The sequence below is a fragment of the Gemmata algarum genome (assembly GCF_034097035.1).
In the GTDB taxonomy this organism is placed as follows: domain Bacteria; phylum Planctomycetota; class Planctomycetia; order Gemmatales; family Gemmataceae; genus Gemmata; species Gemmata algarum.
This window is the reverse complement of the sequence record NZ_JAXBLV010000180.1, coordinates 1-57,671: the sequence shown is the minus strand read 5'-3', so window position 1 is coordinate 57,671 and position 57,671 is coordinate 1. Positions and strand designations below refer to the sequence as shown.

Genomic DNA, 57,671 nt, shown 5'->3' with positions numbered 1-57,671 from the left:
ACGCGACGCCCCCATTCTGAAAAAATCTGCGGAAACCCGTCCGCCGGTCGTTTGTAGTTGTGGGTACCGGAGCGAGGGGCACCATGAACCGACTCGACCGCCTGCTTCTGGAGTGGGAGGACCGCCGCGCACGTGGAGAGCGGGTCGGAGCGGCGGATCTGTGCGCAACACCTGAGTTGCGTCCGGAACTGGCCGAGCGCATCCGCCTGCTCGAGAAGTTCGACGAGCTGATGGCGCCCGTCACCACCGCCCCGACCCCGGAGCCCCCGATCCCGGAGCGAATCGGAAAGTACCCGGTGCTGAAACGGCTGGGCGGGGGCGGCATGGGTACCGTGTATAAGGCCGTCAATCTGGACCTCAAGAAGAACGTCGCGATCAAAGTGCTGAAGGCGGGCAGCCGCTCCGACCGATCGTCGGTCGAGCGGTTCATGCAGGAGTGCCAGGTGCTGGCCCGGTTCGCCCACAAGAGCGTCGTGATGGCCTACGACGCCGGACAGGACGCCTGCGGCCCGTACCTGGTGATGAGCTACCTGCCGAACGGGAGCCTCCGGGAGCACCAACAGCGGCTGACGGCGGAAGGCCCACGAGCCGTCGCCTCGCTGATGGAGAAGGTCGCACGGGCGGTACAGGACGCACACAGCATCAACGTGATTCACGGCGACCTCAAGCCGGCGAACGTGCTGTTGGACGAGCACGGGGTCCCGTTGATTGCGGATTTCGGGCTGGCGGCGGTGCTCGCCGCCGGGGCCGACGAGGGCGCCGGCCGGCTCACGCCACGGCGCGGCGCGGGAACCCCGCCCTACATGGCCCCGGAGCAGTTCGACGCGGCGTTCGGCCCGATCGCCAAGCCGGCCGACGTGTGGGCCCTGGGCGTCACGCTGTTCGAACTGCTGACCGGCGAGCGGCCGTTCCGACCGGCGGCCGGTGAAACGTTCCGGCAACTGGTACTGAGCGCCCCGGTGCCGCCCCTTCCGGGGGTGCCGAAGGCGATCGCCGCGGTCGTTCGGAAGTGCCTGGAGCGGCAACAGGAGAAGCGCTTCCAGTCGGCCGGCCAGCTCGCCGACGCGCTGCACCGCGCGGGCGGTGCGTCGCGGCGCGACCTGCTCCGCCGGGCGGTGGCGGTGGGCGGTACGGCGCTGGGGTGCGCCGCACCGGTCGCGTTCCTGGCGTCCGACCCGTACCGGCGGTTCCGCTGGCGCACGGACGGGCACCTCACCGCCCTGAAGCACGGGCGCTCGGTCGATCTGATCGCCCCCGGCGGGACGGTACCGCCGTACCACTTGCGGGCCGGGGCCGGGACGACCCAGGTGGGCATGAGCGAAGAGGGGCTCGTGGTCCGCAGCACCACGTTGGCGTTGGTCGAACTGCTGCCGACGCTGCCCGCCGCCGGGTGCGAAGTGGTGCTCGAAGTGCGGCACGATTTCTCCGACATGGGGCCGGTCCAGCACTCCTGCCTGGGACTGTTTTTCGCGGCCGCGCGGGTGGAGCACGAGAAGCTGATCCACCACTTCCTGGAGTACACGACCTTTGACGACAACGAGCCCATGCCGGTGGTCGCGCTCGGGAGCGTTCGGTATTCGGAACTGGCACCCGGTGCCGACGGGGTGCCGCCGCCGTTCCTGTTGCACAGCGCGGACGAGCGCGAGTACCCGTCGGTCCAAGGCGCCCCACGACCGTTGCCGTTCCGAACCTTGCGGTTCCACCTCACGCCGGACGTGGTCCGGTTGGTGTGGGAGGGGCCGCCCCGGCGCGAACTCACGATGCCGATCGCGGAGCACCGCGCTAACGCGTCCCAGTCGGTCGATCGCACACACCCGGGCCTCGGATCGATGTTGCGTGAGAACCTCGCGCCCCGGCTCGGCGTGTTCGTCGTCGGCGGGCGAATCACCGTCCGCAAGTTGCGCGTCGTCCCGTTTCCCCAGCAGTCTTAACGAATTAACGGAGACAGTGATGCTTTCAAAAGAGCCCGATCGCACCACGGGCGCCGCCCCGACCGCGGCCAAACCGGCACCCCGGTCCGGCCACATCAAGCGGACGAAGTTCCGGGTCGAGATCCGGCCCCGCGACAACGCGACCGCGCACCCGCAGGAGTTCAGCTTCGAGACGAACGCCGACGGATACTTCCGGGCCAGTTCGTCGTCTACGGAACTCTCAATGATGGTGTTCCCGGACGGAACTACGGCGGACTTACTGACAAAGGCGACCCCACTCATCTCTGCCTCGGGAAATAAGATCACCATCACGGGCTACGCCTCGGCCGGTGAAACGTTGACCCTCGTCATCCAAAACAACGCGACCCAGGCGATCGAGGTGAACCAAACGAACACCCTCCCCGCGGGAACCAACACGTACACGTCTCCCGATCTCCCGAACGGGACGTACACGGTCACCATCACGGACGCCGCCACCGGAGTTCAGTTCGTTAAGACGGTGACGGTTCCGTAATCGGTCACAATCGGCGCTACACGACGGGGGGCGGTTCGCTCGCGCGTACAAACCGTCGCGACTGCGGACACTGATCGCGTGTCTGTGGTTGGCAGCCTCATGGGTTGTCAACCACGGAGCGCAGGAAGCGGCCAGTCACTCGGCCACAGTCTGTTCATCAATCACGTCACCTCAATGCCTGAACACAGAGCCGCACCGCTGGCGCCCCGCGGCGGCTCCGCACTGACGCGCCGCGGCCCGGGATTTGCGGTGCCACATCCCATCTTGTCCGCCATGACGGCGGACACCCCACACGGGCACTCGTTATGGCCACCACACCCGACAACAAGCTCCGGGAACTGCTCGAAGAGTTCGGCCTCGCAATGCTGGTCACTCGTGCCGCCGACGGCCAGTTGCACGGCCGCCCGATGGCCCTCGCCGCGGTCGAAGCGGACGGAACGCTCTGGTTCGCCACCGACCGGCACTCCGGGAAGATGGACGAACTCGCGCGGGACGGGCACGTCGTCGTGACGATGCAGTCGCGCACCAAGTTCGTTTCGCTGAGCGGAACCGCGGCCCCGGTCGAGGACCGCGAGAAGGTGTCGCGGCTCTGGAAGGCCGAGTGGAAGGTCTGGTTTCCGGGCGGCAAGGACGACCCTAACATCGTGCTGCTCCGTGTGGACGGCAAGGCCGGCGAGTACTGGGACAACAGCGGCACCAGCGGGGTGAAATACCTGATCGAAGCCGGCCGCGCGCTGATCACCGGCTCGCGCCCCGAGGTCGGAAACGATCCGAAGGTCCACGGTAAGGTCTCGCTGTAGTCGGTAGCGCCCCTTGTGCTCACGGCGCCGCCGAACGGGTAATCGGTACGCTGGGTATTTCCGCACCCTTATTCCCCATAACGGCAGTGCCGAACGTTTCCGCTACCAAGGCCGCAGCGGTCGGAGCATCTGGACCCACGCCCGGACCCGAGATGCGCAGCCGCTCCTAAAGACACGCCTTCGACACAAGGGGCCATTTCGCAACACGTTACGGCTCACCATTCGATACGGCGGCCTGATAAAAGTCGCCCGCAATCCCTGTCTCAACGCGCGTGAACCGTGGTAGCTGGCACCCAGCGAACCGCCCGTCAGGCGGTAGCGGGACGCCAGCAAATGTCCCGTCTGCACCCCAGTTGAGGTGCCCGCCGGTGCGGCGCGAGGTCTCGTTGCGGTGCGTAGCAAGCGAGAAGCGACGGAGCCGTCCGTAAGAAGGCGGCGGCGATTGGCAGAAACAGTTCGCATATCTAACTGATGGCACCGCACGCCCAAACGTGGCGCCGGCCCGTTTAACCCGGAAATGCGCAACCGGAGAAGGTTGCGCTCTCAGATAGCCCCGGGTTTGATGCTGCGGAGGGGCGCTCACTGGTGTGTGCCTGAACGGGCGACGCGGGCGGGGCGCACCAACACGCAATGGCTAAGCCAAGCAGTTTTTGACAGGATCGACAGGATTCACCGGATAAAGGCTGATTGAATTGAAATCCTGTTCATCCTGTCGATCCTGTCAAAAACTGCTTTCTGAATACAAATTGCGTGTAGGCCGAAACGAATCTGCGACCTTTCACCATTCCGCCGTCGTTTCTGAGCCAAACGGCACAGGAGTGGCCCGGAGTTGGTGCCGAGTCGGCTCCCACCTGGAACGTGAAACGACGGCTCTCCTGGCGCGTTTTGACGCGCCGCGTACCACAGCCGCCCGCATCGCTCTCCACCCGATCCGCGATCTCGGCATCCCTCGCAGCGAAAGCGACTTGGCCATGCGAGTCTTCGACCCGCCGCGCTGTGAAAAGAGCGCGGGCTGGGGTTGTAGTCGTCCCCGGCCCGCCGCCCGACCTCGCAGCTCGGGCATCACGTCGAGGGGACATAAATACTATTATCTTAGCCCCCGACATGTCAGAGGGTGCAGAAAACCGCGGTCGGGAATTCGCGAAGTGGACAGAAGTTTGCACGCGACGCGAACCGGGATCACTCCCAGTCCGTGTCGCGTTCCCGTGGCGCCGATTTCCCGCTTCGATGCGTGAAAGGCTCATAGCGCTACCGGGCACGGATCCCGGGCCAGTCGGAGTTGGTGTCAGTCCGTGCCGTCGCGAACCGCGGGCGGAATGCAAACCGATCCGCAGTTTCGCCCGAACGCGCTCAGCACCCCTGCCACCAGCTCCGGGCGACATGACACGACGACTAACCACCGCCCGGCCGTCGTCTCGCTCGCGTAGTACGTCCCGGCTTCGGCCGTCGTGCCGCCCGCGACCAGATCGGCGACGCCATCCGGCGCCCCAGGCTCGACGACCCGAACGTGCTCCTCGCCGTACCCGTCCGACACCAGTTGCGCGGCCGCCCGCTCGGCCCGCTCGCACAGATCGAACACCCCGACGACCGAGCGTCGCTCCCCAGTTGACATCGTTTCCCCCCTTTGAGTCCGACGCCGGTCTGGCGGTGCGGATGGGGCGTAAAACCCTGCACGTTCGAGGCCGGCAACCGGACTGCGGCGGTACGTTCCGAAATCGCTGAACGGCCCGAAAGGTGCCTTCGTTCAGAAGGCTCAGAACTTCCGGTCAAAAGTCCGCCCGTCGGAAGTCGCAAAGTCACAAATGCTGTAGGGGCAGCGCCTTGTGACTCTATGACCTACTGACCCGATGACTTCTGCCCGGCAGTCTTTCGCGACAAGCGCGACGGAGGGGTGTTATGCGTCGATGGGTACGGGTATTCCTGTTAATGGCGCTCGTGGCCGCACCGGTAGCATTCGGCGCGGCCGGTTCCGAGCTAACGACCTATGGCCTCGTGGTGTTCTTCGGAAGCTTGCTGCTCGGCATCTTCGCGCTGATGAGCGCGAGACGTCCGATCTAACCCGCACCCACTACGACCGCGGTGGAGGCATACCGACTTTCCGAACGAGTGGCGGTGGCGCTCCGGGTAATGGCTCACAGGTGGGGGCCAACATGCGATACACCAGGGCAAGCTTGACGGGATAAGTAACCTGGGGCACTCAGGTAAGAGAGTGGCGACTGCGGTAGAAATTGTTACACAGCACGTCGGGGGGCGGGAATTGTTCAGCGCCCCGCCGGTCGAGCCAAGCGTGTGCCGCAGCCGGGTGGGTCACTTCTTGCGGGTGCGCGGGCAATCTGCGGGCCGCGGCGGGGCGAAGCGCACCACGACGCCGACAGCGAGACGCAAGCCACCCAGACACGAACTCGGGCTGAGCACGGCCCGCGTGCGATAGCCCGTCGGCGGGGCGATAGTGAAACCGAGTGCGGCAAAATGAGGTTCGGGAGACTTGGCGCCGTGGCGATGCGCTGGTCTAATCGCATTCAAGCTGTCACAATGCTCTGGCGACGTGCGTATCGCACGGACCTGTTACCTTGTTGTTGCGCATATTGCAAATGTATACTTTGCGCAACAACGGTACTGTATCGTGCCGAATTTAGCCTCAAGTGCGTGTTGTGTGGTGCGACAAGGTCCCGTGTTATTGGGTGAAGTCTCGCACACTAAACACAAGTTCGGCCGCAGAAGGCCACTCCTACGCAGGCCGCGAATGCCATGCGCAAACCTCGCCCTGGTGACGTGGTGGTCATGGGCTTCTATTGGGCGAGCGGTCGCGTTGGCAAGACGGTCTGCTCGTTCGCCATAGAACTGCTCCGGTCGGGTCGCCAGCGCGACGTAAAGACGTTCGTGTGCCGTGTCGCCGAGTTTCGAACCTGTTGGTACAAGGATGAGGACGAGAGCGGGGCAAAGTACCAAAGCCCCCTGATGACGACCCTTGGCGAGTTGCCGGAAGCAGTTGCCGAGGAGGTGCGCGCGTTCCTCGGGGCCGAGATCCTCGTCGGCGCGGTCAGCGCCCGGTATGGCTTAGGGTTGTTCATCCCCAACCCGTGCTCACCGGATTTCATCGCGTGGACCGAGGGCATTAGGGGCGGGAAGCCCGAGACCGAACCCGGCGCTGCACCTGACACCGCCATCTGACTTGTGACGCACCGCTCCCTTGGAGGTAGCGGTGCAGGTGAGCTTATTGTTCGGCCACCGAAGGGTTGACCATGAGGTGCGTGTTGTTTGGGGCGGTGTTCTGCGGCGTCAGCTTGCTCCTCAACCCCACCTTGGCCGATCCCCCGACACCCCCCGCGAGCTCACCCCCACGCGACCAGCCGGCGTGGGTCGCCGAAATCGAGGCGGCGGTCAAAGCCCAGAAGGGCCGTCAGCGGAAGATGTACGAGGAGTACGCCGCGAGGGACGGGAAGGCAAAGGCCCCGGCCGAGCAAGACGCGGTCGACAAGTGGGCGGCCGACGCGGGCGAGGAGTTGAGGACGGCCGACCGCGCCGCGGCCCGCGCCCTCATGCCGCTGCTGCGTGAGCACGCCGCAGACCCGCAGGTGTACATGGGGCTGGCCTTTGCAACGATGCACGGCGGCAGCGACGACCGGGAGGAGGCCGGCGCCCTGATGGGCCGGCACCACCTGTCCAACCCGATCGTGCTGAGCTGGGCCCAATTTGGGTGGGGTGGGGGGTGCGACGATTTCCGCGAGCCGATCATCCGCGGCCTCCTCGCCGAGCCGGCTAGGGCCCCGAAGGAGCGGGCCTTGCTGCAGTTCGCACTGGCCGTGCACCTGAAGGATAAGGCCGAGGTCGCCCGGATGTCCGACCCGTCGATCGCCCGGCGGTACAGCCGGGACTTCATCTCCAAGGTCCGCAAGCGGGACGCGGCCAAGCTCGAGGTCGAGGCGCTGGACATCCTCGACCAGCTGGTCGCGAAGCAGGTGCCCGGCGAGCTGCACCGCGGCGTGTCGATCGTGGAGCGGGCCAGGGAGGAGGCGTACGAGGTCCGCCACCTGGCGGTCGGGAAGAAGGCGCCGGAGGTCGTCGGCAAGGACCTCGACGGCCGGGCGATGAAGCTGAGCGACTACCGCGGCAAGGTGGCGGTACTGACGTTCTGGCACAGTCGGTGTGGGCCGTGCCACGTGTTCGCGCGGCAGGAGCTGAAGCTGGTTGCGCGGTTCACCGGGCGGCCGTTCGCGGCGGTCGGGGCCAACGTCGACGAGGACCGGGACGCGGCGAAGGCCGTGGTCGAGGGGCTTAAGCTGCCGTGGCGGTCGTTCTGGTGCGGGCCGAAGGGGAACGCCGGCGAGGTTCCACGGGCGTGGAACGTGAGCAGCTGGCCGACGGTGTACGTAATCGACCATGCCGGGGTGATCCGGGCGAAGGCGGTCCGCGGCCCGGAGCTGGATGGACTGCTCGACGAACTGGTGAAGAAGGCGGAGGCCGACGCCCCGAAGTGACCGGCGGCGGGGGCGTGTCAACCGCGCATCGCCAATCCTCACCGGCCGCGCGGACGCCCCCCCGCGCTGCACACGACCGCGTGAAGTGCGTTGTGTGTCATTCGTGTTGCTCACCACGCGGCGGGTGAGCAACACGTTCGGCCACGGAGGTACGGGCACCGGAGGGGCACATGACTGTCGCGGAACTGGCCCACGAACTCGCCCGCCGTGGGGTCCCGGCGTCCGCGTACTGTCTGACGGGTGGTCTGCCCAACGAGGCGTACACGATCGGGCGGGTCGGTGACGTGTGGCAGGTGTACTACAGCGAGCGGGGGTGCCGGACCGGGCTGCAGGAGTTCGCGATCGAGGCCGCCGCCTGCCGGGCGTTTCTGCGGGACATCACCGGGGCGTCGGACGCCGAACCCGGCGCGGCACCGGACACCGCCGTCGGACTTGTGACGCACCGCTGACGGTATGATGGCGGTGCCGGTGAGGTGTCTGTTCGGCGGCGTCGAGCCGGGGTGAAGCTCAAGTACGGATCGAGCTGCCGTCGCTCCCACTCGCCCGGGGCCGCCCCTCCGCCCCGAGCACTCACTCGAAAGATGGACGCCGCATGAATCGCGCATGGACGCTCGTCGTACTGGCCATCTCTCTGTCCGCGACGGCGGACGGGCGACCGAAACCGGTAGATCATCCGAAGGCTGATCCCTTCCGGCAGTTGCTGGAAAAGAAGGGTTACGTCGCCGTCCCGCTGGCCGAGGAGGAAGGGCAGTTCACGGTCGAGTGTCGGATCGAAACCGAAACGTGTCGCCTGCTCCTCGACACGGGCGCGGAGTCGTCGTCACTGGACGCGGCCGTCGTGAAAAAGCTGGGCCTGAGGCACGGAGACGAGGTCAAGTTCGTCGGCATCGGAGGCGTCCAAACGGGCCATGAAGTTTCCCTCCGGGGCCTGCGGTTCGGCGACTTCGATACGAGGACTATGGCCCACGCGCTCCCCCTCCGATCCGTTGATCTTTCGACCCTCAACGCCGCTCGGGACCGGCGCAAACACGGGCGGATCGACGGGCTCCTCGGCGACGGAGCCTTGAGGCTGGGTTCGGCGGTGATCGACTACCCCAACCGCACCCTCTACCTCCGCACGCCGCTCAACACGCTGTGGCCCGAGGTCGAGGGGCGGTGGGTAGGGACCAGCGGGCAGGAGGACGGACGCGGGCGGAAGATCGACCCGAAGGCCCCGCCCCGGCTGGAGTTCAAAGACCGCGCCCTCCACCTGACCGACGGAGAGAAGCGGTACCGCTTCGGCGTCCACGTCCGACCGGAGTCGGATCGTTACACGCTGGTCTTCTTCGATCCCGAAAAGGAACTCGCCAAAGAGTTGAAGTACGAGGCCGGCGGGTTGTTGAAGGTGTCGGGCGGCAAGCTAACGGTCTGCCTCTGTCTCGACCCGTCGAAGGCCAAGAAAGGCGAGGAGTTCCCGGACGACTTCAAGACCGCGGCCGGGAGCGGCCACCTCCTCCTGGAGTTCCAGCGCGATAAGCCATTGCCGGTCGGTCCGCCGGTCGCGGCCCTCGATCCGTTGCGCGCCGGGCTAGAAAAGAAGAGCTACGTCGCCGTTCCGCTCACCGAAGAGCAAGGGGGATGGGGCTTTATCGTCGGGTGCACGTGCGGAACCGAAAGCGTCCGCCTCCTCCTCGATACGGGTGCCGAGGTTTCCGCACTGGACGCGAGCGCGGTCAAGAAGTTAGGCCTGAAACCCAAAAGGGAGGTCATCGCGGTAGGCACCGGGGGCGAGCAGGATGGCGTTGAAGTTCCCCTCCGCGGTCTGTCGATCGGCGACTTCGATACGAGAACCACGGCCGACACGATCACGTTTGCCGCGTTCGACCTCACCGCCATGAACAACGCACTGGTCCAACGCCGCAAGTCGCGGCCGATCGACGGGCTCCTGGGTCACGCGCACCTGCGCGTCTACGCCGCAGTGATCGACTACTCCGCGAGAACGCTGTACCTCCGCACGCCGCGTGCCGGTCTGTGGCCCGAAGTCGAGGGGCGGTGGGTGGCGACCAGCGGGCAGGAGGACGGACGCGGGCGGAAGATCGACCCGAAGGCCCCGCCCCGGCTGGAGTTCAAAGACCGCGCCCTCCACCTGACCGACGGAGAGAAGCGGTACCGCTTCGGCGTCCACGTTCTGCCCGCCAAGAACGGTCACGCGATGTGGTTCTTCAACCCCGAAGAGGAGCTGGGCAAGGAGTTGAACTATCAGGCGATCGGCCTGCTGAAGGTCGCCGACGGCCGGCTCACGGTGTGTCTGTGCTTGGACCCGGCAACAGCCGTCAAAGGGATGCCAGACGACTTCAAAGCCCCGGCCGACAGCGGACGCCTTCTGTTGGAGTTCCGCCGCGAGAAGTGACTTTAACCAAAAATGGTTCGGGCCGGTCGACTAATGCTTTGCTCCTATTGCGATCCGGTGATGCCGGTGCAGGTGGTTGTATGTTCGGCAACACGAGGCTCGGATCGGCGTAGACGCGATGCGGATGACAGAAGCCATTTGGCACGACGACCGAGATGCGGTGGTCGCGCTGATCCGTTCGGGAGTGGACCCGAATGCGATGGATGAACCGCACCGGCCCCCGTTGTTCCAGGCTCTGGAGCACCAGCGGGCCGAGATCGCCCGCCGGCTCATCGCGGCCGGAGCGGATGTCAACCGTGATGTCGGCCAGGGGTGGACGCCACTGGTCCACGCCATCGACATCGAGAGCGACGCAGCGAGTCAGACCGGTGTGCCACCCGAGGCCGCGTCAACCGAACTGGTCGAGTTACTACTGGCGTTTGGGGCAGAGCCGACTGCGCGAGCATTTGAGCTGGCGGCGACGTACCACAACCATGAGGCGTGGTCGCTGCTGGAGGCAGCCCAAGCGGGCCGAAACCGGCGCCGCACCTGAAACCACCGGCTGATTCGGGACGCACCGTTCATCCAGTGAGGACGGTGCAGGTGAGCTGCAAGTTCGGCGGCGTCGAGCCGGGTTGGTGGAGATTCGCCAGTGAGTCCGATCCGCTTGATCCGCGACACGGCCGAGTTGTCCGGCACCTGCTACTTCGAGTTCCTGCCCGGCCCGTACCGCGGCCGGTGCTGGAACGCCGGGTCGGTGTTCCTGGCCGAGGACGTGTTCGGGCTGATCGAGCCGGTCATCGCCCGGCACGTGCCGGAGTTCGACCACTACTCGTTCGTAGCCGTCGGGCGGACGACGTGGGAGCGGGTCATCCCCGACCTGGGCAGCGAGGCCGCCGCGTCAGCCGACCGGGCGTTCGGGGCGCTGGCCGGCGAGCTGGCGGCCTGGCTGCGGGGGCAACTCGACGACCACGAGTGCGTCTCGGTGCTGGGCATGTAGTCCAGAGACCGAAGCAGACGGGGCGGCACAATAGGTTCTTGGGTGACCACAGCTCGTCGGGTGCCGCCCCGCCGTTGCCCTGAGTCGTTCGGCGGCGGAGGGTACCGGCACGTGGAAGCTATTCGCGCGAAGCTCGACGCACTCCGGTACAAACCGGCCGACTGGCAGTTGCCGGTCACCGAAGAGTGGGTCACCGAGTTCGAGCGCGAGTACGGGCTACGGCTCCCCGCCGAATATCGGCAATTCTTGCTGGCGTTTGGCGGGTGGAGTGGCAGCGCCACGTGCGACTTCTTGGAGCCGCTGACCCCGCTCGGCACCGGCGCTTGGATCGACCTGTTCTACGGCCGGATGGTCCCGGAGTACGAGGTATACGATGTCCGCTGGGCCACCGGTTCGGTCGGCGGCGCTCCCGACTTCGTGGCGGTCGCGGCTGGCGGCGCGAACGGGTGCATGGTCGTGGTCCGGTGCGGCGGGCGGGACGACGGGCATGTGTACTTCTTCGACCGTGACCAGCGCGCACTCTGGGCGGACGACGAGTTCACCCGGATGTTCCCCGGCCTGCACCCGCAGATCGAGGCGTACTTGGCCCGGCGTCGCGCCGGCCAACTCCCGGCCAAGCCGGACGGGTACGAGAGCCTCTACTTGCTGGCGCGGGGCTTCAACGAGTTTGTCGAGCGGCTGGTCCCAACCGACGACGAGTAAAGGCACGCTGAACCGGTCGCCGCACAGCTTCGCGGTTGGTGTGATACCAATTAAGGGTATCCGACGACGAGTAAAGGCACGCCGAACCGGTCGCTACACCGGCCCCGGGCGCGCAGTTTCTGTCCCATCGCTTACCGGCTGGTTTCGATCGCGCAGCAGGTGAGCGGTCAGTTCGGCTGCGGGGGTTCCGATGGTCCCGAAGCGCGTCTTCACCCGCTGGTGCGTCGCCCTGTCGTTGTTCTGGATCTTCGCCAACTGGCCCTCGACCTCGGGTCTGGGCGGGTTCTGGTGGCACGCCGGGTTTCCGTTTACATTTGCGTGGGGCGCCTTCGGCCGCTTTGAGCATTTCGATGTGCGCTTCTTGCTCGCAGACATGCTGCTCGGGCTCCTGACGGTCGTTGGAATTGCTTGGCTGTGCGCCCGGTCGCGTGGGCATCAATCGCCGCCAGCCGAACCCGGCGCCGCACCGGACACCGCCGGCTGATGCGGGCACCGCTCGTCCAGTGATAGCGGTGCGGGTGGGCTTGTTATTCGGCCCTGGAGACGCGACCGATGGGCGAGTGGTCTGGCTGGGAGTCGGGCGACAGTGTCGGTATGCCCAACTGGCCGCACGGCCCGACACTCGACCAGCACGAGATACTCCGCCGAGTCGCCGCAGCGTACCGGCGGGTGGTCATTGACTGGACCGAGGGCGACCGGTGGGTGGACGCACGGATCGCGGCGTGGGAAAAGCATGAGGGGCCGCCCGTCATCCTGGCGGCCGAACGTGCCTTACGGGGCCGGACAGTGCTGGTGTCGGTGGCCGACGCGGCTGGGCCGGGTGCGGCCGGTGTCCGGTTCTACATGACCCCAGATACCGCCTCGCTGGACCTGCACTACGAGCCGCCGGGGGCGGAGCCGGCGTGCCGGGAGTTGGGCCGCAAATTGGCCGAGGTGCTGGGGTACGAGTTCGCCACCGACGACGGCCCCGAGCCGGCCGAACCATCCGCCGCAGCAGACCGCGGGGGCAGTAGCTGATTCTGGGTTCATAGCTCACTCACCCCCGCGGCTGCTGAGCGGGGCGTTCGGTCCGGAGAAGTTCCTTATGATCCGTAGCCTTGTCGTCGGTGCGGCGCTTTTCGCCGGCTGGGTCGTCTCGGCCGACGAGCCACGCCGTGCCCCCAGCGGTAATGCGTCCGTCAGGGGCATGGCCGGTTCGTCCGAGATCGTCATCACCACCACCAACCGCCTCGCCGGAGCGATTCACTCGCTGACGTGGGGCGGCAAGGAGTTCATCGACAGCCACGACCACGGGCGACAGCTCCAGTCGGCCGCCAGTTTCGACCGCGCGGCCGCGGGTGAGTTCTGGGCCGAGCGCTACAACCCAACGGAAGCGGGCTCGCGGGCGGACGGCACCGGGGAGAAGACCTCCAGCCGGTTGCTGCGGCTCCGGGCCGAGGGGGCCGAACTGAAAACGACAACGCAGATGGCGTTCTGGCTCGCCCCCGGCGAGAAGTCCTTCGGCCGCCCGGCTCTCAACGACAAGGTGCTGTCGGATCACCTCGTCGCGAAGCGCGTCCGCATCGGGCACAAGGCGCTCGCCCACGCCATCGAGTACGAGGTCACGTTCTCGGTTCCAAAGGGCGAGCGGCACACCTACGCGCAGTTCGAGGCGCTGACGGGGTACATGCCCCCCGAGTTCGCCTCGTTCTGGACGTTCCGACCGGACTCCGGCAAACTGGAGGAGCTGAGCGACGGCCCCGGCGAGCAGGAGTTCCCGGTCGTCTTCGCGACCGAGAGCAAGACCCATGCGATGGGCGTGTTCTCCCCGGACCAGCCGTCGATCGGCCACAAGTCGGCGGGCTACGGCCGCTTCCGGTTCAAGGAGGAGAAGGTGGTCAAGTGGAACTGCGTCTTCCGGGTTCGGAACGACAAGGGGATTGCCGCCGACGAGTACCGCTTCCGCATGTTCATCGCCGTCGGCACCTTGGAGGACGTGAAGCGGACGCTGGTGGCGTTGACTCAGGAGTTCGCGGGGCGCTAAGGGGCGGGGCGCCCGGCCGAACTTGGGCGCGGCACCTGACGCGCGCCGCCGCGCCGCGTGCTGGGACTTCATGACCCACTAACGCGGACCGGGCCGGTGGGCGTCCTCGTTCGGCCACAGAGGTGCGACCGATGGCGGGGCGGTTCCGGTGCCCGTGCTGCGATTGCTTGACACTGGACGAGCGTTGCGACTCGGACGTTTGCGAGGTTTGCTATTGGGAGGACGACGGACAGGGCGACCACAACGCCGATGAGGTGTACGGGGGGCCGAACGGCGCGCTGAGCCTGACGCGGGCGCGGGCGAACTACCGGGCGTTCGGTGCGTGCGAGGAGGCCATGCAACCGCACGCGCGTCCACCCCGCTCGGACGAATTGCCTGATTCACGGTCCGGCTGATAGTGTCTGTTTCTTGTGGCACAGACATTCCTGTCGGTGCGGCCTTCTCGCGCCGCACCGACAGGAATGTCTGTGCCACAAAGATAAAAACCAAAACGGACAGCAACAGCCGGCTTGTGTGTGAGCGAACCGTTCGCCGAATGAGATAGCGTGAAGCCCGCGAGTGTCCCCAGCTCATCGTCCGGGGTCGCCGGGCCAAGGCGGATCGAGCCCGGCGCTGCACCGGACACCGCCGCGGAGTTTGTGACGCACCGCTCGTCCGATGATGGCGGTGCAGGTGAGCGGTTTGTTCGGCGGAGGGGCACCAATGGGTTTCATTCCGAGGGGCGCGCGGTGGTATCTCGCCGATGTGGTGCTGGAACACCGGATCGATGGCGACGCTGAGAACCTTGTGCACGTCAACACACACCTGATCGAAGCCGGCTCCCCTGATGTGGCCTACGACAAGGCCGTCGCCCTGGGACTCCAGCAGGAGCGGGAGTACGAGAACTCTGATGGCGGGCGGGTACGCGTTCTGTTCCGTGGGCTGCGGGAGTTGAACGTCATTCACGAACCGCTGGAGGACGGAGCGGAGATCACGTACACCGAAGATGTCGGCGTGCCGGAGGAGCGGCTGCGGGAATGGAGCCGACCGCGGGAGCAGTTGGGCGTGTTCCGCCCGATCGAGCCGCGTGCCGGCGGCCCGAATTGCCTGCCCGGTGTGTTCGGTCCACTCGTTGAAGGGGCCGAGCCGCCGGACGTGCCGGGTGCGGCCGTAACGCAGGCGGAACCCAGAGCGGCACCGGGCACCGCCGACTGATACGGGACGCGCCGCTCATCCGATGATGGTGGCGCAGATGAGCGGTATGTTCGGCTGCCCAAACACCCTGACGCAGATCGGGTACGAGAACATGGCGATAATGTTCGATGACGAGTGCCCGATCTGCAACGCACTCGTGTCGTACTCGACAGGGGCCGAAGTGGTCTGTCCGCACTGCGGAAACAATCTGCTGATCAGCAGCTCCGATCCGACGGGACATGACCTTGCGGAAATCGATCCCGCCTTGGGAGAGGGACGTTGCGGGACGTTCTGCCTGACCATTCATCCGGTGGGGACGACGGTGTGCGTTTGCTGCCAGCAGATTTATCCCCGCACGTTTGAAACGTGCCCAGGCTTGGTTGATCTCGCACTCGCGTCGTTGAACGCGAACACCGCACGCCACGGCCCCAAGACACGTGAGCGGATCACCGAATTTCTCACCCACAATCCCAAAGTCGTCGCCAGCACGATCCGGCTCCGGGCGGCTCAATTCCGGTGGGGTAAATTGGATAGTAGTTCCTACACGGCAATACGGACCGCCCTCGAATCGCTTGGTATGATCGGCCTGCTCACCAATCCTGAAGACAGCAAGTGACGCGAGGCCGAACCGGTCGCAGCGCCGGACCGCCGGCGCGTCTGTACTTTTCGGCTCCCCCTGTTGTCTCAATCGGTGATTGGCTTCCCGGCAGCAGGTGAGTTCATTATTCGGCCACCGGAGTTGGAGAAATTGCGTGACCACTGACCTGCCGCGGGTGTTCGCTGACGGGCGTGGGGTGTGGCGGCAGGAGGAGCCGGGGCAGGAGCCGTGGGGCATCGCGTGGGACGAGATCGTCTGCGTCACGGGCGCCAAACTCGACGTGGTCGACGCCGTGTACACGTACTTGGAGCTGGCCTTCGAGTTCGGCAAGTGGGTCGAGGTGTACGCCGATTGGGTTGGGTTCCCAGAGGTCGTCCGCGCGATCACGGAGCGACTCCCCGGTATCCGGTCATCGTGGTACGAAGAAATCGAGCGGTTGGAGCCGCGGCAGGCCCCTCTCACCGTCTGGTGGCGAGCCGAACCCGGTGCGGCACCAGACTGCTATAAAGTAAGCGGTTCGTAGATTATGCTGCGATGCGCGACAGGGAGTCTGATGTACGACAGCGAAGGGCTTGTAGTGGGGCTGTGGCGGGATAGCAGCAGGCGGCTGACCTTCGACCTGCCAAGCGTCTCGGCCGAGGAATACCCAGCGGTGTGCCGACGGGTCGCCGATGCGTTCGGTCTCGCCCCCGCCGGCGACATCGTCATTAGGCCGGAGCAAATGTTCTGGGACGTCCGGCGGGGGGAGCAGGCGGTCGGCTTGGACTGGGACATCTGGATGGAGTTCATGGCTGTCGCCAAATCGGCGACATCAGAGCCGCTGGTGACGGACATCGCGGCGTGGCTGGATGCACGTCCAGAAGCCGGACCGGTCACTGCGACTGCCCCACCCGCTTCGCCATCTGATACCCGCTGACACCCGCGCTGGCTCAAAGCGGCCCGGCGGGTGTCCCATTGCGAGCGGTCGTAACGGCTCCCGCGGGCGCCGATAGCGACCGATTCCGGCGGGTCCCAGGGCAACGGCCTGACGCGCGCGAACGCCTGACAATCCCGGGAACTGGCTCGCGTTGCGGGGTCTGGCGGACGGCGGTCGATTCGGTATCAAGGACGGCAAGGCCGCTGTCGTCGGTGCCGGGCTCCGACCCGGCGGGCGGCCGGTGCGGCCGGGTGAGGACGCACTGAATGCCCCACGTTGTTGTCGTCGGTGGGGGGCTGTCCGGCCTTACGGTCGCCCTCCGGCTGAAGCAGTTCTCCCCCGGCACGGCGGTGACCGTGCTGGAACCGCGGGACCGGCCGGGCGGGAACATTTACACCGAGTCGGACCGCGGGTTCCGCGTCGAGCACGGCCCGAACGGCTACCTCGACCGCACCCCCGCGCTCCCCAACCTCGTTCGCGAACTGGGCTTGGAGGGCCAAGCGATCGCGGCCAGCGACGGCAGCCGCAAGAACCGCTACGTCTTCCTCCGCAACAAGTTGCGCAAGCTGCCGGGCGGCCCGCTCGGGCTCCTCACCACGTCTCTCCTGTCGCTCCGCGGCAAATGGCAGCTCCTGGCCGAACCGTGGCGCAAAACGCCGCCGCCGGGACACGAGGAGACGATTCAGGAGTTCGTCACGCGGCGCGCCGGTTCGGAAGCGGCCAACGTGTTCGCCGACGCGCTCGTGACCGGCATTCACGGCGGCGACCCGGCCCTGCTGAGCGTGTCCGCCGCGTTCCCCCGGTTGCCGGTCATGGAGCGCGACGCCGGCAGCATCGTCCGCGGCTTCATGCGCGCCGCCAAGAAGCGGAAAGAGGACGCGAAAGCCAACAACCAACCGCCGCCCGGCCCGATGCGGATGTGGTCGTTCCGCGACGGGTTGCAGGTGCTGGTGGACGCCCTGGCCGCGCAGGTCGGCGGCGGGTTGCGGTGCGGCACCCGGGTCGAGGCGGTGTCCGAGGCGGCGGGCGTGGCGCCGTGGACCGTTCACGGGCAGTCGGGGTACACGTGGTCCGCGGACGCGGTGGTGCTAGCGTGTCCGTCCTACGAGCAGGCCGGGATCGTGTCGGACATCAACCCCGAACTGAGCGCGGAAATGGCGGCGATCCCGTACAACCGGATCGCGGTGGTGGCGCTGGGGTACCGTGCGGAACACTGCCCCGGGAAGCACGACGGGTTCGGCTACATCGCCCCGCAGAACACCCGGCGCGATTTGCTGGGCGTGCAGTGGTGCTCGTCGATCTTCCCGGACCGCGCCCCGCAGGGGTTCGTGCTGTGGCGGGCGCTGTGCGGCGGCGTTCACCGGGCGGAGCAGATCGACTGGCCGGACGAGCAACTGGTGAAGGCGGTCCACGAGGAAATCAAGTTGGCGATGGGCGTGACCGGCACGCCCGTGTTCAAGAAGGTCGTGCGCTGGCCCAACGCGATCCCGCAGTACGTGCTGGGGCACCTCGACCGCGTCGCGCGGATCGACGCGCTGGCGTCGCGCCACCCGGGGCTGTTCCTGACGGGCAACTCGTACCGCGGGGTCGCGATGGCCGACTGTGTGGAACAGGGCGAGGCGGTCGCGGCGAAGGTCGCGCTGCACCTCCAGCGGGCGAAGCCGAGGTGAGCCGTGATCTCGCGCAAGCGCTGGGAACAGGGGCACAGCGCCGGTGAGATGATCCGCTCGGCGCTGCACTGGGCCAAAAACCCGGAACGCAAAGCACGACTCTACCGCGCGGCCTTGGTGCGCCGGGTGTGGGACGAGTTGCCGTGGCTCAGCCAAGTGCTGACCGAACTCGCCGAGCGCCAGGCCGACGGTGAAGACGTGGAGGCGCAACTGGCCCGCCCACTGGAATACCTCGCGGAAGGCGTTTATCTCAGCGCCACTATCCCCATCTCCCACCACGGCATACATCTATTCCCGAACGAATATCTAGATGATTACGAGCGTTACTTGATCGACGCAGGCTATTGCAAGCCTCCCGATGCGAACCATGCGGCCGCGAAACTCACACCTGAACGCCTCACGGCTATCACTTGGCTGGCTTACAACCAGCACATCGAATGGTGCGGCCCCCGTGATTTGAGCGCGGGCCGGGGACAAGATTCCATCCCCATTCTCCGCGACATCTTCGGCAACCCGTTCCGCCCGGTCACGTTCTCACCCGCCTGGCGCACCGACACGGCGCTTGCTCTCGCGCGACAGATGTACGAGTCGCGCGACTTCGGCGCGATGCCGATTCTGGCCGACGCGCTCCGAGATGCGGGCTGCGACTCGGACGACATCCGGAGCCACTGCCGCGGTGAGGTGCCGCACGTGCGCGGGTGTTGGGTGGTCGATCTGGTGCTGGGCAAAGAGTAGTTGGCCTCCCGCACAGGGCTCCCGCCCTGTGCTACGCCCGCCGGCCCCTCCGGGGCGGAGAACAACTTAAAAGGCGAAAGTGTGAAGGCAAAAGGATTGCGCCTCTATTGCCTTGTGTTGCACCCCGGAGGGCTCGCCGGGCGTAGCACAGGGCGGGAGCCCTGTGCGGGGCTCAGTTCCCGTCGCTAACGCCCCACTGAAACGCCAGCGCATCGAGTCGGCCCAACACCGGTTCGAGCGGGCACGGCGCCGCGCCCACGCCGAGGTCGGTTGCGAGCACCGCGAGCGCCTTGCCGAACGTGGCCGCGCCGCCGGCATCCCCGGTGTGAAATACGAGCCGGTTCAGACCCGCCAGCCGGGCCGCCAGCACTTGCAGCACCGCCATCAGCACGCGGTGCCCGCCGTACGCGCCGCACCCCCAGTACCCGGTGTGAACCACCACCTCCGGCGGCGCCGCGGACAACTGCCGCGATTCCGCACCCGCCGCCGCGAACCCGGTGTACGCGGTGAGCAGAATGGAATCGATCTCGCGCCGCGCGTACCGCCCCACGCCCCCGGTCGGCGCCTCCATCGCGAGCACGTTCGTGACCGTCGGCGGGACCAGCGCGGCCGTCGCCTTCGCAACCACGTCCGGCTTCGCGCGGCCGAAGTTGTTCCCGTACAGCCCGTTCGGACGGCCCTGCGAGGCGTCCGGGTTGATCGCGACCCGGCACCGGCGCTCCACACCCGCAACGAGTACCGGAGTCGGTCGCTGGTGCTGGACCGTCAAAGGTTCCAGATCGGACTTCAGCAGCGCTTCGCGCAACGCCCCGAGCGCCGGGTGTTCGGTCACCTGCATCTCGTCCTGGGCGAACAGCGAGCCGCCGTAGGCGCAAAACAGATCGGAGTGCGAAAAGTTCAGGTACCATTCGACACGCCCCGCGGGCGCCGGCTCGTAACCGAAATAGTCCGCTCGCGGCTCCACGACCGTTGCGTCGGCCGGGATGACGGCGGGCGGGTTGGTCGCGGCCCAGCGCGAGAAGGTGATGCGCCCCGCGTGTTCGGCCCCGGGCGGGCACGAGATGCCGTACACCACCTGTTTGTTCGCGTGACTGAATCGCGGCGGGAACTCCCGCATCAGAGCGGCGGCGTCGAACTCCCGCCGGCAGATCGGCTCAAGCAGCGCGGACATGGGCTCTCCTGTCACCGGACGCGGTTCCGCATGTGAGGTCGGCTACAAACGGACCACCCGCGCCGGCCGGCTCGCCGCGCTGCCGCCCGCGCCCGTCGATCGGTCAGTATGGCCGCACTCGGCGCGCACCGGTAATGACTTTTGCGGCGGCGGGCGGAATCACGCGCACATGGGCCGCAGGCAGGCCGGGTGCGAACCTCGCCCGGCCTCCCGGGCTCCTGAGAATTGGCCCCGAAACTCGGACCTACTGAGAACGTCATGGACCGAAACCTCATCGACCAGTACGAGCACGCCCCCGCCCGGCTCCGCGCCGCCGTCGCGGGGCTCACGCACGCGGAACTGACCGCCCGCCCCGGCCCCGGGAAGTGGTCCGTTCTGGAGGTGGTCGTTCACATCGCCGACAGCGACGCCATCAGCATCGACCGGATGAAGCGCATCCTCACCGAGGACAACCCGCCGCTGCTCTACGCCAACGAAACCGCCTACGTCGATCAGTTGTTCACGCACGACCAGAGCCTCGAAGACGCCCTCACCCTGCTCGAAGTGGGCCGCCGGCAGTGGGCGCGGGTGCTGCGCCGGCTCCCGGACGCGGCGTTCGCCCGCACCGGCCAGCACAACCGCCGCGGCACCGTTTCGCTCGGCCAGCTCGTCGGCGATTACATTAACCACATCGACGAGCACCTGGCGTTCGTTCACGGCAAGCGGGCCGCCCTCGGCAAGCCGCTGTAACGGCACGCGACCACACCCGGGGCACTCATGCGCACGCGACTCGCGCTCCTCGTACTCGCACTGGTCCCGGGCGCGGCCCGGGCCGACGGGCTCGAACCGCTGAGGTACAACCACCCCGGCCTCGTGACGGACCTCGGCGTCGGGCTGTGGGCGTGGCCGGTGCCGTGCGACGCCGACGGGGACGGCGACTACGACCTCATCGTGTCGTGCCCCGACAAGCCGTCCAACGGCGTCTGGCTGTTCGAGAACGTCACCGGCGACACCGCGAAGAACAAGTTCCCCGTGTTCAAGCCCGCACGCAAGCTGAGCCCCGCCGCCCACTACGTCATGCCCAGTTACGTCGGCGGCGGGGTCCGCGTGCTGACGCCCGGCACCGAGCACCCCAACTTCGTCACCAAGGGGCTCACCGAGAAGCGCCCGCTGCCGGTGGCGAAGAACTTCTACAAGCCCGAAGGGAAGCAGACCAAAGGCCCCAAGGTGCGCCACAACCAGTGGCGCTACGCCGACTACGACGGCGACGGGAAGCTCGACCTCGTCGTCGGCATTGAGGACTGGAGCTTCTACGGCTGGGACGACGCGTACAGCGCCCGCGGCGAGTGGCAGAACGGCCCGCTGCACGGGTTCGTGTTCGTGTTCCTCGCCCAGGACGGCAAGGTCGCGGAGCCGTTCCGCGTCGAGGCCGGCGGGAAGCCGCTGGACACGTTCGGCTGCCCGTCGCCCAACTTCGCGGACTTCGACGGGGACGGCGACCTGGACCTGCTGTGCGGCGAGTTCCTCGACGGGTTCACCTACTACGAGAACGTCGGCACGCGCACCAAGCCGAAGTACGCCGCGGGCAAGCGGCTGAAGGACGCAAAGGGCGCCCCGCTGACGATGGACCTCCAGATGATCGTGCCAATCGCCTTCGACTGGGACCGCGACGGCGACCTGGACCTGATCGTCGGGGACGAGGATGGCCGCGTCGCGCTGATCGAGAACACCGGGAAGCTCGCCGACGACCGCACCCCGATATTCGCCGCGCCGGTCTACTTCCGGCAGGAGGCCGACGCGCTGAAGTGCGGCGCCCTCGCCACGCCGGTCACGTTCGACTGGGACGGCGACGGCGACCTCGACATCCTGAGCGGCAACACGGCGGGGTACATCGAGTTCTTCGAGAACCTGAGCGGGCCGGGGGCCGCGGAGCCCAAATGGGCCGCCCCGAAGCGCCTCGAAGTGGACGGCAAGCCGTTCCGGATCACGGCCGGCCCGAACGGGAGCATCCAGGGGCCGGCGGAGGCGAAGTGGGGTTACACCACGTTCAGCGTCGCCGACTGGGACGCCGACGGGCGGCCCGACATCGTTCTCAACAGCATCCTCGGCGAAGTCGTCTGGCTGAAGAACGTCGGCACGCTCAAGCAGCCCAGTTTGAGCGCCCCGCAGCCGGTCGAGGTCGAGTGGGCGAAGGACAAGCCGCAACCCGCACTCGCGTGGGGCTGGCGCAAGCCACAGGGCAAGGCCCTCCTGACGCAGTGGCGCACCACGCCGGTGGTGTACGACTTCAACCGCGACGGCCTGCCCGACCTCGCGGTGCTCGACACCGAGGGCTACCTGGCGTTCTTCGAGCGGGCGAAGCGCGACGGCGAACTGGTGCTGCTCCCGCCGCGGCGCGCGTTCGTGTCTGAGGACGGCGCCCCGTTGCGTCTGAACCCGAACACGGCCGGTAAAAGCGGACGCCGGAAGCTGTGCGTGACCGACTGGGACGGCGACGGCAAGTTCGACCTGCTCCTCAACTCCGCCAACGCCGACCTGCTGAAACAGGTGGGCGAGAAGAACGGTACCTGGGTGTTCAAGAACGCCGGCGCGCTGGCGCAGCGGAACATTGAGGGGCACGATGTCAGCCCGGCCGTCGCCGACTTCGACGCGGACGGCGTGCCCGACTTCCTGGGCGGCGCCGAGGACGGTCGGTTCTACTTCCTGCGCAACCCGCGTGCGAAGTGATCTCATTGTTCCGACGTGCCTTTGGCGAGGTAATCATGCGGATCGGGCTGGACATCGACGGGCTGCTTGACGAGCGCCCGGAGTTCTTCGCGTTCCTCTCCGGCGCATTCCACGCCGCGGGGCATTTCGTCGCCGTAATCACCTACCGCGCCCCCGAACGTGAGGACCACACCAAGTACCAGCTCGCGGGCTGGGGCATTCGGTACGACGAATTGCACTTTGCCCACTCGCTCTCTGATAAAGGGCGCTTGTGCCGAGAACTCGCCATCGACGTGTACTTCGATGACCAAGACGAGTGTGTGGTCGGAATCGACGAGCGGACTACTGTGCTGAAGATCCGCAACGGCGGAAATTTCGATTTTGCTGCCGGAACATGGCTCAGCACCCCAAAGTTAACGCGATTCCTATAGACGCGGCGACACAGAATCGTCACACAATTTTCGGCTCAGGCTTGTGGTAGTCACTCCGTCCCGGGTAAGATCGTCCCACCTCGCCCGCACGAGGCGGGGCGCTCCAGGAGGGACCGTCGATGATCTGCCGCCGGAGTTCGCTGTTCGCCGCGCTCGCCGCGGGCACGCTGCTGGTTCCAGCAACCGCCTTCGCACAGGAACAGGCCGTCCAACCGCCGCAACTTGTACTCCCAGCGCTGCCGCAACCGGTGCCCGCGCCGCCCGCACCGAACGTCGCTCCCACGTTCGGGCAGCAGTCGTTCATCCCCGTGGCCGGGCTGGCGCCGCAGCCCGCTCCACGCTTCAACTTCAAGATCGACCCCAGCACCCCGGTGAAAGATCTGCTGCCGGTCGCGCCGAAGGCCGCACCGGCGCGGGGGCCGCTCCTCGCGGACGACCTGAACAAGGTGCCCGAAATCGAGTTCGAGGCCCGCGCCGACCAGCCCGCCGATCACGGCAAGCTGACGGAGCGCACCGCGCACCAGTTGGCCAAGATCAACCACATGAACGCCAAGAAGGCCGACGCGTTCATGGGCGCGCTGATCGAGAGCCGCGCGGACCTCGCCGGCATGCCGTTCGTCATGGGCGACGACTGCCGGAGCGGGCCGGAGCGCGCCAAGCACTTCGCCGCGGCCGTCGCGCTCGTCCGCCGGGCCATGCAGTCCGGCGGCAGCGGGCGGGCCTTCTGGACCAACTACAACGCCCTTTGCGAGCAGCAGGACGAGGCCGCCTCAAAGAGTGACAAGGCGCTCAAAGAGCATCTCACCGTGACCCGCATCGCGGCGCTGACGCAGATGCTCGCGCCCGAACCGGCCGAAATGCGGGCCGGGCTGGTGAAGCACCTCACCGGGGTGCCGCACGTCGAAGCGACCCGGGCGCTCGCGCGGCTCGCCGTCTTCTCACCGGAAGACGACCTGCGGTTCGCCGCCGTCGACGCGCTCAAGGTGCGCCGCGAGAAGGACTACACCGACGTGCTCGTGAAGGCGCTACGGTACCCGTTCCCGGCGGTCGCCCGGCGCGCCGCCGACGCCATCGCCCGGTTGGAGCGCGCCGACCTCACCGGCGAACTGGTCGCCGTACTCGACGAGGGGGACCCGCGGCTGCCGCAAGCGCGGAAGAACGGCAAGGCGCAGTTCGTGCGCGAGATGGTGAAGGTGAACCACCACCGGAACTGCATGATGTGCCACGCCCCGGGCACCAGTGGCGTGTCCGCCGCGTCCGACGTCACCGCCGAGGTGCCGGTCCCGGGCGAGCCGCTCCCCTCCCCCTCGCAGGGGTACCGGCAGTCGTCACCCGACCTGATGGTGCGCATCGACGTGACGTACCTGCGGCAGGACTTCTCGGCCCGGCTCACGGTGCCCGACGCGCAGCCGTGGCCCGACCAGCAGCGGTTCGACTTCTTCGTCCGCGAGCGCGCCGTGAGCGACGAGGAGGCCGGCGCGTACCGCGAGAAGCTCACGCCGAAGGAGCCCGGCGTGCTGTCGCCGTACCATAAGGCCGCTCTGGCGGCGCTGCGCGAGCTGACCGGGAAGGACACCGCGCCGACGGCCGCGGCCTGGCGCAAACTTCTGGACGCGCCGGCTCAGCCCGCGCCTCAATCCCGGCGCGAGTGACCGGCCCGCCGGCGTCACCCATCCGAGGACCGCGGGCCGTGTTCAGCCGAGCACGGCCCGCGGCCGTTTACTGATCCCGGCCGCAAAAGTACGGTACCGTACACACCCGTTCCGTGCCCCTCGCGCCCGCACGCGAAATTTTCCCGTCCCTCCCGAATCGATGAGGCGATTATCCGTAAATCCGTGAGACACCCCCCGCAGCAGCGCGTTGGGGCGTGATTACGTGCGGTATAATCCGAGCAACCGGCACACCCGGGCACGCGCAACAGCTCGCGTGCGCCGCGCGCCCGATGACCCGTCGAGCGACCGGACCGGATTGTAACTCCGAACGGAATTCGGCCGCCCGGTCGCCGACACAGTAACGGACCCGTCCGCACATGAGCGCCCCGTTCCAGCCCCGCCCGGTCGCCGCCGCCGACTGCGACAACCCGAAAACGGCGGTGTGGGACTCGCTCGACCCGGCCCTGGGCGGTGCGGCCACGCGGCGCGAGTGGCGCCCGGGCGACCACGTCCTCGGGTTCACCCTCGTCGAGTTCCTCGGCAAGGGGACGTTCGCCCAGGTGTTCCTGGCCGAGCAGGAGGCGATCGCGGGCCGGCTGGTGGTGCTCAAGGTCACCAGCGCGCAGACCCAGGAGCCCGACCGGCTGGGGCGGCTCCAGCACCCGAACGTCGTCCCCATCCACTCGGTCCACAGCGCGCCGCCGCACGAACTCATCTGCATGCCCTATCTGGGGCGCACCACCCTCGCCGACGTGCTGCGCGCGGAGCGCTACCGCAGCCCGTCGCACCCCACGCGGCTCGCGCACTCGGGGAGCAGCCCCACGCAGCCCGGAACCGGCCCGGTCCCGGTCCCGCGCCCGCGCACCCCGCCGCCGGCCGCGCCCGGGGCCGGGCTGCTCGCGGACCACCGGCGCGTCCTGCGGCTGCTGGCCGACCTCGCCGCCGGGCTGGACCACGCCCACGGCCGCGGCATCCTGCACCTGGACATCAAGCCGGCCAACGTGCTGCTCGCGGACACCGGCGAGCCCATGCTGCTCGACTTCAACCTGGCCCACGACACCACCGGCGCGACCCGCGGGCCGGTGGGCGGGACGCTCCCGTACGCGGCCCCGGAGCAGCTGGCCGAGATCGACACGCGGGCCGGCCACGCGGTCGACGCCCGCGCGGACCTGTACGCCCTCGGGGTGCTGGCCTACGAGCTGTTCACCGCCGAGCAGGCGTTCCCCGCGGGCATGATGTCGAAGTCGGAGTTCAAGCAGTACATCGCGAACCGCCGGGCGGTGCCCTCGGTCCGGGCCAAGGCCCCGGCCGTCCCCCGGGCGGTCGACGCGGTCGTGCGGAAGCTCCTCGCCCCGGACCCGGCGGACCGGTACCAGACCGCCCTCGAACTCAAAACCGACCTCGACCGCCAGCTCGCCGACCGGCCGCTCGCGTCGGCCCCGGACCGGTCGCCGGTCGAGCGGCTCGGCAAGTGGCACCGGCGGAACCCGTGGCTGGCGCTGCGGCTGGCGCTCGCCGCGGTGGTGGGGCTGGCGCTGGGGTTCGGGGTCGTGGTCTACCGCCAGGAGGGCGCGACCCGCGCGCGGGCCGCGGCGGAGCAGGCGCTCGCGGCCCAGAACCAGATGCCGGCCCTGCGGCTCGACCTGACCGCCCCGGGCGACTCGCCGAGCCGCGCCCGGGGCCGGGCCGCCGCCGAGCGGCACCTCGCCGCCTTCGGGCTGCCCGGCGCCGACAACTGGCGCGACGCGGATCCGTTCGCCCGCCTGCCGGACGGGTTCAAGCCCGGGGCCGCGGCCGACCTCGGCGAGCTGCTCCTGTTGCTCGCCCACGCCCGCGCCCAGGACGCGCCGGCCCTCCCCGAAGACGAGCGCGCCGCGGCCCTCGGTGAGGCGCTCCGGCTGAACCGGCTCGCCGAAGGCGGCTTCGCCCCGGACGCGGTGCCCCCCTTCCTATTCGCCCAGCGGGCGCGGCTCGGCGGGGAACCCCCGCCCGCCCCCGCCGAGCCGCGGCACCCGCGCGACCACTACCTCGAAGCGGTGGGTCTGATCGCCGACGGCCGGTTCCGCGCCGCGACCGGGCCGCTCGAGCGGGCCACCGCCGGCGCCCCCGGGCACGGCGCCGCCCACTTCGCGCTCGCCTTCTGCCGCCAGCAGCTCGGCCAGTACCAGCGGGCGCTGGAGCGGTACGACACGGCCCACGCGCTCCTCCCGCACGACCCCCGCCCGGCGTTCAACCGCGGGACCGTGTACGGGCTCATGCAGAAGCACCCGGAGGCCGAGGCCGAGTTCACGCTGGCGCTCGCGATCGACCCGGGGCACGCCGAGGCGCACCGCAACCGCGCCGTCGCGCGGCTCGCACAGGGCAAGCACCCGGAGGCCGAGCAGGATCTTACGACCGCGCTCGAGAAGGGCCTCTCCCCGCTCCTCGTGTATCCGCTCCGCGCCCAACTGCGGGCTCGCCGCGGCGACGCCGCCGGGGCCGAACGGGACCGAGCCGCCGCGGCCGCGCACGAGCCGAAGACCGAGAGCGAGTTCATCGCCCGCGGGCTGGCGCGGCTGGCCGCCGACCCCGCGGCGGCGCTGCGCGACTTCGAGGCCGCGGAGCGGGTCAACCCGGCCTCGCTCCGGGCCGTCCAGAACCAAGCCCACGTCCACTCCGAGCACCGGAAGGACTCGGCGCGCGCTCTGGCGCTGGTGACCCGGGCCGCCGAGCTGTACCCGGAGTACGCCCCGGCGCGGGCCGGGCGGGCGGTGCTGCTGGCCCGCTTCGGCCGCCGCGCCGAGGCCCACAAGGAAGCCGAAACCGCCCTCGCGCTGTCCGACGCCGCGGACGTCGTCTACCAGCTCGCGGGGGTGTACGCCCTGACCTCCGCGACCGACCCGGCCGACGCCGGCCGCGCGTTCGAGCTGCTCCGGCAGGCGGTCCGCACCGGGTTCCGGGACGCGCGCACGCTCGCCGCGGACCCGGACCTCGACCCGATCCGCAACCGCCCCGAGTTCGGCGCGCTCGCCGCCGCCCTCAAGGACCTGAACCGCTAACCTCTCCCGCGCCCACGAGAATCTCCATGACCCGCACCGCCCGGCTGGCCGTTACGCCGCTCGAAGACCGCACCGTCCCCGCCGTGTTCGGCAACACGTGGGTGGACACGAACCTCACCGTCAGCTTCGCCCCGGACGGGACCGACGTCGCCGGCGCGCCCTCCGAACTGTTCCGGCTGCTCGGCGCCCGCGCCACCGCCGACGAGTGGCAGGGGGCGATCCGGGGCGCGTTCCAGAGCTGGACCGCCCCGACCAACCTGAACGTCTCGTTCGTGGGCGACGACGGGCGGGCGCTCGGCACCCCGGGGCCGGTCCAGGGGTCGCCGTTCGTCGGCGACGTCCGCGTCACCGCGCGGCCGCTCTCGGACAACGTGCTCGCGATCTCCAACCCGTTCGACCTCATCAGCCCGTGGGCCGGCGAGATCATAATCAACAGCAACAAGGTGTTCGGCGCCGACGGCTACGACCTGCGGGCCGTGGTGCTCCACGAGATCGGGCACGTGCTGGGTCTGGACGGGAGCGCGGACCCGGGATCGGTGATGTACGAGTCGTACGCCGGCCCGCGCCCCGGGCTGTCGGCCGGCGACGTGTCGGCGATCCAGGGGCTGTACGGCATGCGCGGGACGGCCGGCGGGTCGGTGATCGTCGGGGCCGACGGCACCGCCGCCACCGCGGGCGACTGGGCGAACGGGACCGGCACCAACGACACGCTCGCGACCGCGACGAACCTGGGACAGAACCGCGACATCACCGACCGGCGCTGGGACTTCGCCGGCGCCGCCGCCTTCGAGGCCCCCGGCGACGTGGACGTGTACCGGGTGCGGGCCGGCGCGACCGCGGGCCGGGTGCTCGTGGTGTACGTCAGCACCGCTTACGGCGGGGTGGCGCCGGACGTGACCGTGTACGACAAGAACGGCAAGCCGGTGGCGGCCGAGGTGCTCGTGCGGAACGGGGACGTGGCGGTCGTCCAGATCCAGGACGTCAAGAAGAACCAGGACTACTTCGTCTCGGTCCGCGCGACCGACCCGGCGGCGTGGGCCGGCCGGGAGGCGTACAGCGTCGGTATCGATTTCCGCGACACCGCCGTGGCGCCCCCGACGTTCGCGTCCGAAACGCTCAAGAGCACGGCCCCGCAGGTCTCGCGTTCGCTCCAGGTGGACCGAACACAAGCGTTCCAGTTCCGGCTCGCGGTGGAAAGCAAAAAAGACCCGGCGTGGACCGGGGCCCGGCTTACCGTCTTCGACGCGAGCGGGAATGCAGTGTTCACGATGGTCGCCCAAAACGGCCAGTCCGTTGCCGGCGAGGTGTTCTTACAGCCCGGCGCGTACACGGTGGTGATTGCCGGCGCGACGGCCGACGGCTCGCCGCTGAAAGCGCTCAAGATCGACGCGAAGCTCCTCGCGCTGACCGACCCGATCGGCCCGGCGCTCGCGGGCGACTATGGCACGACCACGACAACCACGACGACGACCACCACCACGACTACCGCGACCACCACCACAACCACCACGAGCAGCACCGGGTTCTACTGGCTGGCACCATCGACCTCGAGTACGAGTTTCCTGAGTCCGACCAGTCCGTTCAGCTCACCGTGGTGGTGAAACCCGGACGCTGAACGGGTTGCGCCTCGACCGGCCCCCGGTTTCGGAGGCCGACCGGGGACTTCACCTCGCCTTGCCACCCGTGAAGCGCAAGTCGGGCAGAGACGGGCACGCCCGCGCGCAAGTGGCACGCGCGACCGTTCTGGTGGCACTATACTCATGAAAATGCCCGCCCCGGCACGGGGGCACCGCTGACGCGACCGGCCGCGGCGGTCTTGCTCGGAGTTCGTTTGTGAACCTGTCCGCTTTGGCCCTCGTGCTCGTCGGCCTGTCTCCCCTGGTTCTCTTGTGCGCGCGGGCGGGGCGCTGGCCCCCGGCGATCGGGCGCGCGTACCGCGGCGCGGCGGCGGCGGCAGCCGTCTGCGTGCTTGCGGCGGCGTGGGCCGGCCCCGGGCTCCCGTACCTGGCGGTCACGGGTGCGGTCGTTCCGCTGGCCCTCGTCGGCGCCGCCTTCGACCGGACGGCCCGCGAGCGGCGTCCCGGCGCCGAGCCGCACCGCGACCGGCTCCGGCTGCTCGACGCGGCGCTCGGCGCGTCCCGCGACGGGGTGCTGGTGACCGCGACGCGGCCGACCGCCGTCGGGCTCCAGATCGTGTACGCCAACCCGGCGTTCGAGGGGCTCACCGGGTACGGGATCGAAGAGGCCCTCGGGCAGAGCCCGAGCATGTTGTACACCGAGGATTGCGAGGCCGACCGCGAAACGGTGCGCGCCGCGCTGCGGTCCGACGCCCCGGGGCGGTTCGAGGTGCCGGCCCGGCGCAAGGACGGCACGCAGGTGTGCGTGGAGTGGGACGTGGTCCCGGTGCCCGGCCCGCCCGACGGGTGCGAGTACCGGGTCGCGGTGCTCCGGGACACGACCGAGCGGCGCCGGCTCGAGGAGCAGGTCCGCAACGCGGCCAAGCTCGAGGCGGTGGGGCGGCTGGCGGCCGGGGTGGCGCACGACTTCAACAACCTCCTCACCGTCATCGGCGGCAGCGCCGCGCTGCTCGACGGCCCGGCGGGCCAGGGGCCGAACGCCCCGCGGCTCGTGGGCGAGGTGCGGTTCGCGGCCGAGCGCGGCCGGTGGCTGGTGCGCCAGTTGCTCACGTTCGCGCGGCCCCAGGCCGCGGTGCGCGAGCCGCTGGACCTGGGCCGCGTCGCCTCCGACCTGGCACCCATCCTCGCCCGGGTCGTGGGGCCGGCGATCGAGACCGACGTGCGCGCGCACGCCGAGCCGGTGTTCGTTTTGGCCGACCGCGGCGAACTGGAACAGGTGCTGCTAAACCTGGCGACCAACGCCCGGGACGCGATGCCGGAAGGCGGCCGGTTGGCGCTCCAGGTGCGGGCTGGGGCCGACGGGGTGCGGCTCACGGTCGCCGACACCGGGGCGGGGATGCCGCCCGAGGTGCGGGCGCACATCTTCGAGCCGTTTTTCACCACCAAAGGACCGGACGCGGGCACCGGGCTGGGGCTGGCGACCGTGAAGCAGGTTGTGGAGCGGTGCGGCGGCCGGATCGCGGTCGCGTCCGCGCCGGGGCGCGGCACCGCGTTCGACATCGACCTGCCGCGGTGCCCGGCACCGGCACCGGTGCCGGGCGGTACCGCCCGACCGGCGCTACTCGCCGAGGACGAACCGGGGGTGCGCACGCTGGCGCGGGTGATCCTCCAGGGGCAGGGGTACAACGTGACCGAGGCCGCCGACGGGGCCGCGGCGCTGAAGCTGCTCGAAGCCGGCGGCGCGTTCGACCTGCTGGTCACCGACGTGCGGATGCCGGGGGCCGACGGAGGGAAGGTCGCCGCCCGGGCGCGGGAGCTGCTCCCCGCGGTGCGCGTCGTGTTCATGTCCGGATTCACGGACACGGACCCCGCGGTCCCGGGGTCGGTGTTCCTGCCCAAGCCGTTCCCGCCCGACGCCCTGGCCCGCGCGACCGAACAGGCCCACCCGCCCCGCGGCTGATGCCCGATCCGGTTGGCATGTGCCTTTGCCGGGGCGCGGGCCGTTCGGTTCGGCTCCGCGGGAACCCGAATCTCACTCCGGGCGCATACCAGCGGGCCAGAGGCCCGCGCTCCGGCAAAGGCACATGCCAACCGCCCGCGTCACCCGCCCTTTACCCGGTCCCGGAACACCTGCCGCAGCTTCTCGACCTTCGGGCCGATGACCGCGCGGCAGTACCCCTGGCGCGGGTTGTTGGCGAAAAAGTTCTGGTGCTCCGGCTCCGCCGGGTAGAACGCCGTGAACGGCACGACCTCCGTCACCACCGGCGCGCGGAACACCTGCGCCGCGTCGATCTTCTGCTTGTACTGCTCCGCGAGCTGCTTCTGGCGCTCGGAGTGCGTGAACACCACCGACCGGTACTGCGGGCCGCGGTCGTTCCCCTGGCGGTCCGGCGTGGTGGGGTCGTGCGACCGCCAGAACACCTCCAGCAGTTCGGGGTACGAAACCTGGTTCGGGTCGAACGTGACCTGCACTACCTCCGCGTGCCCGGTGCGCCCGGAGCACACCTGCTCGTAACTCGGGTGCGGCACCGTCCCGCCGCTGTACCCGGACTCGACCCGCGTGACGCCCTTCATTTGGGCGAACACGGCTTCGGTACACCAGAAGCACCCCGAACCGAACGTCGCCACCTCCTCGGACGCGCCGGCGCGCGGCTCGGCGGTCCCGAGTTCCGCGGGCGCGAGCACCGGGAAGTGTTCGGGCACCGTGCCCCCGCCCCCGGCCGGCCACCAGAAGTACAGCACCGCGAGCGCGAGCAGCGCGACCGAAACGATGAACAGGGCGTTGCGCCGCATCGCGGGCCTCGCATCGGGGATTGGGCCGGAGGAACCGGGTTCGACCCATTATTCGCACGGGCACGACAGAACCTCAAGGCACGAACCGCCCGGTTCGCTCGCGCCGCAATGGCGCGGCGCCTACCCCGGCCGGCCCGGGTGTGTTATCGTGGCGGCATGACCGACCCGCCCTTCCCCGACCCCGACCAGCTCCGCGCCGCGCGGGACGTGCTCCACGCGCTGACCCGCAGCGCGGGGCCGTGGCCGTCCAACGACCCGGCGCTCGCGGAGCTGGTCCGGCTCGCGGCCCGGGTCGTCCGGCGCGACCGCAAGCAGCAGCAGCGGGCCGAGCGGGAGCGCGACGCCGACCTGCGCGCCGCCGCCGCGATCCGCTCCGGAACGGGACCGGGCGCCGGCCCCCCGGCCCTGTCCCGCGCGGCGCGCTGCTACGTGTGCAAGCGGCCGTTCGACCACCTGCACCACTTCTACGACGCCCTGTGCCACGCGTGCGCCGCCCACAACTTCGCCAACCGGACCCGCGCGGCCGACCTGCGCGGGCGCACCGCCCTTGTCACCGGCGGCCGCGTGAAGGCCGGGTACCACACCACGCTGAAGCTGCTACGCGCCGGGGCCGAGGTGGTGGCCACGACCCGGTTCCCGAAGGACGCGGCGAAGCGGTTCGCGGGCGAGTCGGACGCCGCGGAGTGGTCCGGCCGGCTCCGGCTCGTGGGCCTCGACCTGCGCCCGCTCGGCGCCGTCGAGCGGTTCACGGCCGCACTCGCGGGGGCGGTCGCGCGCCTCGACATCTTTGTGGCGAACGCGGCCCAGACGGTGCGCCGCCCGCCCGCGTACTACCGGGCGCTCGCGGCCGGCGAGCGGGAGGCGCCGGCCGCGCTGCCCCCGCGCGCACGAGAAATGCTGGCGGGCGGGGCCGACCTCTGCGTGCCGGTCCCCGCCACCGGCAGCGGCCCGAGCGCGAGCTGGCACGCGGACCTGTCGCTGATCCCGCTCGCCCCCGGCGACGAGTCGAACGAACATTTCCCGCCCGGCGCGCTCGCGCCCGACGGCGAACCGCTCGACCTGCGCCCCGAGAACAGTTGGGGGCTCGCGCACGCGGACGTCGGCGCGGTGGAGCTGGTCGAGGTCCACGCGGTGAACTGCCTCGCCCCGTTCCTGCTGCTGCGCGGGCTGCTGCCGCTGTTCCGGGCCGGCCCGGCGCGGGACCGGTTCGCGGTAATGGTGTCGGCGGCCGAGGGGCAGTTCGCCGCCGAAAAGAGCGGACGGCACCCGCACACGAACATGGCGAAAGCGGCGCTGAACATGATGGTGCGCACGTCGGCCCCGGAGTTCGCCGCGGAGCGCGTGTTCCTGACCGCGGTCGATCCGGGCTGGTTCTCGGTCCAGTCGGCCGCGCCGGCGGCCGAGCGGTTCGCGTCGAGCGGCGGCCGGGTCCCGCTCGACGCGACCGACGCCGCGGCCCGCATCCTCGCCCCGGTGTTCGACGGGATCGAGAGCGGCGCGCCGGCGTCCGGCGTGCTGTTCAAGGATTACCGGGAGGCGCCCTGGTAGGGGAGCGGCGTGAGCAGTTCGCCGGTGAGGTCCGCGAACGGCAACCGCAGCGCGCCCCATTTCCCGTCCGGGTCAACGATGTGCGCGTCGCCGCACGGCCCGACGACGTCGTGTCCCGGTCCGGGCCAGGGTTGCCCGCGGGTGGCCCGGCACAGCACCACCGGCGACAGCGCCCCGGCGCGCACGAGCGGGAACACGACGTCGGGCCGGAGGCGCGGCCCGGCCCGGCGCAGGTCGAGCACGGGAACACCGGCGACCGGGGCGAAGGGGCGCAGATCAAAGCTCCGGTCCCGGGCCACCGAGCCCGCGACCGACACCACCTTCACCCCGACGGGGAGCGGCGGCAGTTGGTGCGTCGGCCACGTCGCGAGCCGCAGGTGCGCGACCGGCCCCAGCGCGAGCACCGCGGCCCCGTCCGCGGCCAGGGCGCCTGCCTCCACGGTGAGCGCCGCGATCATCCCGCGGTGGTAGTCCCACCCGCGAAGCCCCCCGCGGCGCGTGCCCACGGTCCCGGTGAAGCCGAGGCGGCAGAGCAGGCGGTGGGCGCGGCCGTTCCAGCGGCGCTGGTGCTTCTGGAGGGCCGCCCGTTCTTGCCCGAGCCAGCGCGACCGCCCGGGGTCGAACATGCCGGCGCGGGAGCGGCACACCTGGAGGCGCGCGAACGCGGCGTGCGCCCCCTCGCCCTGCTCGTCGAGCCAGTCGGCGTAGGCGAGCCGGAGCGTGTCCTCGTCGGGCTCGGCCTGCGCGGCCCGGATAAACGCGTGCTCGTCGTCGGTCATGTGGCGCGCCTCCGCGGGGTGCGGCGCAGGGACACGCGGCCCGGCGGGCGCGGTTCGCCCGCCCGCGGTCGTTTACGGAACCGCGCACGGCCCTATCGTAACGAAACCGGCCTTCGCCCGGCCCGTGGCCCCGTTCGTTTAACGAGTAAGACGCCTGGTCTCATAAACCGCGGAGACGGGGGTGCGAGTCCCTCACGGGGCTCTTTCCGAATCCAGGATCGCGGCCAGAACCCAGTACCGTAGGTCCGCTCCGGACCGGGACCGGGCGCCGGCCCCCGTCCCTGGCCCGCGCGGCACGCTGCTACGTGTGCAAGCAGCCGTTCGGCCACGCGCACCACTTCTACGACGCCCTGTGCCCCGCGTGCGCCGCCCACAACTTCGCCAACCGGACCCGTGCGACCGACCTGCGCGGGCGCACCGCCCTTGTCACCGGCGGCCGCATGAAGGCCGGGTACCACGCCACGCTGAAACTGTTGCGCGCCGGGGCCTAGGGCTTTTGTCGTTTCTGGCAACCCACGAGACCTCGCCTCGGCGGAACAATCGGGGCAAAATCCTGAATCGGCATTAGCGCCGCCCGGGATGTCGAGTATAATTCCGCAACGCGGGCCGACCGGCCTGCCCGTCAGGAGACGATGCCTTATCAATCCGCTCGCGCTTGCCCCTCTTGGTTCGTTCGCCCTGTGCCGTCTCACCACAGCCACCAAGACCGTTGAGCCGCGCGGCTCCTGACCGGATGCGGCCATTCCGGCCGCGCCGTCCGTTTCCCGGGCCGAAAGCCCAGAAGAGAGTGCGTTTTGAAGAAGCTCTACGTTGGCAACCTGCCGTTCAACGCCACCGCCGACGAACTGCGGGAGATGTTCTCCCCGCACGGCCGGGTGCTGAGCGCGACCATCTGCACGGACCGCGAGACCGGCAACAGCCGGGGGTTCGCGTTCGTCGAGATGGCCGAGGGTGCCGAGGAGGCGATCCAGTCGCTGAACCAGGCTCAGTTCGGCGGGCGCAGCCTGACGGTGAACGAGGCCAAGCCCCGCGAGGGCGGCTCGTCCGGCGGGCCGCGGGGCGGCGCCGGTCGCGGCGGGTACGCGCGCAGCTACTGACCGGTGGTAAGAAGACGGCCCCGGCGAACTCCGAAGGAGCTTCGCCGGGGCCGTCTTCGCTTCTGATACACGTACCCGGTAATACGGCCGCTTTCCGGACGAGCCGCGACCGGAGATGGGTTCATGTATGAGGGCGATCGATGACCGAGGCAGAGTGGCTGGCGCTGCACGCGCTCGGCAACGTGTGTCCTCTGTCATGGCTTCGAAGTACGCCGAACGAGCGGCGAATATTTCTCTTCCTCGACGCCTACCTCCCTGTATTCATGTTCGATACGTTCTGTCCTGCCTGTAAGCAACTCCTGCCATTGTTCACACAACAAGCCGAGTACGGCTTAACGGCTGACGAGTGGAGAGACGCGCGAAATTCAGAACATCACGAGGGAAATTGCGCCACAAAGACCGTTTTTGGCTGCGCCCAGAATTATGTGCGAGGCATTATCGCTCCCGGTGAATTCTGGAACTGTCTCTGGGGTTTGCGCGATGAGATGATCTGGCGGGCAAAGCAATCGAGCCGAGAGGGGCACCGCGATTGGCTCAAACGCTACCGTGCTGAGCGAGACCATGTGGACCGCGAGGGCCTACGGCTTTTGAAGGACATCAGCGGCAACCCATTTCAACCGGCCACACTCTTGCCTTCCTGGCGCACTGATACCGCCCTCGCACTCGCCCGCCAGATGTACGAGTCCCGCGACTTCAGCACAATGCCGGTCCTAGCCGACGCTCTTCAAGACGCCGGGTGCGACAACGCCGAGGTGCTCGGCCACTGCCGCGACCCGCAGGGCCTTCACGTCCGCGGGTACTGGGTGGTGGATGCGGTACTCGGTCGGTAGAACGTGCCTCCCGGCGCCGTTACCTCCAGTCCAACCCGGAAACCGTTCGTTTACCGTCCGAGGTCAGTATCGTCTTCGGGTTCGCCCCGTCGGGGTCGGCCACCGTCACCCGATCGGCCCACCCTTTTCCCCCTTCCACGGCCGGCGGCTGGTTCGGGTCCACAGGCACCTCCTCGCACCAGTGGAACGCAATCCGCCGGCCGTTCGGGGACCAGCAGGCCTGATACACCCTGTCCGCGCCGGCGGGCAGTTTGACCGTTCGCTCGGACCCATCGGCCACCGCCACCACCGTCAGCGACCGTGTCAATGGGACCAAGTCCTTTTCGACCCGAACCCCCAGCACCGACTTCCCATCCGGCGAAAGCCGCTGCCCGTCGAACCGCTTCTCGGTGAGCAGTTGCGGCTTCAGGGTCGCGACCGGTATCAGGTACGTCCGGCTCGGGTAGACATCATTGAGCGTCATGGTAACCGCCAACAGGGTTTTCCCGTCGCGCGAGACATCGACGACCCCGTACCCGGCCGGTAACTCCAGCGGGGCCTTCTTCTTCGTCTTCAGGTCGTACACCCACGTCGCGACCGGCGCCGGCTTGTCCGCCGCCACGTCCTTCACGTCGGGGGGCAGGTGCGACACGTACAGCTTCGTCCCGTCCGGGTGCCACGCGAAGAACATACACCGCATGCCGGAAATCAGTGGCTCACCCGGCCCGTCCTTGCTGGCGGGGTCGAAAACGTGCAGGTCGATCGAGGCCCACGGACCGGAGTTCGGAACGAACGGCCCCACCTTGGTAACCGCGAGGCGGGTGCCGTCCGGCGAGTACCGGGGACGCCACACATGCCCCAGTTCCCCCATCGACAGCCGACGGGCCGGGGTGCCATCGGGTTTGAACACCTCGGCTACTCCGTCGGCGGCGCGGGACGAGGTGACGAGCAGTTGCTCCTCGCGTGGCGGCGCGACTGGGACCGGCGCCGGGCGTGCCGCGATCCGGCCGGCGCCCGCACGGGAGACGACCGACGGGCCAGGGCGTTCAGTCGCTCCGGCGACGGCCAGCGCCACCAGAAGGGCGCTTCCGACGAGCGCGACCTTCCATTTCTCCAGCAGCATGACTTTGAATCCCCCGTGTGTGAGCGCGGCGACGTGTGGCGGTACGGCCCCGCCCGCCGCCACCAGTTCGGCCGTGTCAACGGTCCGTCGCACCAGCCGCGGGGGTATGGCCCCGGCGGCCGTACCTGCGGCCAGTTCGATCGCAAGTGCCGAGGCGGACAGCGTAATGCCGCGGCGGGACAACCGGCCGGCCAGCATCGCCCGCCCCCGGCTCAACCGGGCGGCGACTGTGCCCTCCGGGCATCCCAACTGCCGGGCGGCCTCGGCGTGCGTTCGGCCCTCAAGGTCGCACAGGAGTATCGCTTCCCGGTACCGGACCGGCAGACCGCTTAACTCGCGATCAAGGGCCGAGCGGAGGTCGGACGAATCGTGTACCGCCGGTGCGATCGGTTCCGCGGGCGCCGCCGAGAGCCGCTCGCGCGTGCGCCGCCGAGTCTCCCGCGCGCGGGCCTTGAGCGCGGTGTTGTAAGCGACCCCGTGCAGCCAGTTCGCAACCCGGTCGCGGGGCGCGACGGCGCTCGCCCGCGCGACGAGGACCAGGAACGTGGCCTGGAAGGCATCTTCAGCGGTGTGATAGTCGGACAGCAGCCGGCGGCAGACGCCCCACACCATCGCCCCGTGCCGGCGAACCAGATGTGCAAACGCCTCCGCGTCGCCGGACCGGACATAGCGCCCGAGCAACTCGTCGTCGGACGGTTCGCCGCCGTCCCGGCCCACAACAACCCCGCGGAGCCGGCTGGCGAGTGGACCGCCGTGAGCGTTTATCATGTCGGCACCTCGGTGACGCCCTCATCGTTACCTACTGTTTCCCGGGCAGGGCGCCGTCCTTGCATTTTTTTCTGTGGGCCAGATGAGCGGGTTGGTCGGCACCGCTCAGACCGCCGATCGCCGTTCAGCTTGCACCCCGGCGCGGATCGGTCATGCTGGGGGCGGAGGTGCCCGGCGATGACAGAAGCAGAATGGCTGGCGTGCGAAAACCCAATCGGGCAACTCGGCGTTCTCCGTAGGCGGGCGAGCGAGCGGCAACTGCGGTTGCTTTCGGGCCATTTCTGCCTTCACTTCTTTGCTCGAAACCTGGTGACCGATTGGCGAGCAACGACGAAGCAGATCGCCGAAGAGGTGAGTGCCCACGGGCGCAGAGCGGAGTGGGAGGTGCTCCCGCCGTCCGACGACCTCCCGTCGATTCTGCTCCACACTGATGCCCTTACCGCCGCTGCCGGTGTCGCGAGAGAATTAGAGCGGTGGGTCTTCAAGGACATCTTCACGCGTGACGCCCCCGTAACGGACGATGAAATCGACCGGTGCGGCAAAGAGGTGGAGGTGGCGGTAGGCATACTTCACAGAGGTCTTGCGTCCCTCACACGCGACATCTTCGGGAACCCGTTCCGCCCCGTGACCTTCTCCCCGTTTTGGCGCACGGATACCGCGTTGTCACTCGCGCGCCAGATGTACGAATCTCGGGACTTCAGCGCGATGCCGATTCTCGCGGACGCGCTTCAGGACGCCGGGTGCGACAGCCCCGAGGTGCTTGACCACTGCCGGGGTGACGGGCCGCACGTCCGCGGGTGCTGGGTGGTGGACTTGGTACTCGGCAAGGGATAGCGCACGTTCACCGGCACATTCGGAGGAGATTCCGACAAAAGCTCTTCACGCGCCAGGGCGGATACGGTATTATTGGTCCGCTTGTTGGCGCGATTCCGATTCCCTTGTCGCGGAGGACGGTTCGATGGCGCTTCGCGTTCTGCTGTTGACCGGATGGCTGCTGCTCGGCGTGGGCGCCGCGGTGGCCCACTGGTTCGGGCCGGGGGTGGACGGGCGCAAGCTCGACCGGGTGGCGCTGCACGTGGCGTCCGCCGAGCAGGCGGTCGCGGCCGAGGACTACGCCACGGCGGTCGAGGCGTTCGACCAGGCGCTCAAGGCGCTGCCGGACGGGCGCGCCGCCGAGGCCCGCAAGCTGCGGTTGGAGAAGGCCAAGGCGCAGATGCTCGCGCAACAGCTCACCGAGGCGCACGGGGACCTGCGGGCGCTAGTGGACGAGATGGCGGCGGACCCGGCGGCCGACCCGAAGGTGCTGGCCGACGCGCGGTCCGCACAGGCCAACAGCCAGTACTACACCACTTGGCTGATGCGGCTCGAGGGGCTGTCCCGGGACGAGTGGGAGCCGGAGATCGAGGCCGCCCGGCAGAGCTACCGGCTGCTGGCCGAGCAGGCCGACCGGCGGGGCGACGGGGCCGCGGCGGCGAAGCACCGCGAGGACCTGGAGTCGGCCGTGCGGCTGGCCCGGATGGAGCTGTCCGAGCTCCAGGGGCTGAACCTGCCGAAGCAGTGCAAGGGGTGCTGTAGCTGCAAGGGGCGCAAGCCGAGCGTCGCCAAGGGGCCGCCCAAGAAGAACGACGTCCGCAGCGCCGGCGGCGCGCCGCCCCTCGACGACAGCGGGCACTGAGCCGATACACTGCCGCTTCCGTCCTAAATGCGTCACGCGCTCACATCTCTGATCGACACGGGCCGGGGGCACCCCCGGCCCGCTCGCGTTATTCGACCGGCTGGCTCGCGCCTTGTGCCCGGCCGGGCGGGCAGAGGTCGGCACCGCGCCAGTTGATTGTGGCGCCCACCGACGGACGTGGTCGCGGCTAGGTAGTCCGCAGGGCACTCACGCCTTATCCCATGACAGCGGCCGGAGATGCCAGCTCGCCTTAACCGGCCTGAGCCCCTGTCACCGGGCCGAACGGTTCGGATGCACCGCGAATGCCAGTTTCCAACAAAAAACGGCTCGAATGCACCGGCCCGGGTGTGGCGCCGATCTGACGGGCCGTGCCCTGGAGTGGAGTTTTTACGTGTCCCAGTCCTTGGCGATCGTAACACGTCAGAAAGACGATTCCGTGGCAGTTCGTGCATGAGATCTGATCGCTGACCCCACTCATTTCCCCTTGGTTGCCCTGCTTCGGCGGGGTGACCGCGGCCACCAAGCCGGCACGGCGCCCGTTCGCGCCACACCTGCAAAATCGCGAATAGCTCCCGATAATACGAGTCGAATCTATCAAGAATTCTTTCGTATTTAATGCACAACAGTGCTAGTTATTTACTGCGAGAGCGACCGACTTGATTCACGGAGCGACTGCCGATCTGTCCCCCGCCGTTAACCAACTCTTGACGTTCTGCCCCAGGGCTGAAAGTACCAAAAGGGTTCGCGCGTGGGGCCGATCGCCGACCGCGCGGGCGCGCCCGGCCGGGCACGTTCCGGTTGGCGGTGCGGTTGCCAGTGTCCGCTTTAGGCTTGTCTTTGTGGTCCAGACATTCCTGCTGTGCGGCGCTCGAAGCGCTTCCACAGAAAGCAATGTCTGCGCTACGAGAAACAGACACAACCGCCGGGCCGTGAATGAAGGTGGGTGGAACGCGCTTGCGCGGTGCCGGCGTCGGTCCGCGCCCATCTTCTCTGACGCCGCTTGCCGAGGTCACCAATGAACTGGCTGCGTAACATGTCGATGGCCGGCAAGCTGGCCGTCAGCTTCGGCACCCTGACGGCGCTGCTGGCGCTCGCCGGCGGGATCGGGCTGTACGGCCAGAGCCAGATCAACGAGCGCACCGCGGTCGTCGCGCGGCACGCGGACGGACTCAACCACCTCCAAGAAGCGAACGGGGAGCTGCTGCGCATCTCGCGCGCCGTGCGGAACGCCATCCTGGACGACGACGCGGCGGCCGTGGACCGCCGGGCCGCCGACATCCGCCGGTACGAAGCCCAGTTCCGGGCCGAGTTCGAGGCGTACCGGCAAACGATCGTGCGGAACGAGCAAAAGGCCAAGGCCGCCGAACTCGAGCGACGGTTCAACGAGCTCCGCACGCAGCAGGACGAGGTCGTGGCCCTGGCCCGCGCGCAGAACGACGCCGACGCGAAGGCCCGGCTCCCCCGCATCCGCACCGCGGCGGACGCGATCGAACAGGACATCAACGACCTCGTTACCTCCAAGCAGAAGCTCATCGAGGAGGCGCGGGCCGAAGCGGCGGCGACCGCGGACCGGAGCCGCACGGCCATCGGCGCGGCCGTGGCCGCCGGGTGCCTCCTGTCGGTCGCCCTCGGGGTGCTGCTGTCGCGGCTCACCGCGCGCCCGCTCCAAAATGTGATGGGGGTTCTGGAGGCCGTGGCCCAGAGCGACCTGAGCCGGCGCGCCGAGGTCCGTTCGGCGGACGAGATCGGCCGCCTGGCGGTCGCGCTCAACACGTCCATCGACGCGCTGCGGGCCGCCAAAGAGGCCGAACGGGCACAGGTCGCGCGGGACCGCGAGCGGGCCGAGCGGGAGGCGGCGGCCGAGCGCGCGCGCGTCGAGCGCGAGGCCGCCGCCGCCCGCGCCCAGGCCGAGCGCGACGCCGCAGCCGCCGCCGAGCTGCGGCGCCGGATGGAAACCGTGGGCGGGGTCGTGAGCGCGCTGGCGGCCGGCGACTTCACCCAGCAGGCCCCGGACCTGGGGACCGACAGCGTGGGCCAGATGGCGTCGTCCCTGAACGAGGCGGTGGCGAGCGTGCGGGCCGCGCTGGAGGGGGTGCGGGAGGTGTCCGAGCAGTTGGCCGACGCGTCCGCCCAACTGTCCAGCGCCAGCGACGAGATCTCCGCCGGCGCCCAGGAGCAGGCGAGCAGCCTGGAGGAGACCGCGTCCGCGCTGGAAGAGATCACCGCCACCGTGCGCCAGAACGCGGACAGCGCGCAACAGGCCCGGCAACTGGCCCACCAGTCCAAGGACATCGCCGAGAAGGGCGGCTCGGTGGTGAGCCGCGCGGTCGGGGCCATGAGCGAGATCAACGAGTCCAGCAAGAAGATTGCGGACATCATCACGACCATCGACGAGATCGCGTTCCAAACCAACCTCTTGGCTCTGAACGCGGCGGTGGAGGCGGCCCGGGCCGGGGAGCAGGGGCGCGGGTTCGCCGTGGTCGCCACCGAGGTCCGCAACTTGGCCCAGCGATCGGCCACCGCGGCCAAGGAGATCAAGACCCTGATCGGCGACAGCGTCAAGAAGGTGGACGCGGGCACCGAGCTGGTGAACCGGTCGGGGGACACGCTGGCCGAGATCGTCACCAGCGTCAAGCAGGTCACCGACATCGTGACCGGGATGGCCGCCGCCGGCAAGGAGCAGTCCGCCGGCATCGAGCAGGTCAACAGCGCCGTGTCGCAGATGGACACCGCCACCCAGCACAACGCCTCCCAGACGGAGGAGCTGTCGGCCACCGCCCAGGCGCTCACCGATCAGGCCGGGCAGCTCCGCGACCTGATCGCACGGTTCCGGTTGGCGCACAGCGCCGGAGCGGCCACGACCACGGCCCGCGCGCCCGCGGCCAAGCCCAAGACGGGCTCCGGCTTCCGGCCCCGGCCCGCGGTCACCAGGGCTCCCGGTACCGGCCGCGCTCGCGAGCTCGGTTCGGTCGGCGGCTCCGGCGAAGGGTTCACCGACTTCTAACGCGCGGGGCTCGTCTGGTCGCCCGATCACTTCTTCCGCTTGTAGACGATCGTGAACGCCGGCTCGCTGCCGTCGCCGACGTACATGCTGAAGTCGATGGTGTTGTCGTCGGGGTACGCGGACACCGCCTTATACTTCGTCGGCTTGCCGTCCATGCCCGGACCGCTGCCGCTCATCGTCAGCGTCTTCTTGTCCTTGTCGTAGTCGCCTTCGAGGAGCATCGGCTGCGTGACCATGCTGTCCACCCACACGCCGACGTACTTCTTTTTGGTCGCGTCGTAGGTGTCGAGGCTCTTGCCGGTGAATTTGGAGCCGAACAGCTCGCTCTCAAGCGCGCCTGTGAGCCACAGCCCGCCCAGTTCCATCTTGTAAACGACCGTCCCCTTGGTCTCGGCCCCGCCGACCTTCATCACCAAGTCCCAGTTGCCCTCCATCTTCTTGAGCACCTCGTGCTCCGGGCCGGGCTTCGGACCGTCCTGGGCTCGCGCCACCGGCGCCACGAGTGCAACCACCGCCGCCACCGCGCAGAACCGACGCACCGTCTTCATCTGGGGCACTCCACGAGGGATCGGGCGAAGAGGAGCTTGTAATTGGCCGGCGGGGCGATTGGTAGCTCAGTAGTGGCACCGAAAACGAGAGCTGTGAAGGCCGCGTTCGATAGAAGTTCACCCCCTCCGTGCCGAATGACGTGGAGGCCGAGTACGTGAGCCCGCCCAAGTCGAAGTACGCATCGGTGTGCGTCACCTGCCCGACCGCGTTCACGTAACTCCGGGACAGCGACTGCACCTGACCGATGCTCTCCGCGCCCGTCGGTCGCCCACCACTCACCGCCGGCGCGGCGCTCATGGTGAGCGTCTCGGTGTACCCGTTCGCCCGATCTTCCCGCGTTACCGTGGTCGGCCCGGTCGGTCGGTTGGTGCTCGCGTCCCATCCGGTGTAGGTCCGCACCTCGTGGGCCGCGTCGTTGTACACCGCGTAGTCCACCCGCCCGTTCGGGTGCGTCACCTTGGTGGCCCGCCCCAGCACGTCCACCTCGTAGGTGGTGGTCAGGTGCAGCCCGGCACCGGCCGGCGCACTCCACCCGCTGCGCGGTCAACGGCCCGCGCAGCTTCTGGGCCGCACGTGCGGCCCGCTCGAGCCGGGCGTCGTACCCGGCGCGCGACATGCCCACCACCCGACACACCTGCGCGACCGGCCACTCGCCCTTGCGTTCTTCGATCCCAGCGAAGATTAGTTCGGCTGGCGGGCGAAGAACGCCGTCGCTCTTTTAGGATGTCGCGCTCTGCCTCCAGCCGCTTCACCTCGGCCCGCAGCGTGCGATTCTCCTCTTCGAGCGGTGTCAGGTGCCCCGATCCGGGGAACGCGTGGACCCCGTCCTTGGCGAGTGCCTTCTTCTAGGTGTGCAACAGGTTCTCGCTCACACCCCACCGGCGGGCCGCCTCGGCGACCGAGAGCTTCTGCTCGGTCACCATCTTCACCGCCGCGAGCTTGAACTCGGCGGTGTACGTTTTCCGCTTACCTGCCATCGGCGTATCTCCGGTGATCCGAGCTTACACCAATTTCCCGCTGTCTACCATTCGTGGGGAGCTTCAAAAGAATCACCTTGGTCGGTAACGAGAGGTTCGTACCACGCGACAAGTGCGTCCGGAATTTTGAACGGATCATCGATGAGTCCACCAGAGGAGACAGATGAGCGAATGTCATCGGTTAAGAATGAAAGGCGGACTACCTTTGCCGGAGAATCTGGGCCATCACCTCGGCAAACGTTTATTTCTAATCCTCGCAGTGAGGCATCGGATAAGCAGTCGAGCAAGGCTGCAATTACGCCAGAGCAACAGTCGCGAATGCTCTTACCCGAAATGTCTGTGCCCGAAAGCGTCACCCAGATAGCGAGAAAAACATCTCCCTCTTTCGGATCGCATCTGCGGAGGCGGAAAGGCACAACCCCACACGCAACCGCCGGATGTTGAGACAGCGGCGGATTGCGCCGGGCCAACGCTGTGCGAAGACCTTCATCGCACCGATGCTTGAGTTCAATCGCGTCCAAGCTATTTTCCCTCCGGCAGTGTGACGATGATGTCTGGCTTCGGCTGGACGTTCCGGTAGTCAGGAATACATTCTGGGACATCTGCGAAGCCTCTTTCGTGGTACCTGAGGAATACCTTCGCATCATCGGGCCTCGCAAGTCTGATCACACCGGTTCGCGCGGCTGCATCGTTCCCGGCTCCACCTCCTCCCACTACCCCAAATCGGTACTGCTCTGGGGTGAGTTCGCGGATTTCCTTCCACTTAACCCAGACGCCCTTATTAACGCCGGCTTGCACCTCGGCAGGTGTCGCTGTAGATAGGTGAAACCAAGCGTCATCAGGCACGTTCGGGAAGAGCTCCCCGAATGTCGTCTGGGGACCGGGGCTCGGAACTGGTTTGCCAACGTTCAGGTTGGGTCGATTGAATACAACGTGCGGATTACTGGCTGGGACAATCGGCGGCAAGCGGTAATCAGCCGGCTCCAGGACGAGCAGCCGGAGCCGTGCGATCAGCCCATTCACGCTCGCTTCGGCTCCGTGGATCCCTGCTAGGTTCTCCAAAAGCGTTTGGAGGCCTTGTTGAGTATAAATACCGAGTGTAGCCGAATTTGGATCGATCCAATTCGCCAGCTGCTGCCCCCCGGTTGGTCCGAACAGGCTGCCGACGCTGACGGCCGTCGGAGCCAACAGGTATTCCGCTGTCGGCAGGACGAATGCGGCTGTCTGGTTGGCTGCCCCCGCGACATCCCCGTGGATGAGGCTGTTCCCAACCGTGACCGCTTGCTCGCCCGCGGCAATCTCGCCACGGAAGATCCGCCCGGCCACTCCGATGGCCGAGACCGGGGGGAGATAGTCGATCCACCCACCGTACCGCTGGGTGTTGGGCCGCCCGTCCAGGCCGCTCGGGTCCGTGAACGCACCCGGATTATTCCCCACGTACCGGTAGAAGTTCGCATCACCCGCCCAGAACCGCAGTGGGTCCAGGCTGGTGAACCGTCCGAGCGTCGGGCTGTACCACCGCGCGTAGTTGTCGTACTGTCCGGCCACCTCGTCGTACCGCAGCCCCTGGTGACCGTGCTGGAACCCGTAGCTCGAACCGCTCCTGACCCCATAACCGGTGTCGTAAACGGTCCGCACGCCGAACGGGTCATACGAATACCGCTCGACCACCGCCCCGCTGCCGTTCACCAGGGCGGTCATGTTCCAGTTGGCGTCCTGCTCCACTCACAGCCGCTCGTCCATGGACCCGTTGCCGTCGGTGTCACGGCCACGCAGAATCATTGCGTCCGCGTACACGGGGCTCCACACATACCCCTCGACCGTGTTACCCCCAACCCGCTCCTCTAGCACCTGCCATTGGTCCGAGTAGTACAGGTCCGTGGTCACGCTTGTTGCCGCTATCGTCTCGGTCGCCCGCCGGTTGAGCCCGTCGTAGGCGTACGTCTTGAGCGTGGTGCCACCGCTGCTCTTGACCGCCACTAGCCGGTTCCACGCGTCGTACACGAACTGGCGCCCGGTCTCGTCACCGGTCATGTTCCCGTTCGCGTCGTACGTCGGCGCTGTCGCCCCGCTGATCCCGGTGATCTCGTTCTGCGCGTTCGCGGTCCGGGTCTGCGTCGTGCCGTTGGTGGTCACGCTGTCCCAGTTACCGACCGCATCGTAGTCCCACCCCTGACTCCGGGACACCGTGCCGCTGATCCCCGTCTTGGTGCCGTTCAGCGTGCCGCGGTCGAAGCTCGCGAGCTGGTCCAGGGCGTCGTAGCTGCACACCTCACCGAACGCGGTGTTGATGAGGTTGTCGCGGTACGTGCGGTTCCCGGCCGCGTCGTACCCGTACTGGAACCGGTCCGTCGCGGTGCCAGTTGTTGGGTTCAGCCACCGCTGGTCCACCACGCGCCCGAACCGGTCCAGGCCGGTGTACTGGTCCCCCGCGTCGTCCACCGCTTCGGCGGCCAGCTTCACGTAGCTCAGGTCCACGTTCGGCTGCGGGTGCGCGCGAACTACCACGGTGCACAGTCCCAAGAACGAGTACGCTTCCAGCGTGCCGGTCGAATCGCTCAGCGACGACAGCCGGCTGATACCGTCGTTGATCCCCGACGCGTAGTTGTACGTCAACACATATCCGGACGGGTACGTGATCGACGTGAGCCGCGAGTGGTTCGCCCCGCTCGCCATTTCCGAATAGCCGTACTGCACCTTCGGGGTGGTCGCGGCGTTCACCGCGCCGCCGTGTGCCTGCCATTCGGTCACCATCTGTCCGAGCCCGTTATAGGCCCGCTGCACCTGGTTCACGATGCTCCCGCCCGAGGCCGCGTCGTAGCTGGTGATGAGGTACGCGTTCCCCTGCCCGTCGTAGGCGGTCTCGATCCGCCGCACCGCACCGTTGACGCCGCTGCCGAGCTTCGTCACCGCGTCGCTCACCACCCGCCCGAGCACATCGTAGTTGAGCGTGTGAACGCTCCCGTTGCGGTCCGTTGCCGTCAGCGTCTGCCCCAGCGCGTTGGCCGTTGTGACTTCCTGCTCGGACGCACTCGCGGCTCCGGTGCTCGGGTTCGGCCACCGGGTCACGCCCACCGCGTCGAACGAGTCCACCGCACTGCCGGTGCCCGGGCTCACCCCGTACAGGTACTGCGTGGTCTGGCCCCCACCGCCCGTCACGTAGGCCGTGAGCGAAGTCGCCCCGGCCCCGTTGTACGTGTATCCCACCGTCTTGTCGTCCGCGTCGCTCACCACCCCGTTGACGAAGTTCTGCACCGTCCGCACGGTGCGCCCCAGCGCGTCCGCGTAGGTGCGGCTCACCCGCCCCGCCGTGTCGGTCGTCTCGGCCGCCCGCCCGGCATCCCCACCCGCATTGACGACGGTCACGGACATGGTCGGGTTCCCGCCCGTCGCCACCAGTGCCGGCTGGTGCTTGGCGCCCAGCGTGCCGGTGAACCGCACCTCCCATCCGTACCCGCCCGGGGCCGTCGTCACCGCCACGTTCCCGGTGCCGATCGACGACAGCGCCTCCAGCGCCGATTGCACCGCCGCTGCCGACGCGTTCCATGCGAGCGAACTCGTGGTCTACCCGCCGAACGTGAGGGTGAACGAGCCCCCCCCCACGTTGGCCCCCGTGAGCTGCAACCACTGCACCGCGTCCGTCGCGTACCGGGTCTGCGTCACCAGCACCGTCGCGGTGCCCGTGGGCACGGTGCCCCCGCTCGTCGGGGTGTCGTCGGTGCCCACCCACTCGCTCACCACCCGCCCCAGCGCGTCCCGCACCGACCGGGTAATGGTGCCCTGCGGCGTCTGCACCCGCTTCACCGCACCCGTGTCGTCGTACTGGTACCGGGTCCGGTAGAAGTTCACCCCCTCCACACCCAGCGACGCCGAGGTCGAGTAGCTCAGCCCGCCCAGGTCGAAGTACGCATCCTGGTAGACCATTTGCCCTGCGGCGTTCACGTAGCTGCGAGACAGTGACTGCACCTGTGCAATGCTCTCCGCGCCCGTCGGCCGCCCGCCACTCACCGCCGGTGCGGCGCTCATGGTGAGCGTCTCGGTGTACCCGTTCGCCCGATCTTCCCGCGTTACCGTGGTCGGCCCGGTCGGGCGGTTGGTGCTCGCGTCCCACCCGGTGTAGGTCCGCACCTCGTGGGCTGCGTCGTTGTACACCGCGTAGTCCACCCGCCCGTTCGGGTGCGTCACCTTGGTGGCCCGCCCCAGCGCGTCGACCTCGTAGCTGGTCGTCAGGTGCAGCCCGGCGCCCGACGGGGTACTCCACCCGCTCGGCAGGTTGGCGAACGTCCCCGTCAGGCTCGTGTTCACGTCGGTGATGGTCTTCACCACCGCCCCGGTCAGGTCGTCGTACTGCGTGTAGCTGAGCACCCCGGCCTGATCCTTGGCCCACACCGGCCGCCCGAACGTGTCATTCACCACCGTCGCCGTTGTGCCGCTGTTGGACCCGTTCTGCGCCGTGGTCACCGTCGGCAGCGTGACCGTGGTCGAGGCGATCTGGTTGGTGCCCGACTGGAACGTGTAGCCGTAGCTGGTGGTCTGCCCGCCGGTCCCGTTGTCGTTCCGGTACACGGTCTCCGTTGCCAGGTGGAAGAAGTTGATTCCCCCGACCGTGCTCAGGATGTACGTGGCGGCGTATTGCGGGATCGCGGTCCCGGTCTCCCCCTGTCGGATCGCCGCCTGCTTCAGGTACCCGAGCGCGTCACCCGCGGTCGAGGTGGTGGCCGTCGTGCTGGTCCCGTACGTGTACGCAGTCACCAGCCCCACCGAGTCGCTTAGGTACGTGGCGTTGCCGCCGCTGAACCCGACCAAGTCCGCGTTACTCTCGCTGTATCCGGTCACCGTGGTCGGCCCGGCCTCCAGCACCACCCGCCCGTCCGCGTCATACCGCGTGTAGCTGAGCCACTGACTCGTCCCGTCCGACCGCGCCGCCAGCATCACCTGACCGAAGGCGTTGGTGTACACCGTGTTGATGCTCCCGTCCGGGAGCGTCTCCACCGTCTTTATCGCCTATGCGTTCGTTTCGCGAAGCCCCATCGCGGATGACAGACTCCACGCGAGAGCCGGTTCGCCGAGCAGGGGATTACCGTTGTAGCCTCGTATCACCAATAAGTGTCCGTAACATACTGGCCTTCGTCAACGGCCCTATTGAGGGTGCGGAGGCGTGCGCTCCACCATTCATCCCCTTGCTGCTCGCAACACTATGGGCGTGTTACCCCTCTGCATCCGCAGTATAAACTTTCGTACCAAGAGGAATCATCGCAGTAGTTACATCTAAAGGGAAGATGGGGATAATTGGCATGTCAATAGGATTTGCGCTAGTCATATCGTTTATATTTATGTAGTAATCATATATAGTTGTTTTGATTGCATGCCCGTCTGGAATAACTAGTAGTATTTCTGACCCGTGGCCTATTGATGATACATTGCTGTTGATCAATAGTGACTGTGGAATGCCGGGCAAAAATCCAACATGGTGGCCTTTTGATTCGTATCCACTCACGGTAAAGAGGAAGGTCGGCATAGTAAATGTCTTGCTATAAAGGGCGCAATGGGTTTGGAGGCAATTGCGTGTTACTGTAGTCTGCGGCGGCCTCACGGATTTCGTTGATGTTAGACGCAAGGCCATAGCCAATGTACGCCACAAGCAATTCTGACTTTAGCTCTTGTAGCAATTCAACAAGACGACGATATTGCCACTCGTCACTAAGATCAATTTTTTTTTCTACTGAATTAGGAAGAACTGCCGCTAGCCAAGCAGGCGGCAAGTTTCGAATCAATTCGCGTGCCGATACGATTGCGCCGATATTCTGCGATTCACAAGCGTGACTGAGCAAAATTTCAATCAATTTATAGCTTGAAGATTCTGGTATTCTGTATATCATATTTGCGTCGTCCAGTATGCCTGGGCACGCCTGGTTGATCTCATGTCGCAAGTTATTCATATATATATTAGCCATTGTTTCAGCCCCTCCCTGTCTCGCAATTTAGCCCTGACAGAGTTCCGAATCTGGGCCATGTACAAGGCATTTTTGGGATTTTGTCAGCGACTGCAAGCAGGTGGGCGAAAATTTACTGGAGTCCGTTGCATGCGATCTTGTGTTTTTCAGGCGTCTTACAGCAGCAGCATGTCACAATTTGATGCCCGAAGATTTTGCACACCTATTTGGCAAGCCCCAAATTACTACTTGAGATGGCACTTCTGGGGCTTGCCAGGGCCTACAATTACTATTTCTTACCTCCATATTGCCAGGGTAGCGAAAGGAATTTATCCTGAAACTCCTTCAATGTCATTGGCCTAGTGGGAAAAATAGTATGATGTGTCGGCGGATTTCCAGACGCTGGCAAGACATCCGAACCATCGGCAACTACTCCCAGGCCTTCCGGAAGTTGTGCCTTACACGGCAGTCGATGATAATGCCCTTTTAGTGGTGATTGAATAGGATTGCCAAAAGCAGACGCGCCATGCGGATAAGGCGGCGTCTCTGGCCCGACAAGATCAGTTAGTCCATTTACTCTCAAATCACTCGGCCGGGGAGGGCGAGGCTGTTGCTTGTTTCCGAACACATAGAGATCGATCAAAGCTCTATCGGGGATTAGCCTAGGCAAGCGGTAATCAGCCGGCTCTAGGACGAGCAACCGGAGCCGTGCGATCAGCCCATTTACGCTCGCTTCGGCTCCGTAGATCCCTGCTAGGTTCTCTAATAACGTTTGAAGGCCTTGTTGGGAATAGATACCGAGTGTAGCCGAATTCGGATCGATCCAATTCGCCAGCTGCTGACCGCCTGTTGGTCCGAACAGGCTGCCGACGCTGACGGCCGTCGGAGCCAACAGGTATTCCGCCGTTGGCAGGACGAACGCCGCCGTCTGGTTCGTTGCTCCCGCGATGTCTCCGTGGATGAGGCTGTTCCCGACCGTGACCGCTTGCTCGCCCGCGGCAATCTCGCCGCGGAAGATCCGCCCGGCGACCCCGATGGCCGAGACCGGGGGGAGATAGTCGATCCACCCACCGTACCGCTGGGTGTTGGGCCGCCCGTCCAGGCCGCTCGGGTCCGTGAACGCGCCCGGATTGTTCCCCACGTACCGGTAGACGTTCGCGTCCCCCGCCCAGAACCGGAGCGGGTCCACGCTGGTGAACCGCCCGAGCGTCGGGCTGTACCACCGCGCGTAGTTGTCGTACTGTCCGGCCACTTCGTCGTACCGCAGCCCCTGGTGCCCGTGCTGGAACCCGTAGCTCGAACCGCTCCTCACCCCATAACTGGCGTCGTACACGGTCCGCACGCCGAACGGGTCATACGAATACCGCTCGATCACGGTTCCGCTGCCGTCCACCAGCGCGGTCACGTTCCCGTTGGCGTCCTGCTGGACCCACAGCCGCTCGTCCAGCGTCCCGTTGGCGTCGGTGTCGCGGTCCCGCAGAATCATCGCATCGACGTACACCGGGCTCCACACGTACCGGGCCGTGGTATTACCCGCAACCCGCTCCTCCAGCACCTGCCACGAGGCCGAGTAGTACAGGTCCGTGGTCACGCTTGTGGCCGTCACAGTCTCAGTCACGCGGCGGTTGAGTCCGTCGTAGGTGTACGTCTTGAGGGTGGTGCCGCCGCTGCTCTTGACCGCCACCAGCCGGTTCCAGGCGTCGTACACGAACTGCCGCCCGGTCTCGTCCCCGGTCATGTTCCCGTTCGCGTCGTACGTTGGTGTCGTCGCCCCGCTGATTCCCGTGATCTCGTTCTGGGCGTTCGCCGTGCGGGTCTGTGCGGCCCCGTTGGTGGTTACACTGTCCCAGTTGCCGACCGCGTCGTAGTCCCACCCCTGGGTCCGTGACGCCGCACCGCTGATCCCCGTCTTGGCGCCGTTGAGGGTGCCGCGGTCGAAGCTCGCGAGCTGGCCCAGGGCGTCGTACCCGTACACCTCGCCGAACGCGGTGTTGACAAGGTTGTCGCGGAACGTGCGGTTCCCGGCCGCGTCGTACCCGTACTGGAACCGGTCCGTTGCCGTTCCGGTGCTCGGGGTCAGCCACCGCTGGGCCACCACCCGCCCGAACCGGTCCAGCCCCGTGTACTGGTCCCCTGCATCTCCCACGGCTTCAGCCGCCAGCTTCACGTAGCTCAGGTCCACGTTCGGCTGCGGGTGCGCGCGGACCACCACGGTGCACAGTCCCAAGAACGAGTACGCTTCCAGCGTGCCGGTCGAATCGCTCAGCGACGACAGCCGGCTGATACCGTCGTTGATCCCCGACGCGTAGTTGTACGTCAACACATATCCGGACGGGTACGTGACCGACGTGAGCCGCGAGTGGTTCGCGCCGCTCGCCATCTCCGAGTACCCGTACTGCACCTTCGGGGTGGTCGCGCTGTTCACCGCGCCGCCGTGCGCCTGCCACTCGGTCACCATCTGCCCGAGCCCGTTATAGGCTCGCTGCACCTGGTTCACGATGCTCCCGCCACTGGCCGCGTCGTAGCTGGTGACGAGGTACGCGTTCCCCTGGCTATCGTACGCCGTCTCGATCCGCCGCACGGCCCCGCTGACGCCGCTGCCGAGCGTCGTTACCGCGTCGCTCACCACCCGACCAAGGATGTCGTAGGTGAGCGTATGAACGTTCCCGTTGCGGTCCGTCGCGGTCAGCGTCTGCCCCAGCGCGTTGACCGTGTTCACTTCCTGCTCGGACGCGCTCGCGGCGCCGGTCGTGGCATCCGGCCACCGGGTCACGCCCACCGCGTCGAACGAATCGACCGCGCTGCCGGTGCCCTGGCTCACCCCGTACAGGTACTGCGTGGTCTGCCCGCTCCCGCCCGTCACGTACGCCGTCAGGCTGGTCATCCCGGCCCCGTTGTACGTGTACCCCACGGTCTTGTCGTCCGCGTCGCTCACCACCCCGTTGACGAAATTCTGGACGGTGCGCACGGCGCGCCCCAGCGCGTCCGCGTAGGTACGGCTCACCCGCCCCGCCGTGTCCGTCGTCTCGGCCGCCCGCCCGGTGTCGCCGCCGGCGTTGACCACGGTTACGGACATAGTCGGGTTGCCGCCCGTCGCCACCACCGCCGGCTGGTACTTGGCGCCCAGCGTTCCGGTGAACCGCACCTCCCACCCGTACCCGCCCGGCGCCGCCGTCACCGCCACGTTCCCGGTCCCGACCGAGGATAGCGCCTCCAGCGCCGACTGCACCGCCGCCGCCGACGCGTTCCACGCCAGCGAACTCGTGGTCTGGCCGCCGAACGTGAGGGTGAACGAGCCGCCCACGTTGGCCCCGGTGAGCTGCAACCACTGCACCGCATCCGTCGCGTACCGGGTCTGCGTCACCAGCACCGTCGCGGTGCCCGTGGGCACGGTGCCGGGCCGCGTCCACGCGCTCCCGCCGTTGGTCCCCACGTCCACCGTTGCCGTGGGCCGGTCACCCAGGTCGTAGTAGTAACCGGCGTAGCTCACCCGCGCCCCGATTCCGCCCGACGGCGAGCCCAGCGCACCGGTCCCGCTCACGTCGTGGAACCGCTCCCGGCTCGTCACCGTCAGCACATTCCCGCTCGCGTCGTACCCGTACTCCACCTGCGTCAGGACCGTGTCACCGGTCACGTCGTCGGCGTCCGAATACCCGCTGTCACCACCGCCGTCCGTCGTGTAACTCACCGTCACCCGGCCCGCGCCGTCATACGTCGATTTTTGCACCAAGCCGCCCGGGGACACCGTCTTGAGCACCTGCCCGCGGGCGTCGTACCAAGTGAGCGAATACAGCGTGTTGGAGCCCACGCTCCCGGTGTTCGGATCGACCGAATAGGTGTCGGTGCGATACGCTCGCCCCAACTCGTCGTAGCTGGTTGTGGACTGCGCCCGCAGCAGGCTCGCACTCAGCGGCTGCGGCACCCCGCCCGTCACGCTCGGGGTCGCCCCGTCGGCGTCGTACACCCGGGTCTTGGTCACCTGCCCCAGGTTGTCGTAGTCGGTGTACACGAGCGGCCGGTTCACGCTCGTGGATTCGCTCGACTCCACCCCCTGCTTAACCGCCACCGCCCGGTCCCGCCAGTCGAACCACGTCTGCGTCACCCGCGCCGCCGCACCCCCGCCCGGGTACTCGGTCACCTTTGTGAGGTTCCCATCCCCGACGCCCCCCCCCGTCGTACTGGTACTCGCGCACCTTCACCAGGTTGGTGCCGGCGGTGTTGCTCGGGCTCCAGTACCCGCTCGTCGGCGTGTCATCCGTCCCCACCCACTCGCTCACCACCCGCCCCCGCGCGTCCCGCACCGTCCGGGTGATCGTCCCCTGCGCCGTCTGCACCCGCTTCACCGCCCCCGTGTCGTCGTACTGGTACCGCGTTCGATAGAAGTTCACCCCCTCCGTGCCCAGCGCCGCGGAGGCCGAGTAGCTCAACCCGCCCAGATCGAAGTACGCGTCCTCAGAGATCACCTGCCCGACCGCGTTCACAGTGCTGCGGGACAGCGATTGCACCTGCGCAATGCTCTCCGCGCCCGTCGGCCGACCGCCACTCACCGCCGGTGCGGCGCTCATGGTGAGCGTCTCGGTGTACCCGTTCGCCCGATCTTCCCGCGTTACCGTGGTCGGCCCGGTCGGGCGGTTGGTGCTCGCGTCCCACCCGGTGTAGGTCCGCACCTCGTGGGCTGCGTCGTTGTACACCGCGTAGTCCACCCGCCCGTTCGGGTGCGTCACCTTGGTGGCCCGCCCCAGCGCGTCGACCTCGTAGCTGGTCGTCAGGTGCAGCCCGGCGCCCGACGGGGTACTCCACCCGCTCGGCAGGTTCACGAACGTCCCCGTCAGGCTCGTGTTCACGTCGGTGATGGTCTTCACCACCGCCCCGGTCAGGTCGTCGTACTGCGTGTAGCTGAGCACCCCGGCCTGATCCTTGGCCCACACCGGCCGCCCGAACGCGTCGTTCACCACCGTCGCCGTGGTCCCGCTGTTGGACCCGTTCTGCGCCGTGGTCACGGCCGGCAGCGTGACCGTGGTCGAGGCGATCTGGTTGGTGCCGCTCGTGAACGTGTAGCTGTAGCTCGTGGTCTGCCCGCCCGTCCCGTTGTCGTTCCGGTACACCGTCTCCGACGCCACGTAGAAGAAGTTGAGCCCGCTCACCGTGCTCATGATGTACGTGGCCGCGTACTGCGGGACCGCGGTCCCGGTCTCCCCCTGCCGGATCGCCGCCTGCTTCAGGTACCCGAGCGCGTCACCCGCCGTCGAGGTGGTGGCCGTCGTACTGGCCCCGTACGTGTACCCGGTCACCAGCCCGCTCGAATCGCTCACATAGCTGGCGTTGCCCGACACGAAATGGACTAGGTCCGCGTAGCTGTCGCTGTATCCGGTCATAGCCGACGGCTCGGCCTGGAACACGACCCGCCCGGCCGCGTCGTACCGGTAATACGTGACCCACGTCTGCGCCGCCCCCGGGTCGTAGGAGGCGCGTAGCATCACCTGCCCGAGGTAGTTCGTGTACACGGTGTTCGTGCTGCCAGTTGGGAGCCTCTCGACCGTCTTGGTCTTCCAACTGTTCACCCCGTCCGGGTTCACGCTCGTCGTGTACGCATACGTGTACGTCCCCTGGCCGGCAGAACACGCCGAGCAGCCCTCGCCAGCGGCCACCTCTTTCGTCGCGCGGTGCAGGAAATCGTACTCGAACGCGTTGTCCGCGTACGACGCGACCGTTGCATCGGAGGCGCTGTCCACGGCCCCGTCAGTTCCACCAACCGCCGTCCGCAGGCGATCGTACGCGGCGGAGCCGAGCGCGTACTTCATTCCACCCTGGTAACCGGTCTGAATGCCCGCGGTGAACACGTCGGACGTATAATAGCGGTAGTACCATTGGTCCAGCACGGTTCCGCTGGCGTCCTTCAGAACAGCTCGTTCCAAGTCCCCGAGGTTCCCGTTCGCCGTGCCCCCGGCGTAATACTGATACTCCACCGCGCGCACAGTCACCCACGCCCCCGCGCCGGTCCGCTGGCGGAGAGTCACCGACGACAGCCTATCGGCGTTGGGGTCGCCCCCGCCGAGGTAAGTGTACCAGTAGGATTCGGTGACCGTGGCTCCCCCAACTGTGGCCGACTGCTGGACCTCGGTCGGGCGCCCCTGAACATCCAACGACACCACTTCGGTGACATGCCCACCCGCATCCGTGCGACCCTTGAACGTGCCGCGCTGAGCGGCGAGATACCCGGTTCCGAACCCGAAGAACCGAACGGTGCCGCCGGCCCCGTCGGATACCACGAACTCATCGTGAGTCGCGTCGTAGGTCACGACGTTCGTGTCGGTGAACCGAGGAGCGTAGGAGGCATAGTTCCCACTCCCGTCGGGTACGCCCTGCCCGTCGAAGAACCGAGCGGTGAGGGCGTTGGTGACCAGAATCACGCTCGATCCGGATTGATACAACCGGAGCTGTTCCCCGCTCACCCAACCGTTCCCGAGCGTCGAGTTGCCCGCATACGCCGGGTTGTTCGACCACGAACGCGCCTGGCCCCATGGGGCACCGAGTGCGTCCGAGGCAAGGTCGGTGGCGGCCAAGACGAGCACCCCGTCGGCGTACCGAATCGGTCGAGCGGTCGTCTTGCCGGAATCATTCCCTTTCGCCGGGGCGGGCGTGTCGATGACGTTGTTCAGTTCCCCGCCGGTAATGCATGACAGAGTTTCGGGCAAAATGGGGATCAGCACGTTGCCCGAGTACAACCCGACTTGAACGAACGCAGAGGGGCCATCCCGCTCCTCAAATATAACCGTGACCTGAGTCGCATTGCCACTTCCCCCTCCGGTCGGAAGCGCGAAACTAAGTGTGTAAGTCCCGATCCCGTACTCGCCGCCGAACCGATAACCGCCAGTGGCATCAGTGACCACCGAGCCTGACGCCGTTCCGCTGAGGGTGATCTGGACACCGGCGACGCCGGCTTCTCCGGAATCGAACACGCCATTCCGGTTCGTGTCGGCGAAAACAAAGGCCTCGATCGCGCGTTTACCAGCGGGGTCATTGCTCGCTCCGAGGAACACCCCGCCCGTATCGAACGGCGTATACTCGCCGAGCGGGGTGCCCAACTGGGTTCCCGTGGCCCCACTAAACGCTAGCACCTGCGCGTCCGCGGCCGATCCGCGGCCGACGATAAG

General features: G+C 67.8%; 49 protein-coding genes, 1 tRNA gene and 1 pseudogene (1 of these 51 running past the window's edge). 37 read left to right on the top strand and 14 right to left on the bottom strand.

Features of this window, described 5'->3' with window-relative positions; translation table 11 throughout:
- The 4 genes from R5W23_RS16010 to R5W23_RS15995 form a co-directional block, all read left to right on the top strand.
- On the top strand, nucleotides 1-20 hold the final stretch of the coding sequence (locus tag R5W23_RS16010; RefSeq protein WP_320687155.1) for an RNA polymerase sigma factor. It extends 580 nt beyond the left edge of the window; the window shows 20 of its 600 coding nt (coding positions 581-600); the start codon falls outside the window, past its left edge; it ends in the stop codon at nucleotides 18-20.
- Nucleotides 21-83: 63 nt separating this feature from the next.
- A complete protein-coding gene (locus R5W23_RS16005; protein ID WP_320687154.1) occupies nucleotides 84-1,931 on the top strand; it encodes a serine/threonine-protein kinase in 1,848 nt (615 codons plus the stop codon).
- A gap of 19 nt (nucleotides 1,932-1,950) precedes the next feature.
- Entirely contained in the window at nucleotides 1,951-2,445 is a 495-nt protein-coding gene (locus tag R5W23_RS16000; RefSeq protein WP_320687153.1) for a hypothetical protein, read from the top strand.
- Between the two features lie 305 nt (nucleotides 2,446-2,750).
- A complete protein-coding gene (locus R5W23_RS15995) occupies nucleotides 2,751-3,245 on the top strand; it encodes a pyridoxamine 5'-phosphate oxidase family protein (RefSeq protein ID WP_320687152.1) in 495 nt (164 codons plus the stop codon).
- A 1,285-nt stretch (nucleotides 3,246-4,530) separates the two neighbouring features.
- On the opposite strand, the gene R5W23_RS15990 is transcribed toward R5W23_RS15995, so the two are convergent.
- Nucleotides 4,531-4,857: a hypothetical protein gene (locus R5W23_RS15990; RefSeq protein WP_320687151.1), complete on the bottom strand. Its 327-nt coding sequence runs from the start codon at nucleotides 4,855-4,857 to the stop codon at nucleotides 4,531-4,533.
- Between the two features lie 284 nt (nucleotides 4,858-5,141).
- Between R5W23_RS15990 and R5W23_RS15985 the strand changes: the two genes are divergently transcribed.
- From R5W23_RS15985 to R5W23_RS15905, 18 genes are all read left to right on the top strand, one after another.
- The gene (locus tag R5W23_RS15985) at nucleotides 5,142-5,303 is read left to right on the top strand and encodes a hypothetical protein (protein ID WP_261189405.1); all 162 of its coding nucleotides are present in this window, start codon (nucleotides 5,142-5,144) and stop codon (nucleotides 5,301-5,303) included.
- 690 nt (nucleotides 5,304-5,993) lie between these two features.
- Complete coding sequence (locus tag R5W23_RS15980) at nucleotides 5,994-6,416, top strand: hypothetical protein (protein ID WP_261189406.1); 423 nt, start codon at nucleotides 5,994-5,996, stop codon at nucleotides 6,414-6,416.
- Between the two features lie 71 nt (nucleotides 6,417-6,487).
- Nucleotides 6,488-7,723 (top strand): TlpA family protein disulfide reductase, encoded by a 1,236-nt coding sequence (locus R5W23_RS15975; RefSeq protein WP_320687150.1) that lies wholly within the window; start codon nucleotides 6,488-6,490, stop codon nucleotides 7,721-7,723.
- Between the two features lie 170 nt (nucleotides 7,724-7,893).
- Nucleotides 7,894-8,172 (top strand): hypothetical protein, encoded by a 279-nt coding sequence (locus R5W23_RS15970; protein WP_320687149.1) that lies wholly within the window; start codon nucleotides 7,894-7,896, stop codon nucleotides 8,170-8,172.
- A gap of 143 nt (nucleotides 8,173-8,315) precedes the next feature.
- Nucleotides 8,316-10,112: a retroviral-like aspartic protease family protein gene (locus tag R5W23_RS15965; protein ID WP_320687148.1), complete on the top strand. Its 1,797-nt coding sequence runs from the start codon at nucleotides 8,316-8,318 to the stop codon at nucleotides 10,110-10,112.
- Nucleotides 10,113-10,236: 124 nt separating this feature from the next.
- Nucleotides 10,237-10,644, top strand: coding sequence for an ankyrin repeat domain-containing protein (locus R5W23_RS15960; protein ID WP_320687147.1), 408 nt, complete (start codon nucleotides 10,237-10,239; stop codon nucleotides 10,642-10,644).
- A 99-nt stretch (nucleotides 10,645-10,743) separates the two neighbouring features.
- Nucleotides 10,744-11,091, top strand: coding sequence for a hypothetical protein (locus tag R5W23_RS15955; protein WP_320687146.1), 348 nt, complete (start codon nucleotides 10,744-10,746; stop codon nucleotides 11,089-11,091).
- 111 nt (nucleotides 11,092-11,202) lie between these two features.
- Nucleotides 11,203-11,793 (top strand): SMI1/KNR4 family protein, encoded by a 591-nt coding sequence (locus R5W23_RS15950; protein ID WP_320687145.1) that lies wholly within the window; start codon nucleotides 11,203-11,205, stop codon nucleotides 11,791-11,793.
- A gap of 190 nt (nucleotides 11,794-11,983) precedes the next feature.
- Complete coding sequence (locus tag R5W23_RS15945; RefSeq protein ID WP_320687144.1) at nucleotides 11,984-12,277, top strand: hypothetical protein; 294 nt, start codon at nucleotides 11,984-11,986, stop codon at nucleotides 12,275-12,277.
- Between the two features lie 68 nt (nucleotides 12,278-12,345).
- On the top strand, nucleotides 12,346-12,810 hold the full coding sequence (locus R5W23_RS15940) for a hypothetical protein (RefSeq protein WP_320687143.1): 465 nt from the start codon (nucleotides 12,346-12,348) through the stop codon (nucleotides 12,808-12,810).
- 67 nt (nucleotides 12,811-12,877) lie between these two features.
- A complete protein-coding gene (locus R5W23_RS15935) occupies nucleotides 12,878-13,816 on the top strand; it encodes a hypothetical protein (RefSeq protein ID WP_320687142.1) in 939 nt (312 codons plus the stop codon).
- 131 nt (nucleotides 13,817-13,947) lie between these two features.
- Entirely contained in the window at nucleotides 13,948-14,211 is a 264-nt protein-coding gene (locus R5W23_RS32685; protein WP_407936132.1) for a CPCC family cysteine-rich protein, read from the top strand.
- Nucleotides 14,212-14,518: 307 nt separating this feature from the next.
- Nucleotides 14,519-15,010, top strand: a complete 492-nt coding sequence (locus R5W23_RS15930; RefSeq protein ID WP_320687141.1) for a DUF4288 domain-containing protein — start codon at nucleotides 14,519-14,521, stop codon at nucleotides 15,008-15,010.
- Nucleotides 15,011-15,047: 37 nt separating this feature from the next.
- The gene (locus R5W23_RS15925) at nucleotides 15,048-15,605 is read left to right on the top strand and encodes a hypothetical protein (RefSeq protein ID WP_320687140.1); all 558 of its coding nucleotides are present in this window, start codon (nucleotides 15,048-15,050) and stop codon (nucleotides 15,603-15,605) included.
- A gap of 136 nt (nucleotides 15,606-15,741) precedes the next feature.
- A complete protein-coding gene (locus tag R5W23_RS15920; RefSeq protein ID WP_320687139.1) occupies nucleotides 15,742-16,110 on the top strand; it encodes a hypothetical protein in 369 nt (122 codons plus the stop codon).
- A gap of 30 nt (nucleotides 16,111-16,140) precedes the next feature.
- The gene (locus tag R5W23_RS15915) at nucleotides 16,141-16,503 is read left to right on the top strand and encodes a hypothetical protein (protein WP_320687138.1); all 363 of its coding nucleotides are present in this window, start codon (nucleotides 16,141-16,143) and stop codon (nucleotides 16,501-16,503) included.
- A 266-nt stretch (nucleotides 16,504-16,769) separates the two neighbouring features.
- The gene (gene hemG, locus R5W23_RS15910) at nucleotides 16,770-18,173 is read left to right on the top strand and encodes a protoporphyrinogen oxidase (RefSeq protein WP_320687137.1); all 1,404 of its coding nucleotides are present in this window, start codon (nucleotides 16,770-16,772) and stop codon (nucleotides 18,171-18,173) included.
- A gap of 3 nt (nucleotides 18,174-18,176) precedes the next feature.
- Nucleotides 18,177-18,908, top strand: a complete 732-nt coding sequence (locus R5W23_RS15905) for a hypothetical protein (RefSeq protein ID WP_320687136.1) — start codon at nucleotides 18,177-18,179, stop codon at nucleotides 18,906-18,908.
- 172 nt (nucleotides 18,909-19,080) lie between these two features.
- Here R5W23_RS15905 and R5W23_RS15900 read toward each other — a convergent pair whose 3' ends face one another.
- Nucleotides 19,081-20,079, bottom strand: coding sequence for a hypothetical protein (locus R5W23_RS15900; protein ID WP_320687135.1), 999 nt, complete (start codon nucleotides 20,077-20,079; stop codon nucleotides 19,081-19,083).
- Between the two features lie 258 nt (nucleotides 20,080-20,337).
- Here R5W23_RS15900 and R5W23_RS15895 point away from each other — a divergent pair, with 258 nt between their 5' ends.
- The 7 genes from R5W23_RS15895 to R5W23_RS15865 all read left to right on the top strand — a co-directional run bounded on the left by R5W23_RS15895 (nucleotide 20,338) and on the right by R5W23_RS15865 (nucleotide 31,422).
- Entirely contained in the window at nucleotides 20,338-20,808 is a 471-nt protein-coding gene (locus R5W23_RS15895) for a DinB family protein (RefSeq protein WP_320687134.1), read from the top strand.
- A 27-nt stretch (nucleotides 20,809-20,835) separates the two neighbouring features.
- Entirely contained in the window at nucleotides 20,836-22,785 is a 1,950-nt protein-coding gene (locus tag R5W23_RS15890) for an FG-GAP repeat domain-containing protein (protein ID WP_320687133.1), read from the top strand.
- A gap of 35 nt (nucleotides 22,786-22,820) precedes the next feature.
- Nucleotides 22,821-23,195, top strand: coding sequence for a hypothetical protein (locus R5W23_RS15885; protein ID WP_320687132.1), 375 nt, complete (start codon nucleotides 22,821-22,823; stop codon nucleotides 23,193-23,195).
- A 119-nt stretch (nucleotides 23,196-23,314) separates the two neighbouring features.
- Nucleotides 23,315-24,847, top strand: coding sequence for a HEAT repeat domain-containing protein (locus R5W23_RS15880; protein WP_320687131.1), 1,533 nt, complete (start codon nucleotides 23,315-23,317; stop codon nucleotides 24,845-24,847).
- Between the two features lie 377 nt (nucleotides 24,848-25,224).
- Nucleotides 25,225-27,885, top strand: coding sequence for a protein kinase domain-containing protein (locus R5W23_RS15875; protein ID WP_320687130.1), 2,661 nt, complete (start codon nucleotides 25,225-25,227; stop codon nucleotides 27,883-27,885).
- 26 nt (nucleotides 27,886-27,911) lie between these two features.
- The gene (locus tag R5W23_RS15870; protein ID WP_320687129.1) at nucleotides 27,912-29,486 is read left to right on the top strand and encodes a matrixin family metalloprotease; all 1,575 of its coding nucleotides are present in this window, start codon (nucleotides 27,912-27,914) and stop codon (nucleotides 29,484-29,486) included.
- Nucleotides 29,487-29,718: 232 nt separating this feature from the next.
- Nucleotides 29,719-31,422: an ATP-binding response regulator gene (locus R5W23_RS15865; protein ID WP_320687128.1), complete on the top strand. Its 1,704-nt coding sequence runs from the start codon at nucleotides 29,719-29,721 to the stop codon at nucleotides 31,420-31,422.
- 140 nt (nucleotides 31,423-31,562) lie between these two features.
- Here R5W23_RS15865 and msrA read toward each other — a convergent pair whose 3' ends face one another.
- Nucleotides 31,563-32,255: a peptide-methionine (S)-S-oxide reductase MsrA gene (gene msrA / locus R5W23_RS15860; RefSeq protein ID WP_320687127.1), complete on the bottom strand. Its 693-nt coding sequence runs from the start codon at nucleotides 32,253-32,255 to the stop codon at nucleotides 31,563-31,565.
- Between the two features lie 156 nt (nucleotides 32,256-32,411).
- Here msrA and R5W23_RS15855 point away from each other — a divergent pair, with 156 nt between their 5' ends.
- Nucleotides 32,412-33,803 (top strand): SDR family NAD(P)-dependent oxidoreductase, encoded by a 1,392-nt coding sequence (locus R5W23_RS15855; protein WP_320687126.1) that lies wholly within the window; start codon nucleotides 32,412-32,414, stop codon nucleotides 33,801-33,803.
- On the opposite strand, the gene R5W23_RS15850 is transcribed toward R5W23_RS15855, so the two are convergent.
- Nucleotides 33,782-34,582, bottom strand: coding sequence for a TIGR02996 domain-containing protein (locus tag R5W23_RS15850; RefSeq protein WP_320687125.1), 801 nt, complete (start codon nucleotides 34,580-34,582; stop codon nucleotides 33,782-33,784). The genes R5W23_RS15855 and R5W23_RS15850 overlap by 22 nt on opposite strands.
- 127 nt (nucleotides 34,583-34,709) lie before the next feature.
- On the opposite strand from R5W23_RS15850, the gene R5W23_RS15845 reads away from it, so the two are divergent.
- From R5W23_RS15845 to R5W23_RS15830, 4 genes are all read left to right on the top strand, one after another.
- A tRNA-Met gene (locus tag R5W23_RS15845) sits at nucleotides 34,710-34,784 on the top strand.
- A 103-nt stretch (nucleotides 34,785-34,887) separates the two neighbouring features.
- The gene (locus R5W23_RS15840) at nucleotides 34,888-35,073 is read left to right on the top strand and encodes a hypothetical protein (RefSeq protein ID WP_320687124.1); all 186 of its coding nucleotides are present in this window, start codon (nucleotides 34,888-34,890) and stop codon (nucleotides 35,071-35,073) included.
- 303 nt (nucleotides 35,074-35,376) lie between these two features.
- Nucleotides 35,377-35,679: an RNA recognition motif domain-containing protein gene (locus tag R5W23_RS15835; RefSeq protein ID WP_261190598.1), complete on the top strand. Its 303-nt coding sequence runs from the start codon at nucleotides 35,377-35,379 to the stop codon at nucleotides 35,677-35,679.
- 140 nt (nucleotides 35,680-35,819) lie between these two features.
- Nucleotides 35,820-36,509, top strand: a complete 690-nt coding sequence (locus R5W23_RS15830) for a hypothetical protein (protein ID WP_320687123.1) — start codon at nucleotides 35,820-35,822, stop codon at nucleotides 36,507-36,509.
- Nucleotides 36,510-36,528: 19 nt separating this feature from the next.
- Here R5W23_RS15830 and R5W23_RS15825 read toward each other — a convergent pair whose 3' ends face one another.
- Nucleotides 36,529-38,379: an RNA polymerase sigma factor gene (locus R5W23_RS15825; RefSeq protein ID WP_320687122.1), complete on the bottom strand. Its 1,851-nt coding sequence runs from the start codon at nucleotides 38,377-38,379 to the stop codon at nucleotides 36,529-36,531.
- Nucleotides 38,380-38,688: 309 nt separating this feature from the next.
- Between R5W23_RS15825 and R5W23_RS15820 the strand changes: the two genes are divergently transcribed.
- The 3 genes from R5W23_RS15820 (at nucleotide 38,689) to R5W23_RS15810 (ending at nucleotide 43,058) form a co-directional block, all read left to right on the top strand.
- On the top strand, nucleotides 38,689-39,213 hold the full coding sequence (locus R5W23_RS15820; protein ID WP_320687121.1) for a hypothetical protein: 525 nt from the start codon (nucleotides 38,689-38,691) through the stop codon (nucleotides 39,211-39,213).
- A 124-nt stretch (nucleotides 39,214-39,337) separates the two neighbouring features.
- A complete protein-coding gene (locus R5W23_RS15815) occupies nucleotides 39,338-40,054 on the top strand; it encodes a hypothetical protein (RefSeq protein WP_320687120.1) in 717 nt (238 codons plus the stop codon).
- 1,015 nt (nucleotides 40,055-41,069) lie between these two features.
- The gene (locus tag R5W23_RS15810) at nucleotides 41,070-43,058 is read left to right on the top strand and encodes a methyl-accepting chemotaxis protein (protein ID WP_320687119.1); all 1,989 of its coding nucleotides are present in this window, start codon (nucleotides 41,070-41,072) and stop codon (nucleotides 43,056-43,058) included.
- A 26-nt stretch (nucleotides 43,059-43,084) separates the two neighbouring features.
- On the opposite strand, the gene R5W23_RS15805 is transcribed toward R5W23_RS15810, so the two are convergent.
- From R5W23_RS15805 to R5W23_RS15765, 9 genes and pseudogenes are all read right to left on the bottom strand, one after another.
- Nucleotides 43,085-43,606: a DUF1579 domain-containing protein gene (locus tag R5W23_RS15805; RefSeq protein ID WP_320687118.1), complete on the bottom strand. Its 522-nt coding sequence runs from the start codon at nucleotides 43,604-43,606 to the stop codon at nucleotides 43,085-43,087.
- 545 nt (nucleotides 43,607-44,151) lie between these two features.
- Nucleotides 44,152-44,584, bottom strand: a pseudogene (locus R5W23_RS32890) (transposase); the annotation flags it as partial.
- Nucleotides 44,585-45,106: 522 nt separating this feature from the next.
- Entirely contained in the window at nucleotides 45,107-46,309 is a 1,203-nt protein-coding gene (locus R5W23_RS15795) for an RHS repeat-associated core domain-containing protein (RefSeq protein WP_320687116.1), read from the bottom strand.
- The gene (locus tag R5W23_RS15790) at nucleotides 46,310-48,109 is read right to left on the bottom strand and encodes an RHS repeat domain-containing protein (RefSeq protein WP_320687115.1); all 1,800 of its coding nucleotides are present in this window, start codon (nucleotides 48,107-48,109) and stop codon (nucleotides 46,310-46,312) included.
- A 39-nt stretch (nucleotides 48,110-48,148) separates the two neighbouring features.
- A complete protein-coding gene (locus R5W23_RS15785) occupies nucleotides 48,149-49,576 on the bottom strand; it encodes a hypothetical protein (protein ID WP_320687114.1) in 1,428 nt (475 codons plus the stop codon).
- A 214-nt stretch (nucleotides 49,577-49,790) separates the two neighbouring features.
- Nucleotides 49,791-50,102: a hypothetical protein gene (locus R5W23_RS15780; RefSeq protein ID WP_320687113.1), complete on the bottom strand. Its 312-nt coding sequence runs from the start codon at nucleotides 50,100-50,102 to the stop codon at nucleotides 49,791-49,793.
- A 13-nt stretch (nucleotides 50,103-50,115) separates the two neighbouring features.
- Nucleotides 50,116-50,538: a hypothetical protein gene (locus R5W23_RS15775; protein WP_320687112.1), complete on the bottom strand. Its 423-nt coding sequence runs from the start codon at nucleotides 50,536-50,538 to the stop codon at nucleotides 50,116-50,118.
- Nucleotides 50,539-50,806: 268 nt separating this feature from the next.
- Nucleotides 50,807-54,655, bottom strand: coding sequence for an RHS repeat domain-containing protein (locus R5W23_RS15770; protein ID WP_320687111.1), 3,849 nt, complete (start codon nucleotides 54,653-54,655; stop codon nucleotides 50,807-50,809).
- Nucleotides 54,573-57,671 (bottom strand): SdrD B-like domain-containing protein (locus tag R5W23_RS15765; protein WP_320687110.1); only part of this gene is annotated, 3,099 nt, incomplete at its 5' end. The genes R5W23_RS15770 and R5W23_RS15765, both read right to left, overlap by 83 nt.

Coding starts and splice junctions, on each gene's coding strand:
- R5W23_RS15815 (WP_320687120.1), top strand. CDS start 39,338: ATGGCGCTTCGCGTTCTGCTGTTGACCGGATGGCTGCTGCTCGGCGTG.
- R5W23_RS15980 (WP_261189406.1), top strand. CDS start 5,994: ATGCGCAAACCTCGCCCTGGTGACGTGGTGGTCATGGGCTTCTATTGG.
- R5W23_RS15965 (WP_320687148.1), top strand. CDS start 8,316: ATGAATCGCGCATGGACGCTCGTCGTACTGGCCATCTCTCTGTCCGCG.
- R5W23_RS15775 (WP_320687112.1), bottom strand. CDS start 50,538: ATGGCTAATATATATATGAATAACTTGCGACATGAGATCAACCAGGCG.
- R5W23_RS15870 (WP_320687129.1), top strand. CDS start 27,912: ATGACCCGCACCGCCCGGCTGGCCGTTACGCCGCTCGAAGACCGCACC.
- R5W23_RS15990 (WP_320687151.1), bottom strand. CDS start 4,857: ATGTCAACTGGGGAGCGACGCTCGGTCGTCGGGGTGTTCGATCTGTGC.
- R5W23_RS15935 (WP_320687142.1), top strand. CDS start 12,878: ATGATCCGTAGCCTTGTCGTCGGTGCGGCGCTTTTCGCCGGCTGGGTC.
- R5W23_RS15925 (WP_320687140.1), top strand. CDS start 15,048: ATGAGCGGTATGTTCGGCTGCCCAAACACCCTGACGCAGATCGGGTAC.
- R5W23_RS15890 (WP_320687133.1), top strand. CDS start 20,836: ATGCGCACGCGACTCGCGCTCCTCGTACTCGCACTGGTCCCGGGCGCG.
- R5W23_RS15960 (WP_320687147.1), top strand. CDS start 10,237: ATGACAGAAGCCATTTGGCACGACGACCGAGATGCGGTGGTCGCGCTG.
- R5W23_RS15975 (WP_320687150.1), top strand. CDS start 6,488: ATGAGGTGCGTGTTGTTTGGGGCGGTGTTCTGCGGCGTCAGCTTGCTC.
- R5W23_RS15805 (WP_320687118.1), bottom strand. CDS start 43,606: ATGAAGACGGTGCGTCGGTTCTGCGCGGTGGCGGCGGTGGTTGCACTC.
- R5W23_RS15940 (WP_320687143.1), top strand. CDS start 12,346: ATGGGCGAGTGGTCTGGCTGGGAGTCGGGCGACAGTGTCGGTATGCCC.
- R5W23_RS15945 (WP_320687144.1), top strand. CDS start 11,984: ATGGTCCCGAAGCGCGTCTTCACCCGCTGGTGCGTCGCCCTGTCGTTG.
- R5W23_RS15855 (WP_320687126.1), top strand. CDS start 32,412: ATGACCGACCCGCCCTTCCCCGACCCCGACCAGCTCCGCGCCGCGCGG.
- msrA (WP_320687127.1), bottom strand. CDS start 32,255: ATGCGGCGCAACGCCCTGTTCATCGTTTCGGTCGCGCTGCTCGCGCTC.
- R5W23_RS15780 (WP_320687113.1), bottom strand. CDS start 50,102: ATGCCGACCTTCCTCTTTACCGTGAGTGGATACGAATCAAAAGGCCAC.
- R5W23_RS15825 (WP_320687122.1), bottom strand. CDS start 38,379: ATGATAAACGCTCACGGCGGTCCACTCGCCAGCCGGCTCCGCGGGGTT.
- hemG (WP_320687137.1), top strand. CDS start 16,770: ATGCCCCACGTTGTTGTCGTCGGTGGGGGGCTGTCCGGCCTTACGGTC.
- R5W23_RS15880 (WP_320687131.1), top strand. CDS start 23,315: ATGATCTGCCGCCGGAGTTCGCTGTTCGCCGCGCTCGCCGCGGGCACG.
- R5W23_RS15810 (WP_320687119.1), top strand. CDS start 41,070: ATGAACTGGCTGCGTAACATGTCGATGGCCGGCAAGCTGGCCGTCAGC.
- R5W23_RS15850 (WP_320687125.1), bottom strand. CDS start 34,582: ATGACCGACGACGAGCACGCGTTTATCCGGGCCGCGCAGGCCGAGCCC.
- R5W23_RS15995 (WP_320687152.1), top strand. CDS start 2,751: ATGGCCACCACACCCGACAACAAGCTCCGGGAACTGCTCGAAGAGTTC.
- R5W23_RS16000 (WP_320687153.1), top strand. CDS start 1,951: ATGCTTTCAAAAGAGCCCGATCGCACCACGGGCGCCGCCCCGACCGCG.
- R5W23_RS15875 (WP_320687130.1), top strand. CDS start 25,225: ATGAGCGCCCCGTTCCAGCCCCGCCCGGTCGCCGCCGCCGACTGCGAC.
- R5W23_RS15895 (WP_320687134.1), top strand. CDS start 20,338: ATGGACCGAAACCTCATCGACCAGTACGAGCACGCCCCCGCCCGGCTC.
- R5W23_RS15915 (WP_320687138.1), top strand. CDS start 16,141: ATGTACGACAGCGAAGGGCTTGTAGTGGGGCTGTGGCGGGATAGCAGC.
- R5W23_RS15830 (WP_320687123.1), top strand. CDS start 35,820: ATGACCGAGGCAGAGTGGCTGGCGCTGCACGCGCTCGGCAACGTGTGT.
- R5W23_RS15985 (WP_261189405.1), top strand. CDS start 5,142: ATGCGTCGATGGGTACGGGTATTCCTGTTAATGGCGCTCGTGGCCGCA.
- R5W23_RS32685 (WP_407936132.1), top strand. CDS start 13,948: ATGGCGGGGCGGTTCCGGTGCCCGTGCTGCGATTGCTTGACACTGGAC.
- R5W23_RS15930 (WP_320687141.1), top strand. CDS start 14,519: ATGGGTTTCATTCCGAGGGGCGCGCGGTGGTATCTCGCCGATGTGGTG.
- R5W23_RS15885 (WP_320687132.1), top strand. CDS start 22,821: ATGCGGATCGGGCTGGACATCGACGGGCTGCTTGACGAGCGCCCGGAG.
- R5W23_RS15900 (WP_320687135.1), bottom strand. CDS start 20,079: ATGTCCGCGCTGCTTGAGCCGATCTGCCGGCGGGAGTTCGACGCCGCC.
- R5W23_RS16005 (WP_320687154.1), top strand. CDS start 84: ATGAACCGACTCGACCGCCTGCTTCTGGAGTGGGAGGACCGCCGCGCA.
- R5W23_RS15970 (WP_320687149.1), top strand. CDS start 7,894: ATGACTGTCGCGGAACTGGCCCACGAACTCGCCCGCCGTGGGGTCCCG.